We start from the raw sequence: 57,671 nt of genomic DNA on the forward strand, positions 1-57,671 counted from the left end.
CGCGGCCGAGCCGCTACAATTGGATGCTGCAGTTCTACCTGCGCGCGGCCGGCCTGAGCATGAGCTGGGTCGGCACCGGTCGCTTCATCTTCAGCCACGACCTGACCGACGCCGACTTCGCCGCGATCTCCCGGCGGATCTGCGACGGCGCGGCGGCGATGCTGGCCGACGGCTGGTGGTCGAGCCCGGCGGGGCTGACCGACCGGGCGATCAAGCGCCGCGTGCTGCGCGAGCTGGTCAGCGCTCGCCTCGGCCGTGGATGACGTGATCCATCGGATCGAGCCACTCGCCCCGCAGCAGCTGCAGCGGGGCCTTGTGGTAGAGCATGATGTCGTGGAACGGGTCGGTGAGGATCTTGGTGAACCACACCGCGCCGGTCTGCGCATTGCGGGTCAGGCACAGGTAGAGCGTGCGCCCGACGAGCCCGACGAAGCCGAGCGCGAGCCAGGACCAACCGACGTGATCGAGGTACCCGCGCCAGTCGACGTGCGGGCGGATCGCGCCGAACAGCGACGGGCTGATCCACAGCAGCGCGGGGATCACCGACCACGCGGCCAGCAGCACCAGCTTGCGCTGGAGGTTGAAGCCGACCTTGATCTCCTCCTTGTGCGCGAAGGTGGCCTGGTTGATCTCGTCGTAGCCCTTCGGCTCGAAGAAGAAGTGGCCGATCTGGCGTGACCACATGGCGATGACCCATCCGAGCAGGGCGGCGGCGATCGGGTTGACGGGGATCAGGACGTAGGCGGCGAGGAAGCAGCAGGCGCTGAAGAGGTGCAGCGCCTGGTTGACGCGGCTGCGGTGGTAATAGCGATGGTCGTCCCAGCGCTGCTCTCGCAGCTCCTCGAGGAACGACAACGGGCGGGCGCGAACGGTGGACTCGGTCATGCGGGCTCTCCTGGCGGTCGAGGGCTGGCGGCGGGGGAGGTCGTGAACAGCGGCTCGCCGACGCGGAGGGTCGCGCCCTCGACCACCGCGTCGGCCAGGCGGTAGCCGCCGGTAGCGAACACGAGGATCGTCGAGCCGTTCTCGAAGTACCCGAGCTCCTGGCCGCGGACGAACGCGGCGTCGCAGGCGATCCGGTTGTCGCCGCGGTAGCGCAGGTCGAGCGGGTGGGCGAGGAAGTGGAGGCGGACGCTGGCGACCAGGATCGCGGCGACCGGGATCATGGTGATCGCGCGGCCCGGCTGGTCGAGCTCGAGGTCGAGGACGACGCGCTCGTTGCGACAGAACAGCCGCTCGACCCGACGCAGCGCGATCGGGTTGACGTTCCACGTGTCCCCGGAGACATAGACGACCCGGCGGATCCGCCCATCACAGGGGGCGTGGAACCGGTGGTACATGCTCGACTTGAGGCGCAGGGTGACGAAGGTGCCGTCGCGGTGCTTCTCGACCAGCTCGCGGTCCCGCAGCAGGTCCATGAGGGTGTACGGGAAGCCCTTGGCCTGGAACAGGTCGGTGCCGTCGATGCGCCCGCAGGCGCCGACGACCGCGTCGCACGGGCTGACGACGACGGTCGGGTCGGGGTCGATCGGCCGCGCGCCGGGCCGCAGCTCGCGGATGAAGCAGTCGCGCAGGCTGGTGAACTCGCGCCGCTTCGCCTCGTCGAGCCGGAGGTCGCCGGCGAACCGCTGCCACACCGCGAGCGAGAGGCGGGTCAGCAGCGGGCTCTCGATCCGGCTGTACCAGCCCATGAGCAGCGTCGCGTAGCGGCGCGGGATCCGGTTGGTCAGCAGGAAGTTGAGGTCCTCGCGCAAGAACAGGCGGGCGAGCGCGGACAGCTCCGCGGCGGGGCGCGCGGTCGGGGGGCTCGACTCTCGATCCATGGCGTACTGCCGCCGGGGGCGGTCACGATGGAGCTTGAGCGCGAAGTGTTGGCGATCGGTGTTGCGCGGGTGACGTTTTCGCCGGGGGCGTGAATCGACGACGGACGGGCGGGGGCTCCGTCGCTCGCGTGCGACGGACCTGCGACCGGCCCGTGTCGCAACGCGAACGTGCGGCGACACGGTCGTGACGATGAGTCATTCCTCGACGAACGCCACGTCGATCCCCGCCCGATGCGCGCACAGGTAGATGCACTTCGTCGCGTTCTCCTGGATCTCCACGCAGCCGTCCTCGCCCGTCAGGTAATTGTAGCAGCAGCCGTACATGCAGGCGGCGTTCTCCGGCAGGTTCGCGGGCATCGCCAGGCAGGTCTCCTGACAGTGATCGAGCTCGCTCCCGCTGCCCTGGTCGAGCGCGCTGCAGCCGGGGAAGTCGACCTTCGGGTTGCCGACGACGTCGCAGCAGCCGTCCATGCAGGCCGCCTTGCTCATCATCGTCGGTTCGTCGTCGACGTCGGCGGCGAGCTCGTCGACGAGGCCGGGGCGGGCCGCGCCGCGCTCGGTGACGGCGGCCTCGTCGACGCCCTCCGGGTCGCAGCCGATCGCCGGGGCCAGAGACAGGGAGCAGCAGAGCGAGAACATGGACATCGTGCGCATCGTTCACCTCGAGTTCGTCCGCGAACGAGCCGCCGTACGCCGTGCAACTGCGCCCGGCTCCGACCCATGCCCTCGCGTCGTGCTACGAATCGCACGGCCTCGCCCGTGAGTCGAATGACGTCGACGCATGGCAGCCATGAACCGCATTCATCTCTCGCCGGCGCCGCGCGGTGTCTCCTGAAGACGAGCGAAGAGTCCCGACCGTGCGCCGCGGCGCGGCATGTCCGGGGGACCTCGATGGGGACCGGTTCGACCGCCCGGGCGCGCGCCATCGTCCGCCCGAGCGCGGTAGATCGTCTCTGCGACGGGCGTTCGCCAGCCCGCCGGCCTCGGCGCCCCCACGATGCCGGCGTGCTGCTCCGCATTTCGCCGCGGCGTCAGGCGGGCGACGGTATTGTCAATACCGCAGAATCGTCGCAGGCGCGCCGCAGGACCGTCACGACCTCGTGTCCGCAGTGTCTCGCCGCCGCCGCGGGCCTCGACAAGGGCCCCGGACGAGGCGGCGCGTGTTCGTCTCGCGCTTCGCTACTCTCGCGCCATGTCGACCTTCGTCCATCGCCTCGGTCTGTCTCTGTTCGCCCTGGCGGCCTGCAGCGACGACACATCGCTCGCCACCGACACCGACGAGCCCACGAGCGGCAGCACCACGACCACCGGCCGGCCGGAGACCACCGCGAAACCCACCACCGCGGAGCCCACCACCGCGGAGCCCACCACCGCCGCGCCCACCACCACCGCCGAACCCACCACCGACGCGACGACGACCACCACCTCGACCACGGACCCGATCGATCCCTCGACCGGTACCACCACGGGCACCACCACCGGCGACGACACCACCACGACCACCACCACCGGCGACGACACCACCACGACCACCACCACCGGCGAAGACAGCACCGGCACCAGCACCACCACGACCACGACGGGCGAGCCGAGGTTGTGCGCCGACGGCGAGAAGAACGGCGACGAGACCGACATCGACTGCGGCGGCCGTAGCTGTCCTGCCTGCGTCGACGGGGCGGCGTGCAACGTCGACGCCGACTGCGCGAGCATGAGCTGCATCGACGGCACCTGCGGCTTGCCCCTGCCCGCCTGCGACGACACCGAGCAGAACGGCGGCGAGACCGACGAGGACTGCGGCGGCCCCGACTGTTCGCCGTGCGGCGACGACCTCGCGTGCGCCGTCCCGTCCGACTGTCAATCGCAGGTGTGCACGGGCGGCGTCTGTAAGGCGCCCACGTGCGACGACGAGGTCGCCAACGGCGGCGAGTCGGACGTCGACTGCGGCGGCCCCGATTGCGACCCCTGCGATGACGGCCTCGCCTGCGAGGGCCCCGGCGACTGTCAGAGCGGCGTCTGCGACAATGACGTGTGCGCCCCGCCCGGATGCAACGACGGGGTCGAGAACGGCGACGAGACCGACGTCGACTGCGGCGGCGACACCTGCGATCCGTGCGACGACGACCAGGCTTGCGAGATCGACGCCGACTGTCAGGCGAATTCCTGCGAGAACGGCGCCTGCGTCGGCCCCAATTGCCAGGACGGGGTGAAGAACGGCGCGGAGACCGGCATCGACTGCGGCGGCCCCCAGTGCGCGCCGTGCCCGGCCGGCCGCCTCGTCATCAACGAGGTCGACTACGATCAACCCTCGAACGACACCGCCGAGTTCATCGAGCTGCTCAACACCGGCAACGCGCCCATCAACCTCGCCGGCCACTCCGTCGTCCTCGTCAACGGCGCGGTCAACCAGACCTACGCGACGATCACCCTCAACGGCAGCATCGCCCCGGGCCAGTACCTCCTCATCGCCCACGCCAACTTCCCCGTCCCGCCCGGCGCGCTCCACGTCACCATCGCCAGCGGCATCGTCCAGAACGGCGGCAGCGACCCCGACGGCATCGCCCTCGTCAACAACAACACCAAGACCCTGGTCGACGCCCTCTCCTACGACGGCGCCATCACCTCGATCTCCATCCCCGGTCTCGGCGCGGTCAGCCTGGTCGAGGGCATGGCTCTGCCGGCCAACGTGATCGACAACCCGAACTCCACGGGCTCGCTGGCCCGCCTCCCCAACGGCTTCGACAGCAACAACTCCGCCTCCGACTGGAAGTTCACCAAGAACATCACCCCGGGCGCGGCCAACCTGCCCTGAGGACCGCTCGAGCCGATGGCCTGACTGCATGTCTCGTGCGAGTCGAGGCGTGCAGGAGCGGTACTCACCACCGTCGAGCGCGGCGTCACGCGAATGCCGGCCCGGCGCTACAGCGACAGCCGCACCGACAGCGTATACGGCGCGGTCACGCCGACGCCCACGAAGTCGGACCAGCCGTCCTCGTTGAGGTCGGCGAGCACGAAGCCGCGGACGTAGCCGATGCCGAACCCGGGCACTTCGGGGGCGACGATGTCCCCGTCCGCCTCGATCGTGCGCACCAGCGTCTCGCCCTGGATGCCGGTGTAGACCAGGTCGGGCCGCAGCTCGTGGATGAGCGAGCCGACGGCGAGCTGTTGTTTGCCGGGCCCGGGCAAGGAGCTGACCACCGGGGCCTCCCACGCGCCGCCGCCGAGGTTCTCCACGTAGCGCAGCGCCGCCGTCCCGGCCTTGTCGGCGGCGATGATGTCGTTGTCGCCGTCGCCGTCGACGTCGAGCGGCACCACCGGCATCGCGCCGAGCAGCCAGTTGTTCGGCACCAGCTTGCCCAGGTAGGTGAAGCCGCCGAGGCCGTCGCTGCGCAGGCGGTGCGGCTGTTCGACCGTGCGGTCGGTGGCGACGATCACGTCGAGGTGCTCGCCGTCGTAATCGCCGGTCGTCAGGTAGGGCGTCCACGAGCTGTAGATGATGTCGCCGATGAACATCGTCAGCGGCTGAACGCTGTACGTCCAGCTGCTCGACCCCGCGCTGGTGATGCTGCTCAGGCGCTTGGGGGTGATGTTGCTGACGCCCTGGTGGATCGCCACCGCGTCGAGATCGCCGTCGCCGTCGAAGTCTCCGGTCGCGAGGTTGGTCCCCACAGTCGGCCCGCTGGCGAACGACTCCTCGACCACGAACCCGCCCGCGCCGTCGCCGAGCAGCAGGTCGATGCGCGGCGCAGCGCCGGCGAAGCTGACCACGAGGTCGGGCAACCCGTCGGCGTCGAAGTCGCCGAGCGCCGCACTGGTCGGCGGATCGACGGCCGTCACCACCGGCGCCGCGAGCCCGCCCTCGCCGTCGCCGAGCAGCACCGCGATCCCACCCGCGGCCCCCGGCGCGATGACGTCGGCGTGCCCGTCCAGGTTCACGTCGCCGGCGAGCAGCAGGCTCGCCCCCGGCACCTGCACGTACGGCACCGGCGGCGCGTAGCAGGTCTCCACGTCCGGAGCCACGAAGGTCTGGACGCACGCCGGCTCCCCGCCCGTGGTCGTGTCCTCGTCGCCCGTGCTCGTGCTCGTGTCCGTGCTCGTGCTCGTGTCCCCGCTCGTGCTCGTGCTCGTGTCCTCGCCGCTCGTGCTCGTGCTGCTCGTGCTCGTGCTCGTGTCCCCGCTCGTGCTGGTCGTGCTTGTGCCCCCGCCCGTACTCGTGCTCGTGTCCTCGCCCGTGCCCGTGCTCGTGCCCTCGCTCGTGCTCGTGCTGCTCGTGTCCTCGCCGCTCGTGCTCGTGCTGCTCGTGTCCTCGCCGCTCGTGCTCGTGCTGCTCGTGTCGTGACTGCACGTGGTGGTCGTGGTCTCCTCGCCGGTGCTGGTCATGGGCTCGCCGTCGCAGGCACACAGCCCGAGGAAGATCCACCCGACATGCCGGATCGCAAGTTGCTTCGTTGCCATCACCATCAGTGATGCGCCGGCCCGCCGGCCCTTACAAGGCCGCGAGACTCACCCCGAGAGATCTGACGGATCGCCCGGCCTGCGGCCATATCAAGAGTCTGCCCCCGACACTCTCGCCGCTCACCGCCGCCCGCCCGGGCGGCCACGAATGACATACACGCTAAAACATGCCTGAATGGACAGGTTCCTACGAAGATGTTGTAAAGGACATGTCCATTCTTCACGAAGATACGCCGCCGCAGGCCGCGGTCCCCCCGAGCTGGCGCTCCAGCGGAGCATGTGTCGCGCGGGCTCCCAGGGCGGCGACATCCTCCGTCCCATGAAGAAGCCTCGTTCCCGCGCGTGCGGATCGGCTTCGGCTCCGACGCGCTCGAGTTCGCCGACGGCGGCGGCGACGGCCTGCGCGACCTCGTCGAGGCCCGCTCGTCTGCCGGCGGACTCGGGATCTTCGCCGCGGGAGCGAGCCCTGGCCGATCGGGAAATCGCCGACCACGTCGCCACAGCTTGCGACGACGTGGGTGGGGGTCGTCGTCGGTACCCGCCGGGAGCAGTTGCCGGTCGAGGTCCTCTCCCCGCGCCGGTTTGGCTGCAGCTCCTTCGAGAGGCGGCCATCGCTGATCCGGCGGCTGGACAGGGCTCGACGTCTCGAGCGGCGATTTCTTGTATAAGACCCATCAGCACATGCCTTCGCCACTCCGCCTCGTGTTGCTGCTGAACGATCGGCAGATCGATCTCCCCTTCGACAACGACGGCAAGGCCCAGATCCTCGCCGTCGCCTTCCGCGGCGCGCCGGACAAGACAGTGAACGTCCGCGTCGCCTCGCCGGAGCTCGTCACCGTCGACGTGGCGAGGGAGGTCGCGTGCGACGGTGGCAAGGGCGGGCCCGGGCGACTCAAGCTCGGGCCGGGCTCGATGGTCGAGCTCGGATCTGCGGTGGGCGTGGTGTTGCCAGCGTCCGGCGAGCCGCTCGCGCCGCGGGCCTGGTGGGCCCAGTGGGCCAAGTGGATGGCGGAGTCGAGCCCGGGCGCGTTCCTGCGGCTGGCGGCGCTCGGCGATCCGGGGCTGCTCAAGGCGGCGTTGACGAGCGCGGCGAAGCTGTCCAGGGAGGCCGCGGCCGCGGACCAGCCGCTGTTCGCGGCGCTCATCGAGGCCGGCATGAGCATGCGCGACGCGAAGTCGAAGAAGGCCGCGCTCGCGGCGGCGAAGGGCAAGGAGGCGCTGCTCGGACCGCAGGGCCAGGCGCTCCTGGCGAATGTCCAGCAGGACGCCGACGCCGCGGCGCAGGCGAAGGCGGCGGCCATCGCCGCGTTCATCCGCGACACGTCGCCCGAGCACGACGGCGACGCCGGGCAGCCGACCGTGGCGTGGGACCTCGCCGAGGTCGAGGCCGACCGCGGCCACGGCTGGTTCCGCGGCGCCTCGAGCCTGCCGCTCGAGCAGCGCCCGCGCTCGGCGATCGACGGCGAGCCGCTGACGCATCTGTGCACGTTGCTGGTGCCGAAGGAGTATCGCACACGCGGCCCGGAGCAGGTCGCGCTGGCCGTGTTCCAGGAGAAGAAGGAAGGAGCGCGCCAGCAGTCGCCCGCCTCGGCGCATCCGCGCGAGGTCCGGCTGGAGGACCACATCGGCGGGGACTTCGCGCTGGTGTGGCTCACCGCCGCGGAGCTGGGGCGCGGCCCCGAGGGCACCGGCCACCGCTGGGTCGAGCTGCGAGCCCGCTTCGACGACCCGAACGTCGGCAAGCCGACCAATCGCCGCGGCTACAAGAAGCCGACGGAGGAGCTGCTGGCCCGCTGCGCCCGCAATCACTTCGGCGGCACCGCGCCGTCGTCCGAGACCCGGCAGCCGCCGCGCTACCTGCACCTCGAGGAGTACGACATCAAGGCGAACTTCGGCGGAGATGATGCGTACATCGACCTCGACACCCCGGCGATCACCTGGGGCGAGGATTGAGCGCAGGGTCGTCGGGCCCGACGCTCTCGCCGCTCACCGGCGCCCCCGCCGGGGCGGACATGCACGATAAGACATGCTTGAACGGACATGTTCCTTCGAGCATGTCCTTTTAAAAAGAATGTCGATGCTTCACGGCGATGGACAGCCCAGCCTCGTCAGCGAGCGGACCACGATCTCGTCGCGTGGCCCGTCGGGGAAGCGCTCGCGGTGGGCTCGCCAGTGGACGCAGGCGGCGGCGGTGTCGCCCAGCTGGCGCTCCAGCAGCGTGCCGATCTCGAACGACACCAGCTGGCGCGAGCGGGCCGACCAATCGTCGGAGTCGGCGGCGCGCAGGCGCTCGACTGCCGCCTGATAGCGGCCCTCGCGGCGCAGCCCGGCGACCTCGGCGAGCAGCTCCGACACGCCCGAATCGGCGGGCGGCGGGGCGACTGTCGGGCCTGCCGGCCGGCGCCGCGAAGCGGGCGAAGCGGGCGGAACCGGCGCTCGCGGAGGGGCCGGAGGCGGCCACGCGAACTCCTGCCCGCCCGCGAGCGCGACGATCGATCCATCGGCCGCGCGTACGCGCAGCTGGCCCTCGAGCAGCGACACCCTGCCCTCCCCGTCGCGCTCGCGGACGATGAAGCGCGTGCCGACCACCTCGATGTCGATCGCCCCGGCGATCACGTGGAGCGGCCGCCCGGGCCGCGGATCGACCTCGAACAGCACCTCGCCGGCGCGCACGGTCACGCGGTCGCCGTCTCGCTCGAGCGTCGCCGGGGCCCACGCGCTCACCCGCACCCCGTCGCCCGCAAGACAGCCGCCGCCGTCGAGGTGGAGCGCGCCCGCCTTCAATTCGTCGCACTGCGGCAGCGGCGGCGCCACCACCTCCGGGGCCGCGCTCGGCGGCGCCGCGACCTCCCGCCGCGCGACCGCCCCGAGCTCGCCGCCCTCGCGCCGCTGAAGCAGCAGCGCGGCCATCAGCGCCGCTCCGGCCGCGAACGCGATCATCGGCCACCAGCGCAGCCGGGCCCGCAGCGACCGGGCCTGGGCGTGGCGCGCCAGCGCCTGCCGCACCCGCTCGCTCGCCAGCGGCGACATGTCGCGCCGGGCCAGGGCCTCGTCGACCGCGCGGATCTTCGCAATCACTTCGGGCTCGCGGTCACTCATCGAGCGCCTCCTCCAGCCGCGCGATCCCCCGCGCCAGCAGCTTCGACACGTAGCCCTTGGAGAGCCCGAGGATCTCGCACACCTCGCGCTGCGACTTGCCGTCGAGGTGGCACATCCCGACGATCACCCGCTCGCGCGCCGGCAGGGCCGCCAGGGCCGAGCGCGCGCGCTCGAGGTCGCGGCGGGCGAACACCTGCTGCTCGGGCGAGCTCTCGGCGCCGTCGTCGCGCGCGAGCAACCACCGCACCAGCGGACGATTTAAAAATGCATCGCGCCGGAGCTTGCGCAGGCAACGATTGCTCGTCACGCGGTACAGCCAGCCGTCGAGCTGCTCGGGATCGGAGAGCGACGGCAGGCGATCGAGCAGGGTGAGGAACACGTCCTGGACGATGTCCTCGGCCCAGGCCTCGTTGCCGAGGCCGTAGCGCATCGCCAGCTGGAACACCTGCCGGTGGTGCCGGCGGTACAGCCGATCGAGCCGCGCGGCGACGTCGTCGTCGCGCCCGACCTCGTCGATCACGCCGACCTTCGACGCCGCGGTTCGACCGCTCATCGCCGACCCCCACGCCGCAGCCGAACATCCCAGCCGACCCCGGCCTCGAGCCCCAGCATCAGGCCCGAGCGGCGCCAGCTCGTGCCCGTGTCGTGGACGTGCACCCAGCGCCCGCCCGACCACCCGGCGCGCAGCCCCGCGAACAGCAAGGCGCCGCGCCGACCGAGCCAGCCGAGGCGCACCGTGGCGCCGGCGCTGGTACCGACGCGGGTGTCGCGGACTCCGCCCGCCTGCGCGTAGTGGTGCAGGTGCGCGCCGGCGAACAGGCCGAGCGCCACGACCCCGCGCTCGCCGACGCCGATCCGCCAGTCGAGCGCGGCCGTCGGCACCACCTCGACGACGCGCAGGGCCTCGCCGCGCGACGGTACGACGATGCAGTCGATCGCCCCGCCGAGGCCGCGTCGCCGACCGGCGCGCACGCCGAGGCCCACCGATCCATCGACGGGCCCGCCGGTGCGTGCCATCATTCCCCCGTGCGCCGCGAGGGTGAGCGTCCATTCGCGCGAATCACCCGACTGCGGTGATTCGACCGGCGGCGACTGCGGGGATTCGCGCCTCGGCGCCGCCGGCGGAATGGTGGCAGTCGCTCCTCGCCACGGCACCGGCGCGGGCACCACCGCCTCGAGCGCCGCGGTCGCGCCGGCGAGCAGCAGCTCGCGCCCGCGCGCGACCGTCTCGCCGGCGGGAATCACCGCCGCCGATCCCTCCTCCGCGCAGCCGCGATCGCCCGCGACCACGTGCACGCGGGCCTCGCCCGCCTCGCCGACGGCGACGCAGAGGCGGCGATCCACGGCGCCCGGTCGGCGCGTCAGCGCGAAGCCGCGACCGAGCAGGCCGCGCTGCAATCGCTCGCGCAGCTCCGGGTCCGCCGGCGCGCCAGTCAGCTCGATCGCCACCGCCGCCTGCGGCTCCGCCGGGCCCGGCTGCACCTCGTCGACCAGCGCCGTCGTCAGCTGCTGGACCTCCAGGCTCACCAGCGCCGGATCGCCGGCCGGCACCGTCTCGATCCGCTGCGTCGCCCCGCGCGTCTCGACCGTCGCCCCCGTCGCCTCGAGGTGGACCCACACGCGCACACCGGCGGCTCGCCCGGCCGGCACCACGCGATAACCATCCTCGAGCAGGCGCGCGCCGAGCCGCTGCACCAGCGCTTGCTCGAGCAGCTTCGCCGCGCCGTCGTCGACGGACGTCACGCGCAGCTCGACGCTGGTCTCGGGCGGCATCGGCGGGGCGAGGAGGGTGGCGAGGAGCAGGAGCACGAGGATCGCGGTCCCGGGTACTTCATGCCCGAGCCGCCGCGAAGTTTCCTCGCCGCGTCATTTTTTTCGCCGGCCCGCGGCGACCGCTCCGCAGGAAACTCCGCTGCCGGCGGGGACTGATCCAGGGCATGATCCACGCACCCCCGCTGCTCCTCGTGCTCGCGGTCGCGCTCGTCGCGCCAGCCTGCGACGCGCTCCTCTGTGAACCCGTGCCCGACCTGCCTGGCAACCAGAGCGCCGAAGACCTCGCGGCGTGCCCCGAGCTCCCGCCCGGCGTGGCGCCGATCGAGGGGCTCGCGGTCGCCCGGGCCGTCCGGCGCTTCGACGGCCTGGTGCTGACGATGTCGACGCGACCGCTGGCGTGCGGCGAGCCGGCCTCTCAGCACGGCTACTGCACCAGCGACGACGACCTCGGCCTCACCCTCGGGATCCCGGCCGAACAAGCGGTGCCCGGCGTCTATTCGTTCCAGAGCCCGATCTACGTCGAGTACGAGACGCCCGGCGCCAGCGTTGCCGGCGGCGGCGGCGAGCTCTCGCTGGCGAGCGTCGAGCTGTTCGCAATCACCGACACCTGCGTGACCGGCCGGATCGTCGGCCTCGTCGACCAGCACGGACCCTTCGACGGCGGCTTCCGGGCCCCGAGGTGCACGCCATGATCGCGCGTACGCTCGCCACCTTCTCGATTGCGGCCGCCTGCGCCCTCGCCTGCGATCCGCCGCAGTGCATCGACGGTCCGGTCCAGTCGCCGCTCGACACCGCCGCCTGCGAGGCCCCGCCGGTCGCCGTCGATCCGCAGATCGCCGCCGCCCACGCCGAGCGGCTCGAGTCCGGCGACCTCGTCCTCACCTGGACGTCGTTCGGCCTCGAGTGCGGCACGCGGGCCGCCGACGTCGAGCTCAGCGACGAGTGCGAGCGCACCGGCTGGGCGTTCACGGTCGAGATCCCCGCGGCCCTCGCGGTCGTCGGCGCGATCGACCTCGACGCCCACCCGGAGGTGATCGGCACCATGACCGTGATGGGCAAGAGCGGCGGCGGCCAGACCGGCACGATCGGCGACGAGCCGTTCTTCACCGGCCAGCTCGAGCTGACCCACATCGACGCGGACTGCGTGACCGGCGTGCTGCACGGCTTCGGCTCCGGCATCCCCGACCCCACCCTCGGCGGCCCCGAGCTGAACGGCGGCTTCCTCGCCCCGACCTGCTGACGAGGCGATCTCGAGCATGTCCGAAGGGACATGTCTCTATCGACATGTCCTCGACGCTCCCCCGCGCCGCGCTCACACGGTCGCGGCGTCCGGGAGCTGCCGCACGGGGTAGATGTACAGGCTGCCCTGCTGCGCGAACAGGTTGGCCCATTGGCCCTGGACGTTGCCGGTGCGCGTGGTCGTGATCGTGGTCGTGTCGGTCTGCGTGGTCCCGACCGTGTTCGAGACGGTCTGCGTGACGGAGGTCAGCGTGAGCGGGCCGGACACCCAGGTCCTGGTGCGCGGATTGGAGAACGCGCCGGTGTCCGTGGTCGGGGCGACGACCGGGAGCGGCGCGACGGGGATGTCGATGGGTGCCTGCCCCGGGGGAGTGACCACCGTCGTGTCGCTGGTCACCCTGCCGGCCGTCAGATCCGTCACCACAGTCCGGGTGATGACGGACTGATCGTTCACCGCGTACGGGCCGCCCGGATCGGGCACCGCGGCGGCGGTCACGATCGCCGCGAGGTTCGTCCAGTTGTTGTCGAGCTTGCGCTGTACGAGCGCGAGGGCTGCTCCGCAATCACAGCAGTTGCCCGCCGCGTATTCGGTATGAGGATGCCCCGTCGGGCACATTCTCCGCGGGTAGGCCGCCACCGCGTGGCCCTTCGGACAGGCACCGGCGAACCAGTGGGGGTTGTTCGGGCACTGATACCAATCCACCGTCGCCGTCGCGCACGTGGAGCACGGGCCCGGGCCCGCGATCCACGGGTGGGTCGGGCAGGCCTGGCCGCCGACCGTCCCGGCAGCGCCGCACTCGGAGCAATTCGCGCTCCAGCCCTGGTGAGGCGTGGTGCATTGGTACCACTGCTGCAGCGCCGCCTGACAGCGCGTGCAGTGGGTCCCGGTCTGGTAGTGCGGGTGCCCCGCCCCGCACTCGTAGTGCTGTTGTGCGCAGTGGATCGGCGAGGGTCCGGCGATCAAGTTCCCGTGGTGCGGATGGTCGGGGCAGCGGTAGTTCCCGACGAACGTGCCGGCCTGCGGGGGCGAGCCCGTACGGCCGTCCACGTTGAACACCAGGCCGTTGGCGACGGTGTAGATCGGCCCCTGGGCGATGGTCATGCCCCACGAGGGGATCAGGTGGATCTGCGGCACCGCGTCGCCCGGCGTCGCGTTGCCGGCGTACGTGTTGAGCCGGGCCGACAGGTGGTCGAGGCAGACCTCGATCCCGAAGTTGATCCCCGCCATCGTGAACAGCGAGCCGCCGCCGAGGCCGCTGCGGTTCTGCTCGGAGGTGCCGCCCGTCGCCGAGGGATTCCTGTCGGTGCTGTAGACGTCGATCGAGCCGGCGGTCGGCAAGATGAAGCGCTCGCCGGTGCCGTGAATGTCGGCGAGGTGGGTGTTCAGGCCGCCGTAGAAATCGCCGTCCACGTCCGGGTGGTGGCGCCCGAGGAAATCGATCGACGAGACGTAATCCTTGTACACCAGCAGGTCGCGCTGACCGCCGGGGCTGGTCCCCCCGCGCTGGACCAGGGCGATGTTGAAGATCTCCGTGGTCAGCGGCTCGACGAGCTCCACGGCGCCGTTGGCGAGGAGCGGAGAGCCGTTGAGGAGCTCCAGCTCGTACTCGTCGGCCGCGATGAAGGTCGAGCTCCAGATCCGGGCGGAGTTTACGCCCTGGACCAATTTCCAGCGCACGGGCGTCTGCGCTCCCGGCTGAATCCGGCCGCAGACGGCCACGGAGGACTTCTGGTGGCTCGGCAGCGCCGGGTTCGCCTTGACCCGGACCCGCTGCGGAGGCCCGCCGGCGACCGCCGTGATCCGGAGGTTGTGGCGCTCCTTCACCATATCGCCGTGCTTGAAGTAGCCGATGGCCGTGCCGTACACGAACACCCAGTCGTCGTACTGCGCCTGACTCGCCTCCGCGAGCATCTGGGCCGCGATCTCCTCGACGATCTCGTTGGGGTAGCCGCCGCCCTGGCCGCGGAAGTAGAACTCCGGGGCCATGAAGACCTTGAGCACCGTGGCGCTCGCATCGACGTTGGTGGTGTCGGCCACCGCGGCGCGCATCGCCTCCTTCATGACCTCGCACCGCGCGATCATGTCCTCGCGATCGTCCGCCTCGCCGAGGTAGGTCGCCATCACGTTCGGAGTCGTGGTCGTGCGATTCGTGCCGGTCGGGGTCGCGTGGAAGCCGATGAATTGCACGTGGGTGTATTGCGTGAGCGAGAACGACGCAGTCGCCCGCGCGCCGACCACGACCTTCGCGCAGGTCCGTCCGGCCTGGTCGGGCGCGAACTTCAGGGTGGCCGCGGCGAGGTAGGTGGCGAGCGGCTGGCCGTGGATCGTGAGGATCTGGATCGTGTACTGGGCCGCGGTGAGCCCCTGGACGAGCAGCTCCTCGCGCTCGGGGCCCGTCCGGGCCTGCGTCGTGTACGGGCCTGTCACGGCCGTCGTGGTCATGTTCTGCAGCTGGAACGTCACCCGGCCGCCCACGGCGGCGCCGTCGTGGCGGACGACCTCGACCAGCAGCTCACCGACCGCGGCGACCGTGATCGTGCAAGTCTTCGACCTCGGCGGATCGGTGCCGCGGGTGATCGTCGCCCTGGCCGTGTAACTCGTGTTGCGATGGAGGATGAAGCCCTGGATGTGATCGGCAGGATCGCTCACGTCGCCGCGCCACGCCTGCGCGTTGTCGACGTTGTGCGCGTGCGGGAGGCCGCCGAGAGTGTGGATGACGGTGGCCTTCGTGGGGTGAAGGATCTCGATGCGCGCCGCGGTGACGACGCCCTTCGGATCGTGGACAGTGAAGTGAAAGTCGGCGTCGGTGACCCCCGGCGCGACCGTCCCGTTCGTGGCCGAGAACACGGCCAGGTCGTAGGCGCTGGCCTCGAGCGCGACCGCGCCGAGGCCGCCCGTGCTGACGATGTCGAGGATGCCGGTCTGCAGCGCCTGCGCGCTGTCGGGCGCGGCCGTGACGCGGATCGTGGCGGTCTGCTGCGGGAGGATCGGGGCGCCCGGGCGGCCGTCCGGCGCGGCGAAGATCGTCGAACCACCGCGCACCGCCACGTTCGTGACGACGAGCGGCGAGTCGCCCACGTTGCGCACCGTGACCGTCAGGTCGGTCGGCGGGGAACCGCCGAGCGGGACCGTGGCGAACACCAGCGCGCCCGGTTGCACGTCCAGGATCGGGCCGATGCACTTGCCGGTCACGCGGCCGAGGACCGCCCCTCCCGGGTCGTTCGACGCGAACCGGAGCTCGCTCGTGAAGCTACCCCGCCCCGGCGGCTTCAGCCGGACGGTGAAGGTCCGCGCCTCGTCCTTGGCGATCCCGCGCATCGCCGTGAACGTCGGCTCGAACCGCTCGGCGTCGCCGCCCTGCAGCACCACGTCGAGGACGTCGAGCAGCGAGCCGTCGTCACCGACGTTGCGCACCGTCACCTGCGCCATCGTGGACTTGTCGGTCTCGCCGTGGAGCAGGACGATGTCGGTGAAGGCGATCGCGTCCACCTCGAGCTGCGGCCGCAGGCCCGTCCCCGTCAGCGAGACAGAGTTGTCGAGGTGATCGGTGTCGGTGGACGGGAACGTCAGCGCCGCGCGACGCTTTCCTCGATCGCCGGGTCTGAAGGCCAGCGGGAGCGCTCGACTCTGCCCCGGCGAGAGGGTCCATGCGACCTGCAAGTCGATGTTCGTCCCGAAGTCGCTCGCGTGCGGGCCTCCGGGCGCGAACGGCCCCACCGTGAGCGGCGCCGTGCCGATGTTCGCCAGCACGAGCTGCTGCGGCTGTCCGCTCGTCTTGCCGATCGTGACCCCGCCGAAATCGTCGATCGGACCGATCGCCAGCCGCGGGCGGATGCCGACCCCGACCACGCGGACGTCGACCAGCGGCCGCGCCGGATCGTTCGACGCCACCTGCACCACGTCTTCCTCGTCGCCCTCGAGCGTCGGCGTGTAGCGGACCAGCGCTCGCGTCGATTCGCCGGGCGCGAGGCGCGTCCTCTCCGCGGAGCCCGGCTTGAACGCCGCGGCCTCGACCAGGCCCCGCAGCCGCAACGGCGCCTCGCCCACGTTGGTGATCCGCAACCACTTCGTCCCCGCCCCGTCGAGGAGGACGGAGCCGAACAGCAGCGCCTCGTCGACCTGGATCTGCGGGGAGATCCCGCGCCCGCGCAGGTCGATCGTGACGGAGGGCCGCAGCGGATCGTCGCAGTCGACGACGAGCTGCGCGGTGCGGACGCCGTCCTGCGTCGGGTGGCAGCGGACCCGCACCACGGCTCGACCGCCGACGGCGACCGTGGAGCCGTCGGCCGGCGCGGCGACGATGGTGAAATCGTGGGTGGGCGCCGCGAACGCGATGCGGTCGAGCACGAGCACGTCGCTGCCGACGTTGTCGATGGCGACGGCGAGCGGCTCCTCCTCCTCCTCCGAATCCTCGTCCTGGCGCTCTCGCACCACCGTGTCGAAGTCGAGCAGGGTCATCGTAGCGATCGCCGGCGCGACGACGTCGATCCAGCAGGTGGCGCGATCGGTCCCGTTCGGCGTGGTGTAGTCGACCCGGACCTGCGTCGAGCCCCGCGCCAATCCATCGACCGTGAGGGTGTCGTGATGGACGACGGTCTGCACGACGCCCATGACCCAGCCGCCCGCACCGCGCCACACGTATTGACCGCCGTCGGGATAGCCGACCGCGTGGAGCGTCGCCGACGGCGCCGCGCCGCCGTGCCGCGGCAAGCGGAGCCGCACCCGCGGCGACTCCCGAATGTACACGACGACGGGCATGACGATCCGCCGCTTCCGCTTCCGGACACACGGGATCACGCCGTCGGGCGGCACCTGCGGCAGGCCGTCGGCCCGCTTGTACACCTCCTCGATCTTGCGCTTCACCCCGAGCGAGACCTGGCTCCCGGAGCTCGAGCCCTTGACCTCGCCCAGCAGCGCCGGCAGCCGATGCTCGTCCTCCAGGTCCTCGCGCTGCAAGGTCTCGGCGGCCCACGGATAGCGCGGGTCGGTGTCGAAGCCGCGGCCGAGCCCGTTCATGAAGGCGATGTACCGGCCGATGTCCTGACAATTCACGAGCCCGTACTGGTTCGACTTCTTCGTCCCGGTCTGCACGACCTCGCGGGCGACCTCTTCGCTCCCGGGGGCGTCCTTCTCGGGCAAGCTCTCCCGCGCGAACTCGACCAGCTCGCGGTCGTTCTGGCTGTTCAGGGCCTCGAGCTGCACGGGGCGGATGCGGATCACGGCCGCATGCTACGGCATGCGTCGCAGCAGCTACAACGCCGACCGGCGCGCTCGCACGTCCGGCCCCGCGGCCGCACGGGGGCGACTCCACGCATTCGTGGATCTTCTCCGCAATGGCCCGAGGGCGAAGCTCCCACCGGGCCGGCTGCGACGATCCCGGAGATCCCCGCGGATCCAGATCGACCGTCGCCGGCGCGCCCATGCGAGTATGCTCCCGGCATGCGACTGCGGCTCGGAGAGCACGGAGGGCGATGGCTCGAGCTCGACGACTGGTACGAGCCCGGCGGCGACGCGCTGCGCTTCGACGACTGCGAGCACGCGCTGCAGCTCCTCGGCGGCCTCCACCAACCGGCCGCGCTGCTCGCCTTGCGAACGCGGCTCGCCGAGCGCCACCCCGGCGCGCACCGCCTGGACGACGTCGCGGTGCTGCGGCAGATCGCCGAGGCCCTGCACACCGGCGCCCTCGCCGTGCGCGAGCGGGCCTATCCGCGGTACAGCGCGCGGCTCGAGGTCGAGGTCCTCGCCGCGGCGCGGGTCGTGCTGCCGGCGCCGCCGCCTCGCATCGCCGAGCCGTCGTCGCTGGAGCCCCTCGCGGCGGCCGGCCCGGAGCCGGCCCCGTTGCCCGCGATCGAGCCCGCCGCGCAGGTCCGGGCGCTGCGGGAGGCCGCCCGCAGCCGCGCTCCCTTCTGCGAGATCTGCCGGCTCACCGGCTCCTGACGCAGAGTCATAACCTGTCCTGAAGGACAGCCACGCTCACGCCCCCGCGGGCCCGCGCCGCGACTCGACCGCGAGCTGACCGTGGGCGTCGCGGCGGAACACGTCGACCACCTCTCCCTCCGCTCGGAAGGCGTAGAACGCCTCGATCGGGCCGAAGAACGGCCCCAGCTCGGCCGGGGTGCAGGTCGGCAGATACGCGGACAGGACCTGCGGATCGTAGAAGCGGAACATCACCTGCCGCGCGTCGGGCAGCTCGACGGTGAGCAGCCGCCGCAGCTGCTTGCGCACCCGCTGCAGGTCCTCAGGGCCGTGGAGAAAGATCGCCCAGGCCGATCCCCAGGCGACGTCGAGGACCTTTTGCGGCCACGGGCGCCACGGATCGAGGCGGACCAGGTGCGGCGCGACCTCGTCGAGCACCGGCTCGCCGCGCTCCTGGAACAGGCTCACGAAGGGCTCCCCGGAGCCCGCGAGCTCGCGCAGCACCTCGCTCGCGGCCGCCGCGTCGTACACGGCGAACAGCGCCCCGTGATCGGGCCGGCGGTGCCACGGCCCGGGGGCGTAGGTCGCCAGCGTCCCGGTGTCGCCCATCCGCCGCAGCTTATGCGAAGCCGACGCGGCCTGTCACGCGCAGCCGTGAGCGGTCGCGAACGCGCCTCACGTCGCCCCGCGAGCCGGAGGCATCGCCTCCCCGCCGAGGCTGGGGTCGTGCGGTCCGCCGCGAAAGCGCCGGCCGCCGCACGCTTGCCCGCGCCCGCGGACCCCGGCCCGTGAGCGCGTGCTAGGATGACCCCATGTCCGCTCGCCGGCTCGCCCTCGCCTGCTCGCTCGCGGGCGCGTGCACCCCCCTGTCACCTGGCCTCGAGGACATGGAGGAGCCGGCCCCGAGCGAGGTCGGACCTGTCCCCAAGGACAGCGACCACTCGGGCCGGACGCTCCAGCTGGCCGCGGTCTCCGACGGCCCGTTGACGGTCACCCCGCTGGCCGACCGCGGCGTCGCGGTGTACGGCCCCGGCGTGCTCGCGCTGGCCCTCGGCGGCGGCCCGCTGGAGAGCGACGGCGATTGGCTGCGCGGCTGGCCGCACCAATGGGTGTTCGCCGTGGGCGGGCGCTGGCCCGACCGCGCGTTCCTCTCCGCGATCACGGAGATGAGCCGCACCGGCATGACGTACTCGGTCCGAAGCTGGCGACGCCGCGCGTGGGTCGAGTCGCCGCCGCCCGGCGCCGCGAAGATGCTCGAGTTCTACAGCGACTTCGCCGTCGCCTCCGACGGCGCGCTGCTCGGCCTGCGCGGGTACACCCCGCCGATGTTCGGCGAGGGCGCCGGCGACGACGCCTCGCGGCGGGTGACGATCGATCGCCTCGACGACGGGTCGCCGCCGCCGTGGCCGCCGCTGCCGCACGGGCGCGGCGCGGAGCAACTGTTGACATTCGCCGACGGCTCGATCGTCGTCGTCGGCATCGACCCCTCGTTCTCGCCCTCGCTGCACCGCTGGTCGCCGGGCGGGCGCAAGTGGGTCGAGCTGCCGCGGCCGCCCGAGCGCGGCCGGCCGGAGGTCGGCGACGGCCCCGCGGTCATCGTCGGCCGCGACCCGGCCCGGCTGTACGCGCATCGCTGCCTCGCCGATGCGCAGCCGGCCCTCGATCGCCTGTCCGAAAGGACATGGAAGCCCTTCCCCCAGCCGCCGGGCGGCTGCATCACCTCGCTGGCCGAGGCGCCCGACGGGACGCTATGGCTGGTCAACAAGCGCGGCCTGTTCCGCCGCCGCCCGGGCCCCGAGTCGACCCTTTGGGAGGCGGTCCCCCTCGAGCCGGTCGAGGTGCCCGGCAAGCCGGTCGCGCAGGTGCCCGGCGGCCCCGAGCTGCCGCCCCCGGGGCCCGAGCCGCTGTCGCCGCAGCAGGTGCTGGCCCTCGATCGCGGCGAGCTGTGGCTGGTCGCCACGGTCGGCGACCCGCACACGATGCCGCCGCGCCAGGTGGTCCTGACCACCCGCATGGTGATCTTGCCGCTGGTCCTGCGCCCTCTGTCCAAATGGTCAGGTTGATTCAAAGGCCCCCGATCGCTCGTGTCCTTCGCGCCCCAGGTCGCGCGATCGCTCGACGCGGTGGACACGAAGTGCACCGCGCGCCGGCCCGCTCCGAACAGCCGCGCTGATTGACGACCTCCGAGCGCTCCTGTCACCCGCGCCGCGGGTCGCGCGACGGCGGCGCGAGCTCGACAGCAGCGTCCTGGCACACGCCCCTGGCCTCGACGGCGAGCGTTCGCAGTCATGGATCGCCCGCCTCGCCGGCGAATGATTCACATGTCCGATAGGACATGCCCTCGTGGTCATGTAAACATTCACCGCTCGGAACAGACAGACGCCGGCTCCGGCCAGCGAGCCGCGCCACCCTCGCCTCAGGCCTGCGGCGCCGGGCCGACGTAGCGGGACGCCGGGCGGATCAGGCGGCCGGTCGCGCGTTGCTCGAGCACGTGGGCGCACCAGCCGGCGACGCGACCGGCGGCGAACGTCGGCGAGAACGCGGCGCGGTCGAGGCCGACCGCGTCGAGCAGCACCGCCGTGTAGAACTCGACGTTCGCGGCCAGCGGGCGGTCGGGGTACTTCGCCCGCAGGGCGCCCTCGGCCACCCGCTCGACCGCGCGGGCCAGCGCCAGGCGGCCGTTCGCCAGCCCCGCTTGCTCGAGCCGCGCCAGCGCGCCCTCGAGCACCGCCGCTCGCGGATCGCGGACGCGGTAGATCCGGTGGCCCATCCCCATGATCCGCCGGCCCGCGGCCAGCTCCGCCTCGATCCACTGCGCGGCGCGGGCGGGCTCGCCGATCTCGTCGAGCATGTCGAGCACCGGCCCCGGGGCGCCGCCGTGGAGCGGCCCCTTGAGCGCACCGATCGCCGCCACGATCGCCGACACCGCGTCCGAGCCGGTCGACGCCACCACCCGGGCGGCGAAGGTCGACGCGTTCATGCCGTGGTCCGCGACCGTCACGAGGTAGGTCTCCAGGCCGGCCACGCGCGCCGGATCGGGCAGCTCCCCGGTGAGCATGCGCAGGGTATCGGCCGCGTGCGACAGCTCGGGATCGGGCGCGAGCGGCCGCCCACCGGCCCGGGTGCGGGCCCACGCGGCGGCGTACACCGCCACCGCGCCGGTCAGCCGCGCCGGCGCGTCGAAGCCGTCCTCCGCCGTCAGGCGGGCCGTCGCGGCCCGCAGCGCGTCCATGCCGTCGACGAAGCGCGGCAGCTCGTCGGCCTCGAGCTGCTCGAACGCCCGCACCCGGCCCTCCGCCAGGGCGCGGCGGATCGCCGCGAGCGCCTCGCCCTGCGGCAGCGCGCCCGTCCACAGCAGCCCCGCGGTCGCCTCGAACGAGGTCGCGCCGGCCAGCCGCTCGATGTCGTGGCCCTCGACCACGAGCCGCCCGCGCTCGCCGTCGACCTCGCTGAGCCGCGTATCCGCCACCACCACGCCGTCCAGACCGCTCCTCGTCGCCGTCGAGTCCATGCAGTGCCTCCTGGCCTGGAGATTGATGCCGCCGGGGACGTTGATCAACGTTGATTCGACAATCCACCATTCGCTTGATAATTCACGCTCTGCGATCATGACCGAAGGCCGCGAGGACCCCCACCACGAGGGCGCCGAATTCGTGAGCGGCAAGGAGGCCGCCGCGCTGCTCGGCGTCAAGCGCGAGACGCTCTACGCCTACGCCAGCCGCGGCCTCGTGCGCAGCGAGCCGGGCGGGGCCGGGCGGGAGCGCCGCTACAGCCGCGACGACCTCGAGCGGCTCAAGGCCCGCCGCGACGCCCGGTCGGGCCACGGTCCGGTGGCCGCGGGGGCGCTGCGCTGGGGCGAGCCGGTGCTCGAGTCGGCGTTGACGGCGATCGAGGCCACGGGCCCGCGCTACCGCGGTCGACCGGCGGTCCTGCTGGCGGAGGCCGCCTCGTTCGAGGCGGTCGCCGAGCTGTTGTGGTCGGGCGTGCTGCCCGAGCGGCCGCCGCGGTGGTCCGTCGCCGGCCTCGGCGTGCGGCTCGCCTCGCTGACCGCCCTGTTGCCCGAGGGGGCGCCGCCGCTCGTCACGCTCGCGCTCGCGGTCCCGGCTCTCGCCGCGGCCGACCCCGACCGCTTCAACCCCGCGCCGGCGCCCGAGCTCGTCCGGGCCCGCGCCCTCATCGTCCGCATGGCCGCGCTGGCCGGGGCCGGCCTCGACGTCGAGCAGGTCCGGCCCGCGCTCGCCGAGGCCGACGTAGCCGGCGCCCTGCTGGTCTCGCTCGGCGCCCCCGCGACCGCGCGCGCCCGCCAGGTCATGGGCCGCGCCCTCGTCCTCTCCGCCGACCACGAGCTCAACGCCTCCGCCTTCGCCGTGCGCGTCGCCGCCTCCGCCGGCGCCGACCTGTACGCCTGCGTCTGCGCCGGCCTGGCCACCCTGTCCGGCCCGCGCCACGGCGGCATGGCCGATCGCGTCGAGGCGCTCGTCACCGAGGTCGGCAAGCCCGAGCGCGCGCGCGCGGTCGTGCAGGAGCGAGCCCGCCGCGGCGAGGAGATTCCGGGCTTCGGCCACCCGCTCTATCCCGACGGCGATCCCCGGGCCGCGGCGCTGCTGGCCGCGGCCGTCGAGCACGCGCCGAGGAGCCCGCGGGTCCGCACGATCCACGCCATCGCCTGTGCCATGCGCGACGCGGGCCGCGAGCGCCCCAACTTCGACGTCGGCCTGGTCGCCCTCGGCGCGGCCCTCGGCCTGCCCCCGCGCACCACCGTCGCCATCTTCGCCGTCGGCCGCGCCGCCGGCTGGCTGGCCCACGCCTTCGAACAACGCGCCGCCGGCTTCCTCCTGCGCCCGCGCGCACGCTACGTCGGACCGTGATCGCCGGCGCGCAACTCGGCGTCACGCCGCGAATCCTCCGAGGATGCGCCTCATGGTGATTCTTGAGCGCTGGGGACAGGCCGCTCCTGCGCGTCGCCAGGGGCCCTCGTTCAGGGACCCTGCTGCACGTCGCACGCGCTCGGGCGCCACACGAACGTGCGCAGCTCCTCGACCTCGAAGTAGTCGTCGGCCAGCGAGTGCACGATCACGCCGCGCTCGTTGAGCTTGCCGTAGACCTGGTCGCCCGTGAACCCGGGCGCGGGCGGGAGCGGCTTCAGGCCCGAGACATCGCCGACGACCTGGCCGCCCTCGTAGCTGAAGCCGGTGATGAGGCCGTCCTCGTTGATGTCTGTGACCTCGACGGCCTCGAGGCCGGGCGCGAGCGGGATCTCGAGCAGCTCCTCGCCGCGCCAGAGCACCGGGACGAGCCCCTTCTCGGCGCTGACCGACCCAAGGACGTCGCCGCGGTCGTTCAGGTCGACGAATCGCATCGGCTCGCCGCCCAGGCGCGGCATCTCGCGGACCTCGTCGCCGTCCCACAGCACCAGGCGTTCGTCGATGTCGAGGACGTCCTCCGTGTTGCAGTACATGGAGGCGAGGACCTGACCGCGGCGATTGATCCGCACGTCGTTGTTTTGCAGGACGCCGAGGGGGCAGAGCTCGACGGCGTCGAGCTTGCGATTGGCGCGCCACTTCGCGAGCTCGCCGCTGTCGAGGTCGATGCCGGCGATCAGGTTGTCCTCGTTCACGTCGCCCACCGTCCATATGCCGAGGTCCTGGACCTCGTCATCGCGCCACAGGACGGCGCGCCGGTAGATGAATCGATCCGCGTGCTCGATGATCAATCGCAGCACCACCCGCCCGTCGTCGTCGATCCATCCGCGCTCGACGCCGTCGTTCTGCGGGAGGGGGATCTCCGCCCGCACCTCGCCGTCCTGCCACACGAAGGCCTGCTCGCCCTCCTCGCCGTCGCGGTACGCGGCCACCAGGACCTCGCCGCGCTCGTTCATGTCGAGGGCGTGGAGCGACCGGGCGTCCTCGACGACGATCGGCTGCGGCGGACCGCCCGACCACAAGTAGGCGCGCGAGGACTCCTCCTGGAGCGAGGTGTTCAGCAGCACCCGGCCGTCCTCGTCGAGGTCGACGAACACCTGCCAGGGCGAGGGCGGGTCGCCGAGGTCAGGGACGGGCTCGACGGTGTAACAAGCGGCAGGTGCGGCGCCCTCGCGCGGGCCGCTCGCCGAGGGCACGTCCTGCCAGCCGAGGCCGACCGCGAGCGCCAGCACCCGTGCGCCGCAGCGGCGTCGCTGCCGCGAACGCTCTCCGCGCTCTCTCACCATTTCAGTCATGACGCGGTCCTCCACGCTCTTACGATATCGGCGAAGCAGCGCCTCGCAAGCGCGCTGAACCGCCCTGTGAGCGCGAATCATGGCAGCAGGCCGACGAACGGCTTCGGCCTCGCTCCACCAGCTCCGCCGCTCCCCTCGCTCGGACGGCCCGTGCCCGCGGACCGGGCGAGCTCCTCGCGCTTCACCTCGAATGGTGGCAACGCCGGCCGATCCTCGCACAGTCCGGCAGGCCGGGCCTGACACCTGGTGACGAGAGACTGCGACCCGCGTGAGCGCGGAGGCGGAAGCTCAGCCCGGGGGCTCCGCTCGGCGCTCGCCGACGCGAGCGACGAGCAAAGGACGCATCATGGGACATGTCCCATGAGTCATACCGGAACAGCCCCCGCCCCCTTGCCCGCCAGCCCGCGGCGCAGGCTGCCGAGCGCCCGCAGAAGCCCCTCGATGTCGCCCGGCTCGTGGCGCGCGCTCAGCATCATCCGCAGTCCGGCGCGGCGGCGCGGCACTGCCGGGTACACGGCCACGTTCGCGTAGTAGCCCGCGGCGAGCAGGCGCGCCCCGAGCTCGACGGTCTGGTCCTCGTCGCCGATCTCGACGAAGCGGATCGGCGTCGGCTGCGAGCTGCGGACCCACAGGCCCTCGCCGGCGGCCAGCACGTCGAACAGGGCGATGCGCTCGCGCACCGCGGCTTGCAGCGCCGCGAGCTCGGGCGACAGCAAGATCTTGGCCGACGCGATCGCGGCGCCGAGCTGGGCCGGCTGGAGCGGGCCGGAGAACACCATCGGACCGCCGCAGCTGAACACCCGCCGCGCCGCGTTCGGGTCGGCGAACACCAGCGCCGCCCCGCCGGCGGCGAAGCCCTTGGCCAGACCGAGCGCGACCGCCATGCGCGCGTGGATGCCGTGCTCGCCGAGCACCACGCCGGCGCCGTGGCGGCCGGCCCAGCCGACGCCGTGCGCGTCGTCGACGTAGGCGAACAGCTCGGGCACGCGGTCGAGCAGGCCGAACAGCTCGGGCACGTCGACGCAATCGCCGTGCATGCTGTACACCCCGTCGCACAGGTAGAACACGCGCGCGTGGCTCCGCACCAGCGCCCGCGCCTTGCGCTCGACCTGGTCGAGGCGGCCGTGGCCCACCGGCGCGCACGGGATGCCCTGCTGCTTGAGCGCCGGCAGCACCGCCTGCACGCTGCTGTGGACCTGGACGTCGAACAGCACCGCGTCGCCGCGGGCGAGCAGCAGCGGCAGCGCGGCCTGATGTCCCAGCGTCGTCGTCGGCGCGAGCACCAGCGGCAGCTCGCCGACCATGCGCCGCAGCAGCCGCTCGAGCTCCGCGTACGGCGGCGCGGACACGTACGCGCGCGAGCTCGAGAACTGGGTGCCCCAGCGCATCACCGCCTCGCAGGCGCCGACCTTGAGGCGCACGTCGGTCTCGAGCCCGAGATACGAGCAGCTGCCGAAGTGGACCACGCGACGACCGGCGAGGGTGATGTGCCGGCCGTCGAACTCGCCGTCTTCGGCGACCTGGTGCGCCAGGCCGCGGCTGCGCAGCGCGTCGGCGTTGGCCTGCACCAGGGCGATCCGCTCGTCGAGCGACCCGGTCGTGCGCTTCAGCTCCGCCACGCCCCACCGCTCTCGCGCGCTCGCCGACGACGCCAGGAAACCGCCTCGACCCCGCGGCCGCCCGCGTGCGATCGATGCTCCGCCCCCGCTCCCCGCATCCCTCCAGTATGCCACGCACGTCCGCGCCTGAGCCCGCTCGAAAGCTCACTGCGCCGGCTCGCGCCGCGCGGCTATGCCCGCGCCAGCGCGCCGGCTACCCTCGAGCGGGCTCAGGAGGCCGCGCATGCGCGAGGGAGCAGTGGTCCTCATCACCGGCGCATCGTCGGGCTTCGGCGAGGCCGCGGCGCGGCTGCTCGCCGCACGCGGGGCGAAGGTGTTCGGCACCAGCCGCCGCGCCGCCCCCGGCGAGACGCGCGACGGCTTCACCATGCTGCCGCTCGACGTGCGCAGCGACGCCTCGGCGGCCGCGTGCGTCGACGAGGTCGTGCGCCGCGCCGGCCGCATCGACGTCCTGGTGAACAACGCCGGCTACGCCCTGGCCGGGGCGGTCGAGGAGACCGCGATCGACGAGGCGAAGGCGCAGTTCGAGACCAACTTCTTCGGCACGGCGCGGATGATGCGGGCGGTCCTGCCGATCATGCGCGCCCAGGGCGGCGGGCGGATCGTCAACGTCTCCTCGCTCGCCGGGCTCGTCGGCGTGCCGTTCCACGCCTACTACTCGGCCACCAAGTTCGCGATCGAGGGGCTGTCCGAGGGCCTGCGCCAGGAGGTGCGCAGGTTCGGCATCCACGTGTCGATGATCGAGCCCGGCGACTTCAAGACCGCCGGGACCGCCGCGCGCGAGCGGGCCGCCGCCGGCCTCGACGCCTACGCCGCCACCCGCGACCGCGCGATCGACATCATGGCCCGCTCCGAACAATCGGGCCCCGACCCGATCGGCTTCGCGCGACTGCTGCTGCGGATCCTCGAGGCCCCCCGGCCACGCCTCCGCTACCGCCTCGGCAACGACGCGGTGTGGGTGCCGCGGGCGCGCCGGCTGATCCCCGAGTCGCTGTTCGAATGGCTCATGCGAAACAACTACGAGATGAACGAGTGAGCCACGCGCCGCAGTCGAGCGCGGCGGGGCGAGCACCTCTGCTGGGTGATCCGCGACCTCGGCGGAGCCTTCGGGTCCCACGTGTAGCGCAGGCCGGCGAAGCGGGCGAGGTCGGCCCGTTCGCCTCAGGCGTCCAACGCTCCAGCTCTCGGCGAGAGAGCCGTTTCAACCGTAGGAGCAAGTCAATTCCTTCCAAGATTTCCGAGCGCTCAGGCATGCTTCGTCCGGGCGCCGATCGGCGTGCTGCTCGTGGCAGGGCCTGGGTGTCGACCGCGTCGGGGCCTACCCGCGGAGCCGCTGCGCCCCACAGGGGTGAGCACGCCGGGTCGCGGACATTCTGACCTTATAGACATGTCCTTTTAGTCATTGATGGTACACCGACGACCCTTTCGCCGTCGTTCTCGCGCACCCGGCCGCCGGTCATGCGAGACGGCCGCTCGGCCCGCTCCCCTCACTGCGGCAGCACGCGGCTGTCCGGCGGGCCGATCCATGAGATCGGGGCCTGGCAGGCCCGCCCCGCGCGACCCGGAAGCCGCTGCCGTGCTCGGGTGCAATGGCGGCTGTGTTGACCTCACTCGCTCGAGCCTGATAGGTTCCACCCGTGTCGGAAACGCCCCCCAGAGCCGCTCTGGAAGCCGTCCTTCAATTGTTCGTTCCCGCCGAGCTCAGGGACATTCTGCGCGCCATCTATTCGGACACGTTTCTGCACTACCTGCCGGTGAGCTCGTCCTCGCCGGCCGAATTCTACGGGCAAACCCTCGATCATCTGCTGCGGCACGGCCTCACGCCGGTCCTGTTCCTGCGATTTCTCGAGCGCCGGCCGCTGAAACGGGCGCAGATCGTCGCCGCAGCCGGCGCTCATGGCATCGCGGTCCCGGCGGACGCGCCACCTTCTCCCGGCCCCACGCTGCCCGCATCCGTGAGACCGGTCACAATGATGGTACGCCTGGTCCTGGACGCTCCCGTGACGGTCTTCGACGAGGACGAGCTACGGGCCACGCTGTCGGAGATCCTCGGCGCGCGCGTTTCCGAAGTGCACATCAACTCCATTCGCCCCGGAAGCACGATCGTCACGCTGGACGGCGATCCCGAGACGCTACAGCTCCTGCTCACTGCCCTCAACCAATCGCCGATGGCGCGCGCGTTATGCGCATCGCGACTCCGGCTCCGATACTATGGCGTGGTCTTCGGGCCCGACGAGGGGGAGGCGTATCTCGAGGAGGTGAAGCCCGACGCGGCGGCGCTCGCTGGGGTCCGGTCCGTAGCAACGCGACGCGACCGACCGCCCGCAGCCGAGAAAGCGGACACCCTGGATCTGCGGCTTCCCGCCGAGCTGGCGGCGGGCGACGAGTTCAGCCCGGGGTTGGAGGCGGCTTGGGATTACGCACGGGCTCGGACCCAAATCTTCGGCGCGGACCCCCCGGAATTGGTGGTCTCCGGGCGCTATCGAGTCATGCGCCTCTCCAAGCGAGATGGCCTGCAAGCCGTATTTGAGGCGTACGATCCGGTCGTCGACCGGACCGTGGCGCTCACCTGCGTGAGTGCGCCGGAGCACAGGGGACGGGCTCGCGAGCGGCTGTTCCGCGGAGCGCGGGCCCTCGGGCGAATCTCACACCCGAATGTCGTGCGTTGCCTCGACGTGTTCGAGGCGCAGGATGACACCTACTTGGTGACGGAGCGGCACAGCGGCTCTCCATTGGACGCGCACGAATCCGAGCGGACGGCGGAATGGCCACGGATGCTCGGACGGCTGCTCGTCCTCGGCCGCACGCTCGCGGCCGTCCATCAGAAGGGCGTGGTTCACCGCGATATCAAACCGTCCAACGTCGTCATCGTCGACGGCGATCATCTGCTCTTGGTCGGCTTCGGCCTGGCAATCATCCGAGACGAGGCGAGACCGGAGCCGCTGAACGACGAGGACAAGCTCGCTGGGACGCCAGCCTACATGGCGCCTGAAAGCTTCGCCGGAGAGGGCTCGACTCCGGAGAGTGACCAGTTCTCGTACTGCGTCACCGCGTGGGAGTGCCTGTTCGGGAGCCGACCGTTCGAGGGTGACCCGCGAGATTTTCTGGCCCAGTCGGTCCAAAGGGGGGTGATTGTCGAACCACCGGGAAACACCAGAGTACCGCGCTGGCTGCGCCGCATCCTGGAGCGGGGGCTCCGTCCCGACCCGCGCGAGCGCTTCCCGTCGATGCACGTGCTCGTCGCGGAGATCGAGCGTGGCCTGGTACATCACCGTGTGCGCGGCCTTGTTCTCAGGATGACGATTGCCCTGCTCGTGTGCCTCCTGGTGTGGCAGTTGCTCGCCCGCGCCATGAACGGCTGAGCTCCGTCGCCGCTCGACGTCGACCAGCGCTCCTCCTGCAGGCCGACGAAGTCCCGGCCGCGCTCTCGAGGCGCCGTCGCCGTGTCGATGCGACCGATGCGATCGATGCGGTGGGCCAGCGAGAACGACACCGGCGAGCCCAGGGTCGAGCTTGGATTCCGTCGACGAAGCGCTCGGTCGCCTCGAACGTGTACCCGAGCCGCAATGGAGTTGTCGCCCAGCAGGCACATCCGCCTGCCGTGCTCGACGAGGCCTGGCAGCCTCAGCCGATCGGCTGCGGCTCGGCTGACACGGGCCGCGCCCGGCGCTACGCTCGTCGCCACCACCCAGGAGTGCCGCCATGGCGATCACCCTCAATCACACGATCGTACCGGCCCACGACAAGGTCGCGTCCGCTCGGTTCTTCGCGCAGCTGTTCGGCCTGCGCTACACCGGCGAGGTCGGTCCGTTCGCCCCCGTGCGCGTCAACGACTCGCTGACCCTCGACTTCGGCGACGGCGACGACGGCTTCGAGGTCCATCACTACGCGTTCCTCGTCGACGACGCCGAGTTCGACGCGATCTTCGGCCGGGTCCGCGCCGCCGGCCTCCCGTTCGCCTCGGGCCCGCACGGCGGGTTCGACAACCGGATCAGCCACTACGGCCAGGGCGGCCGCCGCGTGTACTTCGCGGACCCGAACGGCCACTTCCTCGAGCTGATGACGCGCACCGACGAATGAACCGAGCGCGGCGCCCTCGCACGCGTCGCCGTGAGCGCCTCTCCTCTTCGAGCCGGGGATTCGCGCCGACGAATGATTCGTGCGCGGCGCGAGTCGCACGCGTGCGCCTCGCGGTCCTCCGCGAGCCGAGGACGCCCACCGACGAATGAACCGCGAGCGGCGCGATGCCCACGCGCGCACCGCCACCGCTCTGAGGACGCCCACCGACGAATGAACCGCGAGCGGCGCGATGCCCTCACGCACACCGCCACCGCTCTGAGGACGCCCACCGACGAATGAATCGCGAGCGGCGCGATGCCCACGCGCGCACCGCCACCGCTCTCGCCTCGCGGTTCTTCCTCGAGCTGAATGACGCGACCGCTGCGTCGCGCGTGGCGGCCGCGACCTCCTCGAAGGAACCGCGAGCGCGCGCGACGCCTGAGTCGCCGCCGCGAGCGCCCTCGCGCGAACCGCGTTTCCGCGGGGCCTGCGCCTCGCGCCGCGCGCGAACGCCTCCTGTTTTTCGCCGACGAGTTGCAGCCGGCGGGCAATTTTTCTCCCGGCACCGGCGACTCCACGCGAGCAAGCGGGACGGCGCGGCAAACGACCTCGCCGACTCGCCGCTTCACCACGAGAACTCGTCATGCTGCGCTCGAACTTTCACTTCCTTACCCTTACGTTCCTGTTCTTCACCGGCGCCTGTGACCCGTCCAAGGGCGAGACCGACAGCGCCACCGGGTCGACCACCGAGTCGACCACCGAGGCGACCACCGGCGATTCGACCACCGGCGAGCCGACCACGGCCCCCTCGGTCGGCGAGGGCAGCGAGGCCACCGGGGACGACGACCCGCCGGTCGCCACCTCCGGCGAGGACACCGAGGGCGACACCACCTCGAGCACCACCGGTCCCGTCGACCCCGAGCACCAGAGCGCCTGCGAGGCCGCGTGCGACAACATGGCCAAGTGCGACGACACGGTCGACGCGGCCGAGTGCGCGGTCGGCTGCGCCGAGGAGTTTCAGGAGATCGACTCCGGCTGCGTCCCCGCCAACCTGGCCCTCGTCCAGTGCATCTCCGGCCTCAGCTGCTTCGACCTGGAGGAGCAGACCGACGAGGGTCCGTGCGGCGACGAGCTGGAGGCGCTGCTCGACTGCGACGGCGGCAACTGCAAGCTGGCCATGAGCCAGGGCGACGACGGCTGCGGCCTCGGCCGCTACTGCCCCGACGCGCCGGCGCGGGAGATCGATTGCACCGGCGACCTCTGCGTCTGCACCGAGGACGGGGTCGAGGTCGCCCAGTGCGCGGCCGACGGCGTCTGCCTCGACGGCGACGCGATCTTCGACAAGATGGACACCTGCTGCGGCTTCGAGTGATGATTCGCCGGTCCGACCGGACCGGCGAATCACCCGCGTCCTCGCGCAATGCGAGGACATGTCCCTTCGGACATGCTACTTCTGCGCCGGCGCGCCCGCTGCGGCCCGGCGCTTCTGCTCGCCGAGCCGGGTGATGCAGTGCAGCAGCGCGTCGCGCAGGCGGGCGTGGACGGTCACGTGGGACAGGTCGACGCCGAGCGACACCATCGTCTGCGCGATCATCGGGTGGATGCCGGTCAGCACGCCCTCGGCGCCGAGCAGGCCGATCGCGCGGATCATCGAGATGAGGTGGCTGGCGGTGCCGGTGTCGACGACCTCGACGCCGGTGAGGTCGAGGATCGCGTAGCGGACGCGCAGGCGGCTGACCGCCTGCAGCAGGTTGTCCATGATCTCGGCGGTGCGGACGCTGTCGACGAGGCCGAGGATCGGCAAAGTGATGATGCCGTCCCACACCTCGATGATCGGGGTCGACAGCTCGCGGATGACCTCTTGCTGCTTCTCGATCAGGTCGAGCTTGGCCTGCAGCTCGGCCTCGCGGCGGCGCGTATCGCCGAGGTCGAACGAGATGCCGACCATCGCCGCCTGGCCCTCGCCGGGGTCCGGCACCGGGATGTACCAGTTGCGCCACGGCATCCCGAGCACCTCGGCCTCCTCGACGCGCAGCTCGCCGGCGAGCGCCCGCCTCACCCCCTCGACGGCCGGGATGTCGGGGAACGCCTCGAAGATCACGCGACCGACGAAGAACTCCGGGGCGACCCCGGCGGCGCGCATGGCCTTGCCGTCCTGGAACAGGTACCTGCCGTCCCGGTCGAGCGCCCACACCGAGATGTCGAGGTTCTCGGCCACCGCCCAGAACATCTGCTCGGCCAGCGCCGCCCGGCGATGCGCGGCCACCCGGGCGGTGACGTCGTGGCCGTGGATCGCCGCGCCGATCCGGCGGCCGTCGGCGTCGCGCGTCCCTTGCCACCACGCCTCGAACTGCAGCGGCCCGCCTTCGCGCACCACCGCGTGCACCTGCGGCGCCTCGCTGTCGGCCGCCAGCAAGCTCGCCCAGCTGCCGGCCGCCAGCGGCACGACCTCGCCGAGCTCGCGCCCCAGCGCGTCCGCCTCGCTCGCCCCGAACACCTGCTCGGCCCGGTGGCTCCACCCGGTCACTCGAGAAACGTCGTCCACCTCGATCACGACGTGCGGGGCGCGCTTGCTTCGTTCATCCATCGCTCCCGAGGCTACCCAAGCGCCGGGGCCGGCAGCACTCATCCCCAGATGCGGGCAGCTCGCTATCGCTCAGCCAGCCTGGCTGAAAGAACATGTCTAAAAGGCCTGCCGGCGCGCGAAAACGCCGCATGTCCCTCGGGACATCCTAGCGCGGCCACCACAGGAAGTACGACAGCGGGCCGAGGGTGGCGGCGATGGCGGCGGCGCACACGAGGTGGAGCAGGCCGACGACGATCGCCGCCGGGCCCTCGACCTCGCCGTGGAGGAAGCGGCCGGAGCCGCCGCGGCCGAACAGGACGGTGCGGCGCTGGACGATCCCGCGGACGCCCCAGCGGATCGTCAGCGCCACGCCGACCACCAGTAGGACCGGCAGGAGCAGCCGGAAGAACGTCACGTCGCGCAGCTGCTCGGCCGCGCCGGCGAAGGCCTGCAGGTACCCGTGCATCGCGTCACTCTACTGTGACACGGCGGCGGACGCACCGCAGGGCCGCCCGATCGGGCGGCCGGAACGGCGGCACGCGAAATCGCTCGCGGCTTGCGAATGGCGTTTTCACGCAATTGACCCGCAGGCGGCCGACACTGATCCTCCGCCCCGATGACCGGCGAGGACGACAGCCTGGGGGCGACCCTCGCCGCGACCGGACAGGCGGCGAACCTGCGCTCGGGCCAGGTCGATCTGCGCCCGCCGCCGCCGGGCCCGGGCACGCCGCTCGACAAGGAGATGGTCAAGCGGGCGCTGTTCCCCCGCCGCGGCGGCCCGGTGCGGATCGGTCGCTTCACGGTCCTAGGTCAGGTCGGCCGCGGGGCGATGGGCGTCGTGTACGCCTGCTACGACGACCTGCTCGACCGCAAGGTCGCGGTCAAGCTGCTCAAGACCACGGCCGCCGGCGATCCGGCCGCGGGCCAGGTCCGGCTGCTGCGCGAGGCGCAGGCGCTGGCCCGGCTCGATCACCCCAACGTGGTGGCGATCCACGACGTCGGCACCTTCGAGGATCGCGTCTACCTGGCGATGGAATTCGTCGACGGCCAGACCCTGGGCGCGTGGACGACCGCCGCGCCGCGCTCGTGGCGGGACATCCTCGCGGTCGTCCTCGCGGCCGGCGAGGGCCTCGCCGCCGCCCACGCCAAGGGCCTCGTCCACCGCGACATCAAACCCGACAACATCATGGTCGGCGCCGACGGGCGCGTGCGGCTGATGGACTTCGGCCTCGCCCGCGCCGACCCGTCGGCCCCGCCGCCGAGCGAAGCCACCGGCGGCGTCTCGGCGGTGACCCTCACCAGCACCGGCTCGATCATGGGCACGCCGGCCTTCATGGCGCCGGAGCAGTTCCTGGGCGAGGCGGTCGACGCCCGCTCCGATCAGTTCGCCCTGTGCGCGACCGCCTGGGAGGCGCTCTACGGCCAGCGCCCGTTCGCCGGCGAGACCCTCGCGGCGCTGATGGCCAGCGTCACCGCCGGCGTCGTCACCCCGCCGCCGCGGGCCCGCGCGCCGCAGTGGCTGCGGCGGGTGCTGGGGCGCGGCCTGGCGCGCGACCGGGCCGCCCGCTTCGCCGACACCCGCGCGCTGCTGCAGGCCCTGCGCGCCGACCCGACCCGCCGCCGCCGGACCGCGGCGGTCGTCGCCGGGGTCGTCGCCCTGGCCTCGGCGGGCGTCGGCGCGGCGCTGCTCGGCGAGCAGCGCACGATCGCCGCCTGCGAGGCCACGGCCTCGGCGGTGTTCGCCGACTGGGACGACGCCGCTCGCGGCGCGCTCGAGCAGGCCTTCGTCGCCACCGGGGCCGCGCACGCGGCCGCGACCTTCGCCCTCACCGCGCCCTGGCTCGATCGCTGGGCCGACTCGTGGCACGCGGTCGCCGACCAGGCCTGCCGCGCGCACCGCCTCGACAGGACCTGGGACGGCGAGCAGTACGGCCGCGCCTTCGACTGCCTCGCCGAGGCCCGCGGCACCTTCGCCGCCCTCGTGCGCGAGCTCGGGCGCTCCGACGCGGCCAGCCTCACCGAGGTCACCGGCGCCGCCGCGGCGCTCGCCTCGCCCGAGCTGTGCGCCGACCCGGCCCACCTGCGCGAGCGGCCGATGATGCGCTTCGACCAGCGCGCGCAGGTCCTCGCGGTGCGCGAGCGGCTGGCCCGCGCCGCCTCGCTGGCGGCCGCCGGGCGCTACGCCGAGGGCCTGCCGGTCGCGCACGAGGCCCTGCACGAGGCCCGGGCCGTCGGCTGGCCCGCGCTGGTCGCCCAGGCCGAGATCCGCGCAGCCGCCCTGGCCGAAGAGACAGGCGCCTACGCCGACGCCGAGGCCGGCTACCTGCGCGCAGTCGCGGCCGCCCGCGAGGCCCGCGCGGCCCGCCTCGCCCTGCAGGCCAGCACCGAGCTGGTCTACGTGGTCGGCTACCGCGGCACGCGGCTGGCCGAGGGCAAGGTGTGGGCCGAGGCGGCGCGGACCCAGCTGGCGCTGCTGGCCGGGGCGCACCCGCTCGAGCAGGCCGACCTCGACAGCACCCTCGCCGGCGTGCACTACGTCGCCGGCGACCTCGGCGAGGCCACGCGCCTGTACGCCCGCGTGCTCGCGGCCCGCGAGGCCGCGCTCGGCGAGCAGCACCCGCGCGTCGCCGACAGCCTCAACAACCTCGCCGGCGTGCGCTACGTCGCCGGCGCGATCGACGAGGCCGCGCGCCTGTACGCCCGCTCGCTGGCGATCTACGAGCAGGTCCTGGGCCCGTCGCACCCGCAGGTCGGGACCACCCTCAACAACCTCGCGCTGGTCCACGAGGCCACCGGCGCCTACGCAGAGGCGATCGCCGCCCTCACCCGCGCCCTGGCGATCCGCGAGGCCACCTTCGGCCGCGAGCACACCCTGGTCGCCACCTCGCTGTGCAACCTGGCGCTCGTGTACGAGGCCACCGGCGCCTACGACGAGGCCACGCGGCTGTTCCTGCAGGCGCTGGCGATCCAGGAGAAGACCTTCGGCCCCGATCACCCGCAGGTCGCCGACACCCTGCACAACCTCGCCACGGTCCGCTACGACACCCACGACGACGCCGAGGCCGAGCGCCTGTTGCGGCGGGCGCTGGCGATCTACGAGCGCAAGCTCGGCCCGCACCACCCCTCGACGGTCTCGAGCGTCTCCGGCCTCGGCCTCGTCCTCCACAACGGCGGCGCGCACGAGGACGCGCTGAAGATGTTCGCCCGCGCCCTCGCCAGCCAGGAGCAGGTGTTAGGCGATGGCCACCCGAGCGTCGCGCACACCCTCATCGGCCGCGGCGACACCCTGATCGACCTCGGCCGCGCCCGCGAGGCGGTCCCCGAGCTCGAGCGCGCCCTGGCGATCCGCGAGGCCAACCAGGTCCAGCCCGAGGAGCTCGCGGAGGCCCGCTTCGCCCTCGCCCGCGCCCTGTGGCAGGCCGGCATCGACCGCCCGCGCGCCCGCGCCCTGGCCGAACAGGCCGCAGAGATCTTCGCCACGACCTCCGGCACCAACGAGTCCCGCGACCGCCTCGCCGCCTGGCTGACCGAGCACCCGGCGCCTTGAGCCGTTCTCCGCATGACTTTCAGGACGTGCTCGTTACGACATGTCCATAAAGATGCCTCTCTCGGCCCGTCGAGCGCGACGGCGGACGTACGATCGCGCACGCAGCCGATCGAACCCGCTTTCATGAATCAGAGCAGGGGCGAGCGATCGCTGCGCCGTCACACTTCCTCAACATCTGTCGCCCGCCCCGCCGCCGCTATCGGGCCGGGAGAAACGACATGGGTATCGGAAAGACGTTGAAGAAGGCCAGCAAGAGCTTGAAGAAGGGCGCGAAGAAGGCGACGAAGGAGGTCGGGGACGCGGCGAAGAAGACCGCCGAGGCCGCCACGGACGCGGCGAAGAAGACCGCCGAGGCCGCCGAAAAGGCCGCGAGCGAGGCGGAGCGGATCGGCGCCAGCGCCGGGGCTCTGGCCGAGAACGCCTACGACGACGCCTTACGGCTCGGAGAGGCGGCGTGGAACGAGACGGTCGCGGCGCTCGAGCGCTGGCTCTTCGACGGCCTGGTCGACCTCCTGCTCGACGCGGCGATGGCGGTGTTCAAGGGCTCCCGCCCGCTGGTCGATGCGATGTTCGCGGGCGGCCGCGCACTCCTCGGCGACCCGAAGGCCGCCGCCGACTTCGAGCGGGTCGTCACCGCCGCCGCGAGCAAGAAGCGCGACCCGGGCGCGCAGGAGGCCATGAGATCGCTGCTGCGACGCCCGGAGATCCAGGCGATCGCCGCCGCGGCGGGCAGCTTCGACACCCTCTCGCTGGGCCTGGCTGGCAGCGCGGCCTACGGGGCGGGCGCGGAGGGCTGCTTCGGCTACGCGGCCACGCTGCCCGACGCGGCCACGATCGGCGGGTTCTACGGCGTCGGCGGGGTCGCGGTGTCGGTCGGCGCGTCGACGACCGCCCAGCTCGGTGTGTGGACGCCGCGGCCCGCCGATCTCAAGGGCCCCTACTTCGCGGCGACCCTCGAGGTGGAGGTCGAGGGCGGCGGCGGGATCCAGGTGATCTTCGCCCTCCCCGCCGACGAGGCCGGGTGGCTCGCCCTCACGACCGGCAAGGTCAAGCCGTCGCCCGTCGGGATCGTGGTGTTCCTCGGCGGCGGCGGTGAGGTGAGCGCCAGCGTCAGCGGCGGCTATACCTGGGTGTTCTGAACCCACGCGCCGCCGCGAGCTCGATCCCTTCCGGCCGCCGCGCTCGTCGCTCGCCTCCCGATTGCGAGCGCTGACGTCGAACGCTCCCCCGAGCCGGCCGGAGGAATGCTGCGCGACATCGTCGAGTGGGTCATGACGAGCCGCTGCAGCGAGTGCACACATTCGCCTCGGGCTGGTCATTCGCTGGACCGTCGCCGCGCGCCTGATCCGGCCGTAGGCGGGCGCCTGTCTCGCCGAATCATCGCACCTCGCGACCTCGCCCCCGGCGACTTCGGCGCCGACGACTCCTTGCATTCGCGTAACTTGGCACGGCGCGCGCGACGTGCCAGCCTCGCGCGGCCCAGGTCGCCGGCGATTCGCCGTTGTCGCCGGCGCACGGACGCAGATGAGCGCTCTCCACGGCATGTTCGCGCGGGCCGTCGCGCCGCTCGGCTCCGCGACCACGCGCCTCGCGTGGCGGTTCGCGGGCGCGGCCATGGTCCTGCACTGGCTGCAGGCGGTGCGCTCCGCCTCGCTCGTCGACTACCTCGAGGCGCGCCCGCTCGGCTTTCACGTCGCCGGTCTGGGCGGCCTCCTGCTGGTGGCGCTCGGCCCTCGGCTCGCCCTGCTCGTCCCGCTGGCGATCGCCTGGGCGTGGCTCTGCTACGCGGTGCCCGCGGGCGCGGCCGGGCCGATCGTCAAGGTCGTCGACGAGTATGCCCTCTTCGCCCTGCTCCCGCTCCTCGCCGTCGCCAGCGCGCTCGTCACCTGGTCCGAAAGACATCCGGACGACCGGGCCCGTCGCGCCGAGGCCGCCGGCCAGAAGTGGGTCTTGCGGATCGGCGCCAGTGCCACGCTCGGGTTCGCGGCGCTGCACAAGCTGAACACCGACTTCCTCGATCCTGCCACCACCTGCGCCAACCTGGCCGCGCGGCTCGGCGAGTTCTGGGCCGTGCCCGCGCCGACGCCCGCGCCCTGGCTCCTCGTCGCGCTCGAGGGGCTCGCGGTCCCGCTGTTGTGGTTCTACCCGCGGCTCGGCCTGCTGTGGACGATCGCCCTGGTCGCCGGCCTCGGCCACATCGGACCCGCCGCCTTCAACACCCTCATCCTCGCCGCGGCCCTGGCCTTCGTGCCCGAGCGCGACGCCGAGGCGCTCGCGCCCGCGCTGCACCGGCGCGGCGCCTGGCTCGCGGTCCTCGGCCTGGTCCTGTGGCCGGCCTCGTTCGCCCTGTACCGCGGCCCGAACAACTGGACGATCTTCGCCATCTTCCAGGCGGCGCTGCTGCTCGCCGCGTGTCTGGTCGCCGTCGGCCTGCGCGACGCCGTGCGGGTGAACGATCTGTCGCCGCGTCGGTCGCGGCTGCGCCTGCCCGGCGGTCCGCGCCACCGCGGCTTCGCCGTCGCCACCCTCGCCGTGGTGATCGGCCTCGGCCTCTCGCCGTACCTCGGCCTGAAGTACCGCTACAGCTTCGCCATGCTCAGCAACCTGCGGGCGGACGACGCCCGGTGGAACAGCCTGATCGTCCCGTCATGGGTCCGACTGACCCGCCACGATCCGTTCGTCCACGTGTTGCGAGTCGAGCCTGCGGTGCCGCGCAGCAAGAAGGGCGAGGCGGTCCTGGCCCCCGGCGTCTACACTCCCGACGAGTTTCGCCGCCGCTTCGACGCCGCGCGGCGACAGAAACGCCGGTCGGCGCTGGAGCTGCGATACCAGGGACAATCATTGAAAAGTCCGGACCTCGCCGCCGATCTCAACATCCTCGGCTTCGCCGCGTCGCTGCCGGCGCGGCCGCTGGAACAGCCCGCCCTGACGCTCCGCGCCGCGCAGCCCTGCATCCATTGAGCGGCGCCGTCGATCGGCTCACCACCCCTCGATCGGGCTGATGGTCGTGGGCCGCATCCGGTCGCTCGCCCCATTCGCCGCGCGCATTCGGAGTCTGGCAATCGTCGCGCGCACCTCGACGTCGGCGTCGAAGCCCGCAGCGCGCGACGCCGGATCACATGTCCTCGAGGACATCTCACCCTCGGCGCCCGGGGCTCGGAGCGAGCGAGCGAGACGCCGAGCCACATGTCCTCGAAGACAGCCATGTTCGATGGCACGGCGAGCCCGCCGCATCACAGCCGCGGCAGCGCCGCGAAGCTGCGGGCGTCGTGCGCCGGGACCAGCGCCATCTCGGGGAAGCGCGCCGCGATCGCGGCCACCCGCAGCAGGTTCTCGCGCACGCCGTCCGCGTCCGCGTCCGCGAGCATCCGCAGCAGCCAGGCCCGCTCGGCCCGCTCGCTGATGCCCTCGAGCTGCCACACCAGGTCGCCGAGGAACGCGAGGCGGCGGTCGCCGGGCAGCGTGACGAACACCACCACCGATCCGGGCGTGTGGCCGAACGCGGGCACGACGACGATCGAGCCGTCGCCGTACAGATCGTGGCTGGCGGGGAAGCCGAGGTAGGGCCCGCCGTCGAAGCGATACTCCTCGTACACGACGTCGGCGAACCCGCGCGCGACCGCGGTGAGCGAGCCGCCCTCTTTGATAAAGGCCCGCTCCTCCGCCGGCACGAGGACGGGCGTGCCGGCGAAGTCGGGCACGCCGCTCACGTGATCCCAGTGAGCGTGCGTGAGGAGGATGCCGCGCAGGCGCTCGCGCGCATATCCGGAGGCGTCGAGCTGATCGGCCGCCGGCTCCGCCGCCTCGTAGCGGGTGGTGGCGCGGAAGTACAGCGGCATCTGCCGGAAGTGCGCGGCGATGTCGCGACCGAAGCCGGTGTCGATCAGGACATCGCCGCGCGGGTGTCGGACCAGGACTGCGCTCATCGTGAAGTCGCGCCTGTCGGCGAAGTCCCCCCCGCGATAGGCGAAGCCGGCGCTGCGCCGGGTGATGCCCGTGGGCAGATGGACCAGCGCCATGTCGGCCGGCGGCGAGGCAGGCGGCAGCTCGCCGGCGAACGCGGGCGGCGCGGGCAACGGCGCAGCGCGGAAGGAATTCCACCCGAGCGACGCGAGCAGCAGCACGACCGTGAGGACGAGGAGCAGGCGCTTGCGGGTCCGCGACGTCACCGTCGCCATGGTAGTGCCCCGACCGGGGCATTTCGAGCCGTCCTCACGCAAAAAACGGACTGTCCGGCCCCGATCGACGACACCGGTTCGACGGGAGATTCACCAGACCCGACCACCGCCACCGGCACCAGCGACACAAGCACCACCGTGCTCGACGAGCAGCAGGTGTGCGAGATGGTCTGCGCAGCCGTCACGCCGGGGGACCCTGCCGCCGGTGGCGTCGCCGATAGCACGGTGTTCGGAGCGATGGACAGCGGCGACGTGCAGATCGGCTGCGACCGGGAGATCGGCCGCGCGTGAACTCGCCCGCGCGCCCGTCCCTCGACTCCGGCGAATCGACGCACCTTGCGCGTCCCGGCGAATCGCAGTAGACGAGCCCGCATGTCCCCCCGACGCACTTTCGCCCTCCTGCTCGTCCTCGCGCCCGCGTGCGGCGACGACGACGATTCCGGCGCCACCGAGGTCGGCCCCGGCACCACCGGCGCCAGCACGCCCGACGAGACCAGCGCCGCGAGCGACCCGACCGACGGCGATCCGCCCACGACGAGCTCCACGAGCAGCAGCGGCGACGGTGAGACGACGACCGGCGACGGCACCACCGAGGCCACGACGACGGAGTCCGACACCGGCGACCCGACCACCCGCGGCGAGACCGGCGAGCCCCTCGACAGCGCGCCGCGGGTCGCCTACCTCACGCGAAACGTCGACGGCCAGACCTGGCCCGAAAACGTCGCCGACGAGGCCGACATCTGCCCCGCCGGCTGGGCCTACCTCGGCGGCTCCAGCTTCAACGCAGTGTGCCTGCTCGACAGTCCCGGCACGGTCGTCAACCTCACCCGCAACCTCGACGGCCAGACCTGGCCCGAAGACGTCGCCGACGAGGCCGACATCTGCCCCGCCGGCTGGGACTACCTCGGCGGCTCCAGCTTCGCCGCCGTCTGCACCAGCGAAGAGCGCCTCACTCTGGCCTATCTCACTCGCAACATTGCCGGCCAGATCTGGCCCGACGACGTCGCCGACGAGGCCGACATCTGCCCCGCCGGCTGGGACTACCTCGGCGGCTCCAGCTTCGCCGCCGTCTGCAGCACCGCGGAGGCGCGCTCGATCGTCAACCTCACCCGCGACGTCGACGGCCAGATCTGGCCCGACGACGTCGCCGACGAGGCCGACATCTGCCCCGCCGGCTGGGACTACCTCGGCGGCACCGGCTACAACGCCGTCTGCGCCGGCGCCGACGGCCTCGCCCTGGCCTACCTCACCCGCGACACCGAGGGCCAGATCTGGCCCGACGACGTCCCGGACGAGGCCCAGATCTGCCCCGCCGGCTGGGACTACCTCGGCGGCTCCGGCTACGCCGCGGCCTGCTCGCAGGCCAGCACCGCAGCGATCATCAACCTCAGCCGCAACACCGACGGCCAGATCTGGCCCGACGACGTCGCCGACGAGGCCGACATCTGCCCCGCCGGCTGGGGCTACCTCGGCGGCTCCGGCTACAACGCGGTCTGCAGCGAGCCCTGAGCGGCGCCCAGGCGTGATAGCATGTCTATTCAGACCTGTCCTACAGGACATGCCAATTGAATGTCTTTCAAGACATGTCCTCGAAGACTCTTCCGCCCAGCCCGTGTAAGCGCGTGAGCAGCCGAGCCTGACTCGTCGCGGCGGGGCGAGCGCATCGGTTCGTGTCCTCGCACACCGCCACGTCTGCTCTCGCTGCGTCCTCCATCGAAGGCCGATTCGCCCGTCGTGCTCGCGTCTCGCTGTCGGCCTGCGGCGACGACGGCGGCACCTCGGCCAGCGACGCTCCCGACGCGCCCTCATGAGGCGCCGTCGCGAGCGCGAGCGCTCGAGCGCGAGCGCAGCGCGCGGCGCGAGGTGTCCGCGCTTTCACCAGCCTCGCCGGCCCCGTAGACTCGCCGGGTGCTCCTCGGTCACTTCGCCGTCGGTCTCCTCGCCAAGCCGCTCGCGCCGCGCGTCCCGTTGCCGGTGCTGCTGCTGGCGCCGCAAGTGCTCGACGTGATCTGGCCGGCGCTGGTCGCCGTGGGGGTCGAGCGGGCGCGGGTCGTGCCGGGGCTCTTGCCCGCCTCGCCGCTCGACCTCGAGTACATGCCCTACTCGCACAGCCTCCTCGCCGCGGTGTTGTGGTCGCTGCTGTTCGCGGCCGGCTACCGCGCGCTCACGCGGGACAGTCGCGGCGCGGTGGTCACCGGCCTGCTGGTGCTCAGCCACTGGGTGCTCGACGTCGTCGCGCATCGCCCCGACATGCCGGTCGGGCTCGACGGTCCGCGGATCGGCCTCGGCTTGTGGAGATCGATCCCCGGGACCCTGCTCGTCGAGGGCCTCCTGTTCGCCGCCGGCGTGTTCGCCTACGCCCGCGCGACCCGACCGCGCGACCGCGCCGGCGTCGTCCACTGGTGGCTGTTCGTCGCCTTGCTCGCCCTGATGTTCGTCGCCAGCGTGGTCGGGCCGCCGCCTCCGGGCATCGAATACGTGCTCGGCGCCGCGGCCCTCTCGGGGCTCTTGCTCGTGTGGGGCGCAGTCATCGAGCGCCACCGCGAGACCGTCGCAGCGAGGTGACGACCGCGCTCGCCGACGCGGGACGCCCGCTCGCGCTCACCGCCGTGCGACCGGGTCCGCGGCCGCTCGAGCCGTCGACGCGCGACCCGCCGACTCGGCGGTGATGCAGTGCTTCAGCGCCTCGCGCAGGGTCGCGTGGACGACGATGTCGCGGAGGTCGAGGCCCTGGGTCACGATCGTCTGGGCGATGCCGGCGTTGATGCCGGTGATGATGCCCTCGGCGCCGAGCAGGCGGATGGCGCGGATCATCCGCAACAGGTGGCCGGCCGTCGCGGTGTCGACGACCTCGATGCCGGTCATGTCGAGGATGGCGTAATGGGCCCGCAGGCGGCCGACTGCCTGCAGCAGGTTGTCCATCAGCTCCGCGGTGCGGACGCTGTCCATGAGGCCGATGATCGGCAGGGCGACGATGCCCTCCCACACCTCGATGATCGGCGTCGACAGCTCGCGGATGACCCGCTGCTGGCGCTCGATCAGCTCGAGCTTCTCGAGCAAGTCCCGCTCGCGCTGCCGGCTCTCCGTCACCTCGATGCTGATGCCCACCAGCGCCGCCTCGACGTCCGGCGGCGACGGGATGTGCCAGCACTCGTAGGACCGGCCGTACTGCTCGAGCACCGCCTTGGGCGTGGGGATCCCGGCGAGGCCGCGGCGGATGAACTCGGCCGACTCGCTGTTGTCGCCGTAGATCGAAAAAACGTTCTGACCGACGAACTGCCCCGGCTTGATGCCGATCGGCTCGAGCCCCTTGCCGTCCATCAGCAGAAACGTGCCGTCGCGGTCGAACACGGTGACGCTGGTCGGCAGGTTGTCGAGGAAACCACGCAGGGCCGCCTGCTCGACGCGGATCTGCCGCTCCTCGACGACCCTGTCGGTCACCTCTGCGCCGTAACAAACGACGCCGACCTGCCGGCCCTCGCCGTCGCGCGCGGCCGCGATCCACCACTCGTAGGTCCGCCCGTCCTCGAGGCTGGTCCGCACCTTCGACCCATCGTCCCCCGCGAGCAAGCCGCGCCAGGTCGCCTCGCCCCCCTTCACCGGCAACACCTCGACGACGCCGCGCCCGAGCGACTCGGCCGAGGTCCGCCCCAGCTGCTGCTCGGCCCGAGAGTTCCAGTCGGTGACCTGCAGCCCGAGGTCGAAGGCGACGACGGCGAGAGGGACCTGGTGACTCGCTCTGTCCATGGGGTTATTGGACCATAAACGCGATCCTGATGTCGCTAGCCCGCATATGAACATCGTGCGCGTCGGTGCCCGCGAGGGCCCGCGCACCCGGCGGTAGCGAGGCCTACAAGGTGTGCCGCGGCGGAGAGGATGGACTCCCCCGATCGGCCGCGATCCCCTGCATCCTCGCCGCCGAGGGATCGACCTCGCATCACCTGTCCCGAAGAACAGGACACGTCCGCTCCCCGACGCGCCCGAGCGATGCCCCGGAGGTCGCCCGGCGGAGCTGCGATCATGGTAGAGATCGGCGACCTCGCGAGGCGAACGATGGACGAAGGGCGGCGGAGATGACGGCGAAGAAGCAGGCCGCGACGACGAAGAAGAAGGCCGCGCCGGCGAAGGCGAAGAAGGTCGCGAAACCGGCGACCACGAAGCCCACTTCGGCCAGCGCGAAGAAGACCGCGAAGCCAGCGACCACGAAGGCCGCCTCGGCGAGCACGAAGAAGACCGCGAAGTCAGCGACCACGAAAGCCACCTCGACGAGCACGAACAAGGCCGCGAAACCAGCGGCCACGAAGGCCGCACCTTCGCGCGCGAAGCAGCCCGCCACGAAAACCAAGCCCGCGAAGGCCGCTTCGGCGAACGCGAACGAGGCCGCGTCCGCGAACACCCCCGCCAGGCCGCCCAAGGAGTGGCTCGTCGGCGAGCTCGCCCCGCTGCGCGCGCTGGCCGAGGCCGTCGCCGATCTGGGAGTCAGAGCGGTGAGTGACGCCGAGTCGCTCGCGGGCGGCGAGTCGCTGCAAGCCCGCTACGCCGAGGACTGGACGCTGGGGATCTTGTGGTCGCCGGCGCTGTGGGACGCCTGTCAGGCGCGGGCCAAACCGCTGCGGCTGTGGGCGACCGGGCCGGCGCAGCCCGGCTCGAACGGCGGCGAGTTCACGCCGTCGCTGTACGTCGATCCTGCAGATCCCGCCCGGCTCTGGTACACGCCGCACCCGGGCCTGCCCGCCGCGCTGTTCGTGCCGCTGCCGGCCACGCGGGCGGCCATCGAGCAGGCGCTGGCGGAGTTCGGCCCACGCCCCCCGCCCCTCGATCTCGCCGAGGCGAAGACGGTGCGCGCGTACATGGGCGCGGCGTCGTTCCTCCGCGTGCCCAACCCCTACTCCGGAGAGCTCGAGGCGGCCGGTCCGCACGAGCTCGATCGGCACTTCAACTTCAGCCCCGCCGTCACGCCGCACGCCTGGGGCAGCGCCTTCGCCGACGACCCGCTGCCCGACGCCAGGCCGATGTCGCAGCTCCAGACGATCGTCGCGTTGCGGGAGATCCGTCAGCAGCTCGCGGAGTCCCTGCCGCGCTTCACCCGGCGCGCCTGGTTCTCGCAGGCCCACGTCGCCATCGAGATGCACGCCCGCGGCACCTACGTCTGGGAGGTCAAGTACCGCCCGAGCCGCTTCACGTCGGAGGTGCTGGCCGAGTTGAACGCGCTCGCCGGCCAGCGCTACCCCGCGGATCTGCCGCTCGACGTCGCCGCCGCGCTGCACGGCTTCATGTTCCTCGACGCCGAGTGGTTCGCGGCGGAGATCGCCCAGGAGACCGACCCCGGCCAGCGCGGCGCGCTGGTCAGCGGGGCCCTCGCAGTGGCCGCCGACGACATCGTCGAGGCCTCCCGGATCGCCCGCGCCGCCATCACGCGCGAGCTGCACGATCAGGTCGCGGTGGCCAACGCCGCGGTCCAGTACAACTGGCAGTTCCTGCTCGAGGAGCTGGGCAGCACGACCACCAGCGACGAGCTGCGCGCCCAGATCACGAACGTCCTGATCGAGGGCATCGCACCGCCGCAGGTCGACGAGCACGGCGAGCCCGCCGACCTCTACGACAGCATCGGCGGCGCCGAGGAGGAGGAGGAGGACGATGCCTGACGTGCGAATGATCCCGAGCCCCACGCTCGCGCGCGCCGAGCTCGACGTCCGGCTGCGCGCCCTCGGCTACGCCCGCACCCCGGAGGAGCCTCGCTCGCACCTCCGCTTTCGCCTGCAGACCTGGCAGCACCCGGCCGGCGCGAGCGTGATCCTGGGCGAGGCGCACGTCACCGGCGAGCGCTACGTCCTGGTCCACGGCGAGGCGCCCGACGAGGTGGCGCAGGCGCTCGACGTGCTCCCGCGTGCCACCCTCCTGCGCGAAGCCGAGGCCGCCCCCGGGCCACGCGAGGCGCTGCCCTGGCTGCGCCGGCTGTGCCTGCTCGAGTACGACGCGCCCTCGCCCGAGCTGCGCGAGCACCTCACGCGGGCCTTGACCGCGCCCGACCTGATGCTCCGCAGCTCGGCGACGGCCGCCGCGATGGGCCTCACGCGCGAGCACGCGGTGTGGGCGCTCGAGCTGGTGGCGAAGGCCGAGACCGAGCCGGCGCTGCGCAAGATGTACGCCCGCACCGCCAAGGCCGAGCGCGCCAGGCTCGACGAGGCGAGCGAGCCGACCGCCGCCAAGCCGGCCAAGAAATCAAGCGCGCGCAAGGCCACCTCCGAGACTCGCGGCGCGCAGCCGGCCAAGAAATCAAGCGCGCGCAAGGCGACCGCCAAGACTGGCAGCACCAAGCCGGCCAAGAAATCAAGCGCGCGCGAGGCGACCGCCAAGACTGGCAGCACCAAGCCGGCCAAGCAATCGCGCAAGCAGGCGACCACACCCACCGCCAAGCCGGCCAAGCAATCGCGCAACCCGGCGACCGCGGCCACCGCCAAGACCCGCGCCGCCAAGCCGGCCAAGCAATCGCGCCCCCGCAAACAATCGTAGGACCCGGGCCCCGCTCGCTCCCAGGTTCGCGGGACGCCGCCCCCCCCGAGACGGGCTCTGCGGCGCCCACAACGTGTCGCCCGCGAGACGCCGGCCCCGAGCTTCGAGTCGCCCGAATCATCCCAGGTCCGCGGGACGCCGTCCCCGAGCCGGGCTCTGCGGCGCCCACAACGTGTCGCCCGAGAGACCCCGGCCCCGAGCTTCGAGTCGCCCGAATCGTCCCAGGTCCGCAGGACCGAGCCGGGCTCTACGGCGCCCGCAACGTGCCCCCCGTGACACGCCGACCCCGCGGCTCCGCGGCGCCCGAATCGTGCTAAGTCCTCGCCCATGGCGCCGCCCGAGCCCGTCGTCGTGGGCGTGATCTCCGACACCCACGGCCTCGTCCGCCCCGAAGCCCTCGCCGCCCTGGCCGGCGTGGACCACATCGTCCACGCCGGCGACGTCGGCGGCCAGGCGGTGTTCGACGCGCTCGCCGCGATCGCGCCGGTCACGGTCGTGCGCGGCAACAACGACCGCGACCGCTGGGGCCGGAGCTTGCCCGAGACCGCCGAGGTCCGCCTCGGCGGCGCGCGGATCTACGCGATCCACGACCTCGCCGAGCTCGCCGTCGACCCGCGCGCGGCCGGCATCGCCGTCGTCGTCTCGGGCCACTCGCACAAGCCCGCGCAATCGTATGACCGCGACGTCCTCTACCTCAACCCCGGCTCGGCCGGCCCGCGGCGCTTCAAGCTGCCGATCTGCCTCGCCAAGCTGCACCTCGGCGCCGGCGCGCCCGCCGTCGAATTCGTCGATCTCGTCCCGCCCGCGCGCGCCGGCAGCTGACTGCGAGCTCCGAGCCGGCGGTACGCGGCCTCGGTCCTGGCTTATTCGTCGTACTCCGCGTACGACCCCCACGATGCATGTTCCGGCGGCCCGAACGCGGTGGTCGCACGCGCGAGCGTGGGCCGATGGGCTCACGGAGAAAGCGGCTGGAATTCGAGCTTCAAGTTCGCCGTCATCGCCGGGTCGGCAGCGTCCGCCGGGATACCGACCCGCAGGTGATGACGACCCGGGCGCAGGATATTGAAGCCCGGGACTCCGTCGGTGCTGAGGATGTTGCCGGACTGCGTGCCGGGGCAACCATTCAGCACGGCGAAGGTCCCCGCGGACTCACCCGAGCTCGGGCTGACCGTGAATGTGTAGACCCCGGCCTCCGGCACGTCGAGCACGAAGTCCTTCCACCGGCTCGCGACCCCCTCCGCCCGCCCCTCGCTCCAGAAGAAGCCGTCTCCGCAGGAGCCGCGCAGCGTGACCTCCAGGTCGCCCGGCTTCGGCCACTGCACCTCCTCGCCGTCGCAGTACCACGGAAATCGTCCGGCGATCGGCGCCTGCATCGCCATCAACGCCGCGTCGAGCTCCTCTCCCAGCGCCCGCCGATAGGCCGCCGAGAACTCCGGAAGTCGCGCGCCCCGCGACACCTCCTTCCGCAGGCGCTTGTATCCGTCCAGCCCGTGTTTCGCGATCACCGACCCCACGAAGTGCTCGGCGAGCCCGTACTGCGTGACCCCCTCCTCGAGCATCGCCGCGAACCGCGCGGGGAACATGTCCGGGGCCATCGCGTTCGCACTCGATGCATGGCTGCTCAAATACGTCGCCAGGCCCTCCGCGAACACGGAATGCCCCTGGCCCAGGCCCGCGTTGTCGACCGCGTGCACGAATTCATGGAAGGTCGTCTCCGTCCCGAACCATACGGTCGAAGGGATGTAACCCTTGCTCGAGACGGTGGTATAACAGGCGGCGTCCGAGGAGCAGGGCCAGTCCTCCTCCTCGGGCATGGTCGGATACCAGACGTACACGATCGGCTCCGCAGGCACCTCGACCTCGAGGAACGCCGCGGTCTCCTCGATGAACCGATCGATCTCCGCCAGCTTCTCGTCCATGCATACGTGCGACGGTTCGGCCCACGTGCCGTACTCGACGTATTTGCTGGTCGCGACGATCTCGGGATCTCGGGCAAAGGCCACTGCGCCGCTTCGGGCGCGGAGCATGCAGCGGTGACGCTCGTGACGAGAGCGAGCGCGAGGCGCGAGGATCGCATGGGTGCGAGGATAGGTGACGGGGCGGCGAGGTCAAGCTCCCCGCGGCGGGACGCGGCGCGAGGAATGAGGGCACCGCGCGGACGCACTGGAAACATGCCTTAAAAGACATGTCTCGAGACGCACTTTGCGAGCGCGGCCCGAATCCTCGAAGACCGGCCCCGGCCTGCTCCTGTTCCCGCGCGCGCGGGCGCGACTTCGGTGTAGTCGAGCGTGGGTGCACCGGTCGCCCGCGGGCCCCGCTCCGCGCGATCTCGCTCGTCCCTCCCCGCTCCGAGCGCCGCGCAAAAAAATTCGTCGCCCTCGTGTAGGGTTTGGATCGCGGGCGACACTCGAGCCCAGCACGATGCTCGACCTGTTGACCATCGACCTGGCCGCCTGGCTCACCAAGCTCCTCATCACGATGGTCGCCGTGATGGGGCTGTTCACCTTGCTGGTGATGCCGGTGATGCGCCTGTCGGCGCTGGCGATGGCGGCGATGCGGGCGCTGGTGCGGGCCGTCCCGCGGCTGCTCCTGCCGCCCGGCGCGATCGGCGACGCTCCGGCGCGCCGGCTCCGCGAGCTCCGGCTCAGCGGGCTGTCCGGGCCGATGATCCTGCTGGTCCGGGCCACTCGCACCCTCGCGCTCGAGCTCCGGCGCGCCAGCACCGAGGCGGCCGAATGGCCGGCGGACTCGGTCCCGCTCGCGCTCGCCGGCCGCGGCTGGCGCGAGCTGCTGATGGGAGCCGACGAGGTGAGCGCGCCGCTCACCGCCATCCGCGACCAGGTGTTCGCCTGGCTGGGACAGGCCGAGACCTTGCCTGTCGCCGACCGCGAGACGCTGGCGGGCCTCGGCGTCGACCCCGGGGCGGTCCGCCGGACCCTGACCGGGGAGGGCGAAGCCAGCCAAGTGGTGCGCGCGCTCGCCGGCCTGATGTGGGGCATCGACGAGCGCCTCGCCGCCGCCAGCACCTTCGGGTATCGCGCCAGCGGCCTCGTGCAAGCGGGCGCCGCGGGGACCGGCGCCAGGCCTGCCGCCATCGCTGCCGGCGACGACGACGACGAGCGGGTCCGCCGTGGGCGCTGGGCCGGCACTGTCGCCGAGCACGGCCCCGGCCTGTCGCAGATGGCGGCCAGCTACACCCGCAACGCGGCCGAGCGCGCGGACCTCGAGCAGGACATCGCCCTGGCGCTGTGGCGCGCCCTGCCGATGTTCCGCGGCGAATCGTCGCTCAAGACCTTCGCCTACCGGGTCGCCCGCTACTGTTGCTTCCGCCACGTCCGCCGGCGCAGGGAAGTCGACGTCTCGATCGATCCGGCCAGCGTCGCCGACCCGGCCGCCTGCATCGAATCGGCGATCCTCCGCGCCGACGAGCGGGCCCGCATCGAGCAAGCGCTGACCGACCTGCCCGACAACCTCGAGACGGTGATGACGCTGCACCTCTCCGGCCACTCGTACGCGCAGATCGCCGCGACCCTCGGGATCACCGAGCGCAACGTGTCGGTCCGCCTGTCGCGCGCGCGGGCCCGCCTGCGCCGCCAGCTCGTCGCCGCCTGAGCCCGTCGGCCGCCGCCCCCGCGCACCTCGGGGTCGAGGTCGCCGGCCGCGAGCGCACGCTCGTCTCCCGCGAGCCACGCTCGCGGTCGTCCGTGCGCGCGCCGTCTTCGTCGGCGCTGACGGCGACCTGTCTCTTCAGACATATGATGATTGCCTGCGGCCCCGCGACCGCACGGCCGCTCGGGCCATCGCCGAGTCGGCGTTGCTGAAGCGCCCTCCCCGGGCTCGCGGCCGCGAGGCAGACTCTGCCGTGCGCGACGGCGGCGCGAGGAAGTGTCGCCTCCTCGGCGAGCTCGACGGGCGCGCGAGTGATTCGCGCGCCCTGGACTCTCCGCAAACTCCGCGGCATCGTGACGACCTTCATGACCACGACTCGCAGTCCCAGCATGCATCGCCTCGGCGCCGTCATGGTCCTCGGCCTCTCGCTCGCCCTGCCCGCTTGCGGCGGCGGCGGAGGCGGAGGCACCGACACCACCACGAGCACGAGCGGCGTCTCGACCGACGACACGTCGACCACGAGCACCACCACCACCGGCGACACCGCCACCACGTCGCCGACGAGCACCACCACCACCGACGGTCCCACCGCCTCGACCACGCCCACGAGCACCGCCACCACCGACGACACCACCGCGTCGACGACGTCGACGACGACCGGCGGGACCGAGCGGTCGCTCAGCTTCTTCGTGTCGAGCACCGGGAGCCCGACCGGGAACCTCGGGGGGCTCGAGGGCGCCGACCAGCGGTGCCAGGATCTGGCCGACGCCGTCGGCGCCGGCGACAAGACCTGGCACGCCTACCTGAGCGTCGAGAAGGGCCCGGACGACCAGCCCGTGCACGCGAAGGACCGGATCGGCGCGGGCCCCTGGTACAACGCGGCGCTGGTGATGCTCGCCGCCGACCTCACCGAGCTGCACACCCTGGACGGCGACCCGGACCTGTTCCTCGACGAGAACGGCGAGAAGGTCCCCGGCCAGTGGCAAGGCTCGCCCGCCCCGAACGAGCACGACATCCTCACCGGCACCAACAAGGACGGCACCGTCGCCGCGGGCCTGACGTGCGCCGACTGGACCTCCGAGGACTCGACGCTGTTCGCCCAGGTCGGCCACTCCGACGGCCTCGGGCCCATGGGCAGCGACGCCGAGCAGTACCGCTCGTGGAACTCGGTCCACGAGAGCGGCGGCTGCAACGACACCGCCCCCAAGGGCGGCGCCGGCCGCGTCTACTGCTTCGCCGTCGATTGACGTTCGCTCGCCCGCATCGGCGGGCGCCGCATGCGTCGCTGCAATCGACGTGAGAGCGAGCGCAACGCTCGCTCCCGGCACGCCGTTGCGAGCGCCTCCTGGCCAGGTCGGATCGAGGTCCGAAGGGCGCGGGCGCCGGGGCTCACAGGTCGATCGAGGTGCCGGGAAACCACCGGCATATGCACCATCCCCAATCCGCGACCATTTCCCTGCCCCTCGGCCTCCTCGCCGGGGCCCTCGTCCTCTCCGGCTGCTGGAGCGTCGACGGCGACCTCGGCGTCTTCACCGACGGCACCCTCAATTCGAGCGGCGAGGGCGCGACCACCGACTCCACCGCGAGCACCGACGACCCCGCCGGCAGCACCTCCGCCAGCAGCGCCGTCACGGTCACCGGCACCGAGGCGCCGACCTCGACCGGCGACGGCGACGGCGAGCTGCTCTGTCCTGAAGGACATCCGAAGCTCGCCCCGCTGTGGACAGCTCAACTCAGCGTCGATCCCGACAGTCAATTCCTCGAAAACTCGCTCGTGGTCCTGAGCGACGGCCGGATCGCCGTCAGCGCCGGCAACTGGGACAGCCCGGACGGCACCACCGACAACGGCGTGCTGTGGGTCGGCCAGGACGGCATCACGCAAGGCTGGGACTTCGGCCCCGCCGATCGCCCCGGCTACGGTGCGATCGATCTGCGGCGCGCCCCCGACGATTCTCTGGTCGCGCTCGGCTTCGCCGTCCAGGGCGAGGAGCACCCCATGCGAATCACGCAGATCCCGGCCGACGGCTCACCGGTGACCGTGGTCGACGTCGACGTGAGTCACATCGCCTGGCCGGCGGACTTCGAGCTCCTCGGCGACAGCATGGTGGTCATCGGTCGCGGCCCCGAGGAAGAAGAACCGTTCACCATGTGGCTGGCGCGGATCGACCTCGCCTCCGGGGCGCTCGAGTGGGAGACCCTTCTGCCGAGCATTCACCCCGTCTCGGGCCAGCATGTCGCGGTCGGCCCGAACGGCGAGATCGTGGCCGCCCGCGCACGGGGGGCCGAATTCAAGGTGTGGCGAATCGCCGACGACGGCAGCGTGCTGTGGACCGCCGACCTGCTCGATCAGCCGGTGATGGCCAACGAGCTGATGGACCTGGTGGTGACGCCGGGCGAGCAGGTGGTGGCGATCGAGCAGCGCTACTACCCGTCGAAGATCATCGCCCACGCGATCGGGCTCGCCGAGGGCGAGAAGCGGTGGGAGACGCTGGTGGCGTTCGAGGACGATTCGGGCTCGCCGGGCTTCGGGCGCGCGCTGCTCGACCCCGACGCGTTGTTGCTGCCGCTCGGCCGCGGGCCGACCCCTTATTTCAAGGGAGAGTTCGCCGATCCGCTGACCGCGTCGCTGGTCCGCCTGTCGTTCTCCGGCGAGGTCCTCGACGACACGCCGCTGCCCCTCACCGACCTGCCCTCCGGTTGGCGGACCTTCTCGGCCGCGCGCGGCAAGTGCGGGGAGCTGTTGCTGCTGCACGTCAACGGCGGCGACCCGGAGCGTTACCGCCTGTGGTCGTTCGCGCCGTGAGCCCTGCCCTCGCCGCTCACAGCCCGAAGGGATAGGTCTCCGGCAGCTCCGGGCTCGGTCGTCGCGTCATTTGCAGCGGCTCGACCGCGCGGGTCTCGTCGAACCACACGAGCTCGTCGAATTGCAGCGGCAGGCTCGCATAAAAATAATGGCTCATGCGCTCGCTGTCGGGCCGATAGATGACACCGATGGCGCGCTCGAGCCGCGGCTGCATCAGCTCGTCGCGGATCGCCGGGCGCCGCGGGGTGCGGAGCGGCAGCAGGAACGCCGGCACCTGCGAATCGTGGCACAGCCGCTCGTAGCTGTCGGGGTGGGCCGGGCGCACGCGCATGCGCTGCATCGGCCCGTCCCAGTCGGAGGCGGCCGCCACAGTCCCGTGATCGGTGCCGAAGCCGACGGCGTAGACGGCGTCGCCGAACCGCTCGCGGCACAGCTGGCCGACGTTGAGCTCGCCGCGGTGGCTCATCTCCGTGGCCTGGGCGTCGCCCAGGTGCGAGTTGTGCTCCCACACGATGCCCCGCGACTGGGGCCCGTGATAATTGAGGAGGGCCTCGAGGGTGTTGAACATGTGCGTGTCCCGCAGGTTCCACGACGCCGCCGAGCCGTAGTACATGGCGCGGTAGTACCGCTCCGCGTTGGTCACCACGTGCGCGTTCTGGGCCGCGTCGAAGAAGGCCTCGCCGTCCTGTTGCGCGTAGTCGAGGCGCCGCTGCAACATGTCGCGCAGCATCGCCACCACCGCCGCCTCGGAGCTGGAATAGCGGCCGACCAGCACCGCCTTGCCGTAGGCGGCCGGGTCCTCCTGCCACGGGGTCAGCATGCCGTAGCGCCCGCGGGCCACCCGCGCGGCGTCCGGGTCGATGCGGTCGAGGTAGGCCAGCACGTGGGCGATCGAGGTGAACATGCTGTAGAGGTCGAGCCCGTAGAACGCGACCCGCCGCGAGCGGTCGCGCCGCTCGAGGTTGTGGGTGCGCAGCCACTCGACGAACTCGCTGACCTCCTCGTTGCGCCACATCCAGGTCGGGAACCGCGAGAACGGGGTGAACTCGACATCGGAGCGCGGCTCGTCGCGGACGTAGCGGTTGATCCGCATCGCGTCGGGCCAGTCCGCCTCGACCGCCACGAAGTCGAAGCCGCAGCGCTCGATCAGCTCGCGGGAGATCCGCGCGCGCATGCGATAGAACTCGCTCGTGCCGTGCGTCGCCTCGCCCAGCAGGACCAGGCGGGCCCCGCCGATGCGCTCGATCAGCGCGTCGACCGAGCGCCGCTCGAGATCTCGCAAGGGCTCGGCGACCTCGTGGATCAGCTTGCTGACCGCCGCGGCGTCGGACTGCGGCGGCGGGGCGCGCACCAGGCCGCCCTCCTCGGGCCAGCCCTGCTCGCCGATCAGGGGCACGAAGCGGACCGCGCCGAGCGAGTCCTTGCGCAGGCGACCGTCCTTCTCCCGCGTCACGCGCACGAGCGTCTGCGAGTTCTCGTCGGGCCCGACCGGCATGACCAGTCGACCGCCCGGCGCGAGCTGATCGAGCAAGGCCTCGGGGATCTCGGGCCCGCCGGCCGCGACCGCGATCGCCTCGTAGGGCGCGTGCTCGGCCCACCCGAGCGTCCCGTCGCCGCAGCGCACGTGGACATTCTCAAATCCGAGCCGCGCCAGGCGCTCGCTCGCGCTGCCGGCCAGCGGCTCCAGCCGCTCGACCGTGAACACCTCGCGGGCCAGCCGGCTCATCACCGCGGCCGCGTAACCCGAGCCGGTCCCGACCTCCAGCGCCCGCTCGTCGCCGCGCAGCTCGAGCGCCGCGAGCGTCACCGCGACGATGTACGGCTGCGAGATGGTCTGCCCCTCGCCGATCGGCAGCGGCTCGTCCTCGTGGGCGTACTCTGCCAGCTCCTCCGGCACGAACTCCGACCGCGGCACGCTGCGGAAGGCCTCCAGCACGCGCTCGTCCAGGATGCCCCGGCCGGCCAGCTGCAGATCGATCCACGCGTCGCTCGGGTCCGTCACGTGGATGAACATACCCGCAATCACACCGGCGTCGAGCGCCCCGAGCAGTGGCCCCGCGATCGAGCCCGACCGTGCCGGCGAAGCACCGCAAGACGGCCTCGGCCGAATGCAGCGGGGCTGACGTCGACGCATCGTCGAATGGCCATCGAGCAGCCTCGGCCGAGGACCGACCTCCACGCCCGCGAGCAGCAGCGCCGAGGACGCCCTGGCGAAAGGGACCTCCTGCCCTCCGCCCGGGGCCGAGGTCGGTGCATCGTCGAATCCGCCGAAGCAGCCTCGACCGAATACACACGCTCGGGAACCGCAGCGATGCACCGGCGAATGGGCGCACCGCGATTCGCTCCCCGCGACGCCGAGGTCGATGGATCGAGCGGCCCCGGCAGAACACGTCGATTTTCGGCCCCGCGCTGCGACGCCGAGGTCGCCACTGCGTCGCGCGAAATCACGACACCACGGCTGACCCCGCTCGCGGCGCCCCGGACGCGCCCCCGCGGGCGCGCGGAGCTCCCCGCGCGAATCATGCCAGGGCGCCCGAAGTCGCCCCCGCCCCGCGCTTGAGGTTGCCCCCCTCGCCCGTCGTCGTGCATGCCCAGGGAGGTGGACGAAGCCGGCAAACAACAGGCGGCGGTCGAGCTGATGCTGCAATTCGCCGAGCGGACCGGGCTCTCGTCGGAGCGGCCGCCCCGGCGCTACCTGTGGACCGACGCGTTCGCCGTCTGCAACCTGCTCGGGCTCGCCCGCGCGTGGGGCTCCGTCCCGCTCCACGAGCTCGCGCTGCGCCTCGTCGATCAGGTCCACCACGTCCTGGGGCGCCACCGCGCCGACGACCCGCGGGCGGGCCAGTGGATCAGCGGCCTGTCCCCCGAGGCAGGTGAGGCCCACCCGACCGCCGGCGGCCTACGGATCGGCAAGCCCCTGCCCGAGCGCCGGCCCGACGAGCCGTTCGACCCCGACCTCGAGTGGGAGCGCGACGGGCAGTACTATCATTACCTCAGCAAATGGATGCACGCGCTCGACCAGCGCACGCGCTTCACCGGCGAGCCAGTCGGCAACCGGCAGGCCCGCGAGCTGGCCGCCGCCGCCCACGCCGGCTTCACCTACACGCCGCGGCCCGGCGCGCGCAAGCGCATGGTCTGGAAGATGAGCATCGACCTCGGCCGACCGCTCGTGCCGTCGATGGGCCATCACGACCCGCTCGACGGCCTCATCACGGTCCTGCAGCTCCGCGCCGACCGTGGCGACGATCCCGAGGGCCCCGACCTCGACGTCGAGCTCGCCGAGATGACTGCCATCGCCGATCATCACGACTGGGCCACCGACGACCCGCTCGGCCTCGGCGGCCTGATGAGCGACGCCTATCGCCTCGATCAACTGGTCCGCCGCGGGGCCGGCGGCGGCGAGCAGCTGGCCCCGGTGCTCGCGGCCGCCGGCGCCGGCATGTCCGACTACCTGCGCCAGCTGCCGCTCCAGCGACAGGCCCGCCACCGCCTGGCGTTCCGCGAGCTCGGCCTGGCGATCGGCCTGCAGGCGGTCGCGCGGCTCTACGAGGCAGTGCGCCGCGATCCCGGCCCTTACGCGGCGATCCCGGCGGCGCTGCGGGACCTCGAGAGCCTGGTCGCCTGCCTGCCGCTGACCGAGTCGATCGAGGGCTTCTGGCTGCGGCCCGAACACCGCCGCAGCGAGGGATGGCTGGCCCACCACGACATCAACGAGGTCATGCTGGCGACCAGCCTCGCGCCCGCGGGCTACCTGTCGCTCGCAGGGCCCGCCGCGACCGCGCCGAGCCCGACGCCGCAGCCGCTGTCCGGCGGCGCCGCCCACCACTGACGGCGCAGGCCGACGTCTCGTCGCCGGCGGCTGCGGGGAAGGCCAGGAATTTGAATCGAGCAATGCCGCTCGAATGGTGGCGGCGAGGTCGGGCTGCGCCTGGCCGCAAAATCGCGCTGGTGAACCCTTCGATCGTTCGCCGCAGCCTATCGATGATTCGTGCGAGACGTGCCGCGGAGCCGCGGGCGCCCACGGGCGCCCACGGGCGCCCGAAACACCGCTGAACAAGAACCAACCGCATTTTTTCAAACTCCCCGGATATGGTGATCCGGCCCAAACCGTGCGACCCTCCACTCATGACAGGAACCAAGCCCATGAAGAGCGCCGCCGAGATCCGCGACTGGATGGTTGATTATCTGGCGAACAACCTCCGCATCGAACGCGCTGCCATCGATCCGAGCACCAGGTTGGACGATTACGGCATGCAA

The 57,671-nt window shown here is 72.2% G+C and carries 45 protein-coding genes (2 of these 45 cut by a window edge); 26 read left to right on the forward strand and 19 right to left on the reverse strand.

Translation table 11 applies throughout. The features are described 5' to 3' along the window. A protein-coding gene (locus O0S08_RS33900) for an aminotransferase class III-fold pyridoxal phosphate-dependent enzyme (RefSeq protein ID WP_269033573.1) crosses the window boundary here: on the forward strand, positions 1-263 show its end. Its footprint begins 1,393 nt before the window's first position; only the last 263 of its 1,656 coding nucleotides appear in the window; its start codon lies beyond the left edge, outside the window; the stop codon is at positions 261-263. Here O0S08_RS33900 and O0S08_RS33905 read toward each other — a convergent pair. From O0S08_RS33905 to O0S08_RS33915, 3 genes are all read right to left on the reverse strand, one after another. Further along, the gene (locus tag O0S08_RS33905; RefSeq protein ID WP_269033574.1) at positions 238-885 is read right to left on the reverse strand and encodes an Mpo1-like protein; all 648 of its coding nucleotides are present in this window, start codon (positions 883-885) and stop codon (positions 238-240) included. The genes O0S08_RS33900 and O0S08_RS33905 overlap by 26 nt on opposite strands. Continuing rightward, entirely contained in the window at positions 882-1,823 is a 942-nt protein-coding gene (gene asd / locus O0S08_RS33910) for an archaetidylserine decarboxylase (protein WP_269033575.1), read from the reverse strand. The genes O0S08_RS33905 and asd overlap by 4 nt, the downstream gene beginning before the upstream one ends. A gap of 195 nt (positions 1,824-2,018) precedes the next feature. Next, a complete protein-coding gene (locus tag O0S08_RS33915; protein ID WP_269033576.1) occupies positions 2,019-2,477 on the reverse strand; it encodes a hypothetical protein in 459 nt (152 codons plus the stop codon). 538 nt (positions 2,478-3,015) lie between these two features. Here O0S08_RS33915 and O0S08_RS33920 point away from each other — a divergent pair. After that, positions 3,016-4,632 (forward strand): lamin tail domain-containing protein, encoded by a 1,617-nt coding sequence (locus O0S08_RS33920; RefSeq protein ID WP_269033577.1) that lies wholly within the window; start codon positions 3,016-3,018, stop codon positions 4,630-4,632. Positions 4,633-4,739: 107 nt separating this feature from the next. Here O0S08_RS33920 and O0S08_RS33925 read toward each other — a convergent pair whose 3' ends face one another. Beyond that, entirely contained in the window at positions 4,740-6,275 is a 1,536-nt protein-coding gene (locus O0S08_RS33925) for an FG-GAP repeat domain-containing protein (RefSeq protein WP_269033578.1), read from the reverse strand. Positions 6,276-6,956: 681 nt separating this feature from the next. Between O0S08_RS33925 and O0S08_RS33930 the strand changes: the two genes are divergently transcribed. Next, the gene (locus O0S08_RS33930) at positions 6,957-8,228 is read left to right on the forward strand and encodes a hypothetical protein (RefSeq protein ID WP_269033579.1); all 1,272 of its coding nucleotides are present in this window, start codon (positions 6,957-6,959) and stop codon (positions 8,226-8,228) included. Between the two features lie 129 nt (positions 8,229-8,357). On the opposite strand, the gene O0S08_RS33935 is transcribed toward O0S08_RS33930, so the two are convergent. From O0S08_RS33935 to O0S08_RS33945, 3 genes are read right to left on the reverse strand one after another with little or no spacing between them, the layout of a single operon-like run. Beyond that, complete coding sequence (locus tag O0S08_RS33935) at positions 8,358-9,374, reverse strand: FecR domain-containing protein (protein WP_269033580.1); 1,017 nt, start codon at positions 9,372-9,374, stop codon at positions 8,358-8,360. Further along, the gene (locus O0S08_RS33940) at positions 9,367-9,927 is read right to left on the reverse strand and encodes an RNA polymerase sigma factor (protein ID WP_269033581.1); all 561 of its coding nucleotides are present in this window, start codon (positions 9,925-9,927) and stop codon (positions 9,367-9,369) included. The genes O0S08_RS33935 and O0S08_RS33940 overlap by 8 nt, the downstream gene beginning before the upstream one ends. After that, positions 9,924-11,183, reverse strand: a complete 1,260-nt coding sequence (locus tag O0S08_RS33945) for a hypothetical protein (protein ID WP_269033582.1) — start codon at positions 11,181-11,183, stop codon at positions 9,924-9,926. The genes O0S08_RS33940 and O0S08_RS33945 overlap by 4 nt, the downstream gene beginning before the upstream one ends. 128 nt (positions 11,184-11,311) lie before the next feature. On the opposite strand from O0S08_RS33945, the gene O0S08_RS33950 reads away from it, so the two are divergent. Both O0S08_RS33950 and O0S08_RS33955 read left to right on the forward strand, forming a co-directional pair. Continuing rightward, a complete protein-coding gene (locus O0S08_RS33950) occupies positions 11,312-11,839 on the forward strand; it encodes a hypothetical protein (protein WP_269033583.1) in 528 nt (175 codons plus the stop codon). Further along, the gene (locus O0S08_RS33955; RefSeq protein WP_269033584.1) at positions 11,836-12,387 is read left to right on the forward strand and encodes a hypothetical protein; all 552 of its coding nucleotides are present in this window, start codon (positions 11,836-11,838) and stop codon (positions 12,385-12,387) included. The genes O0S08_RS33950 and O0S08_RS33955 overlap by 4 nt, the downstream gene beginning before the upstream one ends. Positions 12,388-12,459: 72 nt before the next feature. Here the strand turns inward: O0S08_RS33955 and O0S08_RS33960 are convergent, their stop codons facing one another. Then, the gene (locus tag O0S08_RS33960; RefSeq protein ID WP_269033585.1) at positions 12,460-17,607 is read right to left on the reverse strand and encodes a choice-of-anchor D domain-containing protein; all 5,148 of its coding nucleotides are present in this window, start codon (positions 17,605-17,607) and stop codon (positions 12,460-12,462) included. Between the two features lie 219 nt (positions 17,608-17,826). Here O0S08_RS33960 and O0S08_RS33965 point away from each other — a divergent pair, with 219 nt between their 5' ends. After that, positions 17,827-18,324, forward strand: a complete 498-nt coding sequence (locus tag O0S08_RS33965) for a hypothetical protein (protein WP_269033586.1) — start codon at positions 17,827-17,829, stop codon at positions 18,322-18,324. A gap of 36 nt (positions 18,325-18,360) precedes the next feature. On the opposite strand, the gene O0S08_RS33970 is transcribed toward O0S08_RS33965, so the two are convergent. Beyond that, positions 18,361-18,912: a DUF4123 domain-containing protein gene (locus O0S08_RS33970; RefSeq protein ID WP_269033587.1), complete on the reverse strand. Its 552-nt coding sequence runs from the start codon at positions 18,910-18,912 to the stop codon at positions 18,361-18,363. A 203-nt stretch (positions 18,913-19,115) separates the two neighbouring features. Here O0S08_RS33970 and O0S08_RS33975 point away from each other — a divergent pair, with 203 nt between their 5' ends. Then, positions 19,116-20,366 (forward strand): beta propeller repeat protein, encoded by a 1,251-nt coding sequence (locus O0S08_RS33975; protein WP_269033588.1) that lies wholly within the window; start codon positions 19,116-19,118, stop codon positions 20,364-20,366. Between the two features lie 353 nt (positions 20,367-20,719). Here the strand turns inward: O0S08_RS33975 and O0S08_RS33980 are convergent, their stop codons facing one another. Next, a complete protein-coding gene (locus tag O0S08_RS33980; protein WP_269033589.1) occupies positions 20,720-21,814 on the reverse strand; it encodes a citrate synthase in 1,095 nt (364 codons plus the stop codon). A gap of 97 nt (positions 21,815-21,911) precedes the next feature. Here O0S08_RS33980 and O0S08_RS33985 point away from each other — a divergent pair, with 97 nt between their 5' ends. Continuing rightward, positions 21,912-23,171: a citrate/2-methylcitrate synthase gene (locus tag O0S08_RS33985; RefSeq protein ID WP_269033590.1), complete on the forward strand. Its 1,260-nt coding sequence runs from the start codon at positions 21,912-21,914 to the stop codon at positions 23,169-23,171. 110 nt (positions 23,172-23,281) lie between these two features. Here O0S08_RS33985 and O0S08_RS33990 read toward each other — a convergent pair whose 3' ends face one another. Together O0S08_RS33990 and O0S08_RS33995 are read right to left on the reverse strand one after the other, a co-directional pair. Continuing rightward, positions 23,282-24,520 (reverse strand): hypothetical protein, encoded by a 1,239-nt coding sequence (locus tag O0S08_RS33990; protein WP_269033591.1) that lies wholly within the window; start codon positions 24,518-24,520, stop codon positions 23,282-23,284. Positions 24,521-24,885: 365 nt separating this feature from the next. After that, the gene (locus tag O0S08_RS33995; RefSeq protein WP_269033592.1) at positions 24,886-26,139 is read right to left on the reverse strand and encodes an aminotransferase class I/II-fold pyridoxal phosphate-dependent enzyme; all 1,254 of its coding nucleotides are present in this window, start codon (positions 26,137-26,139) and stop codon (positions 24,886-24,888) included. Positions 26,140-26,362: 223 nt separating this feature from the next. Between O0S08_RS33995 and O0S08_RS34000 the strand changes: the two genes are divergently transcribed. From O0S08_RS34000 to O0S08_RS34015, 4 genes are all read left to right on the forward strand, one after another. Then, positions 26,363-27,175 carry an SDR family NAD(P)-dependent oxidoreductase gene (locus tag O0S08_RS34000; RefSeq protein WP_269033593.1) on the forward strand — a complete coding sequence of 271 codons (813 nt, stop codon included), beginning with the start codon at positions 26,363-26,365 and terminating at the stop codon, positions 27,173-27,175. Positions 27,176-27,776: 601 nt separating this feature from the next. Continuing rightward, the gene (locus O0S08_RS34005) at positions 27,777-29,501 is read left to right on the forward strand and encodes a serine/threonine-protein kinase (RefSeq protein WP_269033594.1); all 1,725 of its coding nucleotides are present in this window, start codon (positions 27,777-27,779) and stop codon (positions 29,499-29,501) included. A 340-nt stretch (positions 29,502-29,841) separates the two neighbouring features. Beyond that, complete coding sequence (locus O0S08_RS34010) at positions 29,842-30,219, forward strand: VOC family protein (protein ID WP_269033595.1); 378 nt, start codon at positions 29,842-29,844, stop codon at positions 30,217-30,219. A gap of 622 nt (positions 30,220-30,841) precedes the next feature. Further along, the gene (locus O0S08_RS34015) at positions 30,842-31,570 is read left to right on the forward strand and encodes a hypothetical protein (RefSeq protein ID WP_269033596.1); all 729 of its coding nucleotides are present in this window, start codon (positions 30,842-30,844) and stop codon (positions 31,568-31,570) included. 75 nt (positions 31,571-31,645) lie between these two features. On the opposite strand, the gene O0S08_RS34020 is transcribed toward O0S08_RS34015, so the two are convergent. Then, positions 31,646-32,785 (reverse strand): STAS domain-containing protein, encoded by a 1,140-nt coding sequence (locus O0S08_RS34020; RefSeq protein ID WP_269033597.1) that lies wholly within the window; start codon positions 32,783-32,785, stop codon positions 31,646-31,648. Positions 32,786-32,930: 145 nt separating this feature from the next. Continuing rightward, entirely contained in the window at positions 32,931-33,230 is a 300-nt protein-coding gene (locus O0S08_RS34025) for a hypothetical protein (protein ID WP_269033598.1), read from the reverse strand. 150 nt (positions 33,231-33,380) lie between these two features. On the opposite strand from O0S08_RS34025, the gene O0S08_RS34030 reads away from it, so the two are divergent. From O0S08_RS34030 to O0S08_RS34040, 3 genes are all read left to right on the forward strand, one after another. Then, positions 33,381-36,311 carry a serine/threonine-protein kinase gene (locus tag O0S08_RS34030; RefSeq protein WP_269033599.1) on the forward strand — a complete coding sequence of 977 codons (2,931 nt, stop codon included), beginning with the start codon at positions 33,381-33,383 and terminating at the stop codon, positions 36,309-36,311. A gap of 218 nt (positions 36,312-36,529) precedes the next feature. After that, entirely contained in the window at positions 36,530-37,450 is a 921-nt protein-coding gene (locus tag O0S08_RS34035) for a hypothetical protein (RefSeq protein WP_269033600.1), read from the forward strand. Positions 37,451-37,835: 385 nt separating this feature from the next. Continuing rightward, positions 37,836-39,272, forward strand: coding sequence for a hypothetical protein (locus O0S08_RS34040; RefSeq protein ID WP_269033601.1), 1,437 nt, complete (start codon positions 37,836-37,838; stop codon positions 39,270-39,272). Between the two features lie 272 nt (positions 39,273-39,544). Here the strand turns inward: O0S08_RS34040 and O0S08_RS34045 are convergent, their stop codons facing one another. Then, entirely contained in the window at positions 39,545-40,480 is a 936-nt protein-coding gene (locus O0S08_RS34045; RefSeq protein ID WP_269033602.1) for an MBL fold metallo-hydrolase, read from the reverse strand. 147 nt (positions 40,481-40,627) lie between these two features. Between O0S08_RS34045 and O0S08_RS34050 the strand changes: the two genes are divergently transcribed. The 3 genes from O0S08_RS34050 (at position 40,628) to O0S08_RS34060 (ending at position 43,054) form a co-directional block, all read left to right on the forward strand. Next, positions 40,628-40,780, forward strand: a complete 153-nt coding sequence (locus O0S08_RS34050; RefSeq protein ID WP_269033603.1) for a hypothetical protein — start codon at positions 40,628-40,630, stop codon at positions 40,778-40,780. A gap of 81 nt (positions 40,781-40,861) precedes the next feature. Further along, positions 40,862-41,998: a hypothetical protein gene (locus O0S08_RS34055; RefSeq protein ID WP_269033604.1), complete on the forward strand. Its 1,137-nt coding sequence runs from the start codon at positions 40,862-40,864 to the stop codon at positions 41,996-41,998. Positions 41,999-42,397: 399 nt separating this feature from the next. Next, complete coding sequence (locus O0S08_RS34060; RefSeq protein WP_269033605.1) at positions 42,398-43,054, forward strand: hypothetical protein; 657 nt, start codon at positions 42,398-42,400, stop codon at positions 43,052-43,054. A 36-nt stretch (positions 43,055-43,090) separates the two neighbouring features. Here the strand turns inward: O0S08_RS34060 and O0S08_RS34065 are convergent, their stop codons facing one another. Then, a complete protein-coding gene (locus tag O0S08_RS34065; RefSeq protein ID WP_269033606.1) occupies positions 43,091-44,236 on the reverse strand; it encodes a PAS domain-containing protein in 1,146 nt (381 codons plus the stop codon). A gap of 271 nt (positions 44,237-44,507) precedes the next feature. Further along, entirely contained in the window at positions 44,508-44,903 is a 396-nt protein-coding gene (locus tag O0S08_RS34070; RefSeq protein WP_269033607.1) for a hypothetical protein, read from the reverse strand. Between the two features lie 73 nt (positions 44,904-44,976). Here O0S08_RS34070 and O0S08_RS34075 point away from each other — a divergent pair, with 73 nt between their 5' ends. The 3 genes from O0S08_RS34075 to O0S08_RS34085 all read left to right on the forward strand — a co-directional run bounded on the left by O0S08_RS34075 (position 44,977) and on the right by O0S08_RS34085 (position 47,824). Continuing rightward, positions 44,977-46,134 carry a hypothetical protein gene (locus tag O0S08_RS34075; protein ID WP_269033608.1) on the forward strand — a complete coding sequence of 386 codons (1,158 nt, stop codon included), beginning with the start codon at positions 44,977-44,979 and terminating at the stop codon, positions 46,132-46,134. Further along, positions 46,127-47,002, forward strand: a complete 876-nt coding sequence (locus O0S08_RS34080) for a hypothetical protein (RefSeq protein WP_269033609.1) — start codon at positions 46,127-46,129, stop codon at positions 47,000-47,002. The genes O0S08_RS34075 and O0S08_RS34080 overlap by 8 nt, the downstream gene beginning before the upstream one ends. Positions 47,003-47,329: 327 nt before the next feature. Then, entirely contained in the window at positions 47,330-47,824 is a 495-nt protein-coding gene (locus O0S08_RS34085) for a metallophosphoesterase family protein (RefSeq protein WP_269033610.1), read from the forward strand. A 131-nt stretch (positions 47,825-47,955) separates the two neighbouring features. Here the strand turns inward: O0S08_RS34085 and O0S08_RS34090 are convergent, their stop codons facing one another. Continuing rightward, entirely contained in the window at positions 47,956-49,029 is a 1,074-nt protein-coding gene (locus O0S08_RS34090) for a carbohydrate-binding protein (RefSeq protein WP_269033611.1), read from the reverse strand. 394 nt (positions 49,030-49,423) lie between these two features. On the opposite strand from O0S08_RS34090, the gene O0S08_RS34095 reads away from it, so the two are divergent. The 3 genes from O0S08_RS34095 to O0S08_RS34105 all read left to right on the forward strand — a co-directional run bounded on the left by O0S08_RS34095 (position 49,424) and on the right by O0S08_RS34105 (position 53,414). After that, complete coding sequence (locus O0S08_RS34095; RefSeq protein ID WP_269033612.1) at positions 49,424-50,614, forward strand: sigma-70 family RNA polymerase sigma factor; 1,191 nt, start codon at positions 49,424-49,426, stop codon at positions 50,612-50,614. A gap of 362 nt (positions 50,615-50,976) precedes the next feature. Next, positions 50,977-51,858: a hypothetical protein gene (locus O0S08_RS34100; protein WP_269033613.1), complete on the forward strand. Its 882-nt coding sequence runs from the start codon at positions 50,977-50,979 to the stop codon at positions 51,856-51,858. Positions 51,859-52,037: 179 nt separating this feature from the next. Continuing rightward, positions 52,038-53,414 (forward strand): hypothetical protein, encoded by a 1,377-nt coding sequence (locus tag O0S08_RS34105; RefSeq protein ID WP_269033614.1) that lies wholly within the window; start codon positions 52,038-52,040, stop codon positions 53,412-53,414. A 16-nt stretch (positions 53,415-53,430) separates the two neighbouring features. Here the strand turns inward: O0S08_RS34105 and O0S08_RS51115 are convergent, their stop codons facing one another. Continuing rightward, complete coding sequence (locus O0S08_RS51115) at positions 53,431-55,416, reverse strand: protein-L-isoaspartate(D-aspartate) O-methyltransferase (RefSeq protein ID WP_276082554.1); 1,986 nt, start codon at positions 55,414-55,416, stop codon at positions 53,431-53,433. 597 nt (positions 55,417-56,013) lie between these two features. Here O0S08_RS51115 and O0S08_RS34120 point away from each other — a divergent pair. Both O0S08_RS34120 and O0S08_RS34125 read left to right on the forward strand, forming a co-directional pair. Continuing rightward, entirely contained in the window at positions 56,014-57,243 is a 1,230-nt protein-coding gene (locus O0S08_RS34120) for a hypothetical protein (RefSeq protein WP_269033615.1), read from the forward strand. A gap of 314 nt (positions 57,244-57,557) precedes the next feature. Beyond that, positions 57,558-57,671, forward strand: partial view of an acyl carrier protein gene (locus O0S08_RS34125; RefSeq protein WP_269033616.1) — the beginning only. The gene runs 135 nt beyond the window's last position; only the first 114 of its 249 coding nucleotides appear in the window; the start codon lies at positions 57,558-57,560; its stop codon lies off the right edge, out of view.

The sequence above is a fragment of the Nannocystis punicea genome (assembly GCF_026965555.1).
Lineage (GTDB): Bacteria > Myxococcota_A > Polyangia > Nannocystales > Nannocystaceae > Nannocystis > Nannocystis punicea.

Coding starts and splice junctions, on each gene's coding strand:
- O0S08_RS33980 (WP_269033589.1), bottom strand. CDS start 21,814: ATGGACTCGACGGCGACGAGGAGCGGTCTGGACGGCGTGGTGGTGGCG.
- O0S08_RS34100 (WP_269033613.1), top strand. CDS start 50,977: ATGACCACGACTCGCAGTCCCAGCATGCATCGCCTCGGCGCCGTCATG.
- O0S08_RS33950 (WP_269033583.1), top strand. CDS start 11,312: ATGATCCACGCACCCCCGCTGCTCCTCGTGCTCGCGGTCGCGCTCGTC.
- O0S08_RS33915 (WP_269033576.1), bottom strand. CDS start 2,477: ATGCGCACGATGTCCATGTTCTCGCTCTGCTGCTCCCTGTCTCTGGCC.
- O0S08_RS33955 (WP_269033584.1), top strand. CDS start 11,836: ATGATCGCGCGTACGCTCGCCACCTTCTCGATTGCGGCCGCCTGCGCC.
- O0S08_RS34040 (WP_269033601.1), top strand. CDS start 37,836: ATGAGCGCTCTCCACGGCATGTTCGCGCGGGCCGTCGCGCCGCTCGGC.
- O0S08_RS33920 (WP_269033577.1), top strand. CDS start 3,016: ATGTCGACCTTCGTCCATCGCCTCGGTCTGTCTCTGTTCGCCCTGGCG.
- O0S08_RS33930 (WP_269033579.1), top strand. CDS start 6,957: ATGCCTTCGCCACTCCGCCTCGTGTTGCTGCTGAACGATCGGCAGATC.
- O0S08_RS34065 (WP_269033606.1), bottom strand. CDS start 44,236: ATGGACAGAGCGAGTCACCAGGTCCCTCTCGCCGTCGTCGCCTTCGAC.
- O0S08_RS34000 (WP_269033593.1), top strand. CDS start 26,363: ATGCGCGAGGGAGCAGTGGTCCTCATCACCGGCGCATCGTCGGGCTTC.
- O0S08_RS34030 (WP_269033599.1), top strand. CDS start 33,381: ATGACCGGCGAGGACGACAGCCTGGGGGCGACCCTCGCCGCGACCGGA.
- O0S08_RS33985 (WP_269033590.1), top strand. CDS start 21,912: ATGACCGAAGGCCGCGAGGACCCCCACCACGAGGGCGCCGAATTCGTG.
- O0S08_RS33965 (WP_269033586.1), top strand. CDS start 17,827: ATGCGACTGCGGCTCGGAGAGCACGGAGGGCGATGGCTCGAGCTCGAC.
- O0S08_RS34020 (WP_269033597.1), bottom strand. CDS start 32,785: ATGGATGAACGAAGCAAGCGCGCCCCGCACGTCGTGATCGAGGTGGAC.
- O0S08_RS33935 (WP_269033580.1), bottom strand. CDS start 9,374: ATGAGTGACCGCGAGCCCGAAGTGATTGCGAAGATCCGCGCGGTCGAC.
- O0S08_RS34095 (WP_269033612.1), top strand. CDS start 49,424: ATGCTCGACCTGTTGACCATCGACCTGGCCGCCTGGCTCACCAAGCTC.
- O0S08_RS34010 (WP_269033595.1), top strand. CDS start 29,842: ATGGCGATCACCCTCAATCACACGATCGTACCGGCCCACGACAAGGTC.
- O0S08_RS34085 (WP_269033610.1), top strand. CDS start 47,330: ATGGCGCCGCCCGAGCCCGTCGTCGTGGGCGTGATCTCCGACACCCAC.
- O0S08_RS34035 (WP_269033600.1), top strand. CDS start 36,530: ATGGGTATCGGAAAGACGTTGAAGAAGGCCAGCAAGAGCTTGAAGAAG.
- O0S08_RS33925 (WP_269033578.1), bottom strand. CDS start 6,275: ATGGCAACGAAGCAACTTGCGATCCGGCATGTCGGGTGGATCTTCCTC.
- O0S08_RS34105 (WP_269033614.1), top strand. CDS start 52,038: ATGCACCATCCCCAATCCGCGACCATTTCCCTGCCCCTCGGCCTCCTC.
- O0S08_RS34090 (WP_269033611.1), bottom strand. CDS start 49,029: ATGCTCCGCGCCCGAAGCGGCGCAGTGGCCTTTGCCCGAGATCCCGAG.
- asd (WP_269033575.1), bottom strand. CDS start 1,823: ATGGATCGAGAGTCGAGCCCCCCGACCGCGCGCCCCGCCGCGGAGCTG.
- O0S08_RS34080 (WP_269033609.1), top strand. CDS start 46,127: ATGCCTGACGTGCGAATGATCCCGAGCCCCACGCTCGCGCGCGCCGAG.
- O0S08_RS33970 (WP_269033587.1), bottom strand. CDS start 18,912: ATGGGCGACACCGGGACGCTGGCGACCTACGCCCCCGGGCCGTGGCAC.
- O0S08_RS33975 (WP_269033588.1), top strand. CDS start 19,116: ATGTCCGCTCGCCGGCTCGCCCTCGCCTGCTCGCTCGCGGGCGCGTGC.
- O0S08_RS33940 (WP_269033581.1), bottom strand. CDS start 9,927: ATGAGCGGTCGAACCGCGGCGTCGAAGGTCGGCGTGATCGACGAGGTC.
- O0S08_RS33905 (WP_269033574.1), bottom strand. CDS start 885: ATGACCGAGTCCACCGTTCGCGCCCGCCCGTTGTCGTTCCTCGAGGAG.
- O0S08_RS33990 (WP_269033591.1), bottom strand. CDS start 24,520: ATGACTGAAATGGTGAGAGAGCGCGGAGAGCGTTCGCGGCAGCGACGC.
- O0S08_RS34015 (WP_269033596.1), top strand. CDS start 30,842: ATGCTGCGCTCGAACTTTCACTTCCTTACCCTTACGTTCCTGTTCTTC.
- O0S08_RS34055 (WP_269033604.1), top strand. CDS start 40,862: ATGTCCCCCCGACGCACTTTCGCCCTCCTGCTCGTCCTCGCGCCCGCG.
- O0S08_RS34025 (WP_269033598.1), bottom strand. CDS start 33,230: ATGCACGGGTACCTGCAGGCCTTCGCCGGCGCGGCCGAGCAGCTGCGC.